Origin of the sequence: uncultured Maribacter sp. (assembly GCF_947495965.1) — a bacterium.
Lineage (GTDB): Bacteria > Bacteroidota > Bacteroidia > Flavobacteriales > Flavobacteriaceae > Maribacter_B.
On sequence record NZ_CANMBB010000002.1, the window covers coordinates 57,672 to 115,342 of the forward strand.

General features: G+C 30.4%; 52 protein-coding genes and 1 tRNA gene (2 of these 53 cut by a window edge). 26 read left to right on the forward strand and 27 right to left on the reverse strand.

The window, feature by feature from the left end; translation table 11 throughout:
• Positions 1 to 1,464 carry the 5' portion of a tetratricopeptide repeat-containing sensor histidine kinase gene (locus tag Q0820_RS04615; protein ID WP_298485558.1) on the reverse strand. Its footprint begins 600 nt before the window's first position, so 1,464 of the gene's 2,064 nt are visible here — the first part of the coding sequence; the start codon lies at positions 1,462 to 1,464; its stop codon lies beyond the left edge, outside the window.
• 191 nt (positions 1,465 to 1,655) lie between these two features.
• Here Q0820_RS04615 and Q0820_RS04620 point away from each other — a divergent pair.
• A tRNA-His gene (locus tag Q0820_RS04620) sits at positions 1,656 to 1,731 on the forward strand.
• Positions 1,732 to 1,789: 58 nt separating this feature from the next.
• Here Q0820_RS04620 and Q0820_RS04625 read toward each other — a convergent pair.
• The 6 genes from Q0820_RS04625 to Q0820_RS04650 all read right to left on the reverse strand — a co-directional run bounded on the left by Q0820_RS04625 (position 1,790) and on the right by Q0820_RS04650 (position 9,680).
• Complete coding sequence (locus Q0820_RS04625) at positions 1,790 to 3,349, reverse strand: M28 family metallopeptidase (protein WP_298485560.1); 1,560 nt, start codon at positions 3,347 to 3,349, stop codon at positions 1,790 to 1,792.
• Between the two features lie 90 nt (positions 3,350 to 3,439).
• Positions 3,440 to 5,122 (reverse strand): NAD(P)/FAD-dependent oxidoreductase, encoded by a 1,683-nt coding sequence (locus Q0820_RS04630; RefSeq protein ID WP_298485562.1) that lies wholly within the window; start codon positions 5,120 to 5,122, stop codon positions 3,440 to 3,442.
• Between the two features lies 1 nt (position 5,123).
• On the reverse strand, positions 5,124 to 5,786 hold the full coding sequence (locus Q0820_RS04635) for an SGNH/GDSL hydrolase family protein (RefSeq protein ID WP_298485564.1): 663 nt from the start codon (positions 5,784 to 5,786) through the stop codon (positions 5,124 to 5,126).
• Between the two features lie 26 nt (positions 5,787 to 5,812).
• Positions 5,813 to 6,268 (reverse strand): hypothetical protein, encoded by a 456-nt coding sequence (locus tag Q0820_RS04640; protein ID WP_298485566.1) that lies wholly within the window; start codon positions 6,266 to 6,268, stop codon positions 5,813 to 5,815.
• A gap of 114 nt (positions 6,269 to 6,382) precedes the next feature.
• Positions 6,383 to 8,203, reverse strand: a complete 1,821-nt coding sequence (locus Q0820_RS04645; protein WP_298485568.1) for a cytochrome c peroxidase — start codon at positions 8,201 to 8,203, stop codon at positions 6,383 to 6,385.
• A 10-nt stretch (positions 8,204 to 8,213) separates the two neighbouring features.
• Positions 8,214 to 9,680, reverse strand: coding sequence for an alkaline phosphatase PhoX (locus Q0820_RS04650; protein WP_298485570.1), 1,467 nt, complete (start codon positions 9,678 to 9,680; stop codon positions 8,214 to 8,216).
• A 466-nt stretch (positions 9,681 to 10,146) separates the two neighbouring features.
• Here Q0820_RS04650 and Q0820_RS04655 point away from each other — a divergent pair, with 466 nt between their 5' ends.
• The gene (locus Q0820_RS04655; RefSeq protein WP_298485572.1) at positions 10,147 to 11,712 is read left to right on the forward strand and encodes a fasciclin domain-containing protein; all 1,566 of its coding nucleotides are present in this window, start codon (positions 10,147 to 10,149) and stop codon (positions 11,710 to 11,712) included.
• Position 11,713: 1 nt separating this feature from the next.
• On the opposite strand, the gene Q0820_RS04660 is transcribed toward Q0820_RS04655, so the two are convergent.
• Together Q0820_RS04660 and Q0820_RS04665 are read right to left on the reverse strand one after the other, a co-directional pair.
• Positions 11,714 to 12,478: a TIGR02757 family protein gene (locus tag Q0820_RS04660; protein ID WP_298485574.1), complete on the reverse strand. Its 765-nt coding sequence runs from the start codon at positions 12,476 to 12,478 to the stop codon at positions 11,714 to 11,716.
• Positions 12,479 to 12,481: 3 nt separating this feature from the next.
• A complete protein-coding gene (locus Q0820_RS04665; RefSeq protein ID WP_298485576.1) occupies positions 12,482 to 13,186 on the reverse strand; it encodes an ABC transporter ATP-binding protein in 705 nt (234 codons plus the stop codon).
• Positions 13,187 to 13,357: 171 nt separating this feature from the next.
• On the opposite strand from Q0820_RS04665, the gene folE reads away from it, so the two are divergent.
• From folE to Q0820_RS04690, 5 genes are all read left to right on the forward strand, one after another.
• The gene (folE, locus tag Q0820_RS04670; RefSeq protein ID WP_298485578.1) at positions 13,358 to 13,957 is read left to right on the forward strand and encodes a GTP cyclohydrolase I FolE; all 600 of its coding nucleotides are present in this window, start codon (positions 13,358 to 13,360) and stop codon (positions 13,955 to 13,957) included.
• Positions 13,958 to 14,005: 48 nt separating this feature from the next.
• Entirely contained in the window at positions 14,006 to 14,308 is a 303-nt protein-coding gene (locus Q0820_RS04675) for a hypothetical protein (protein WP_298485579.1), read from the forward strand.
• A gap of 190 nt (positions 14,309 to 14,498) precedes the next feature.
• Entirely contained in the window at positions 14,499 to 15,719 is a 1,221-nt protein-coding gene (locus Q0820_RS04680; protein WP_298485581.1) for a sulfite oxidase, read from the forward strand.
• Position 15,720: 1 nt separating this feature from the next.
• Entirely contained in the window at positions 15,721 to 16,203 is a 483-nt protein-coding gene (locus Q0820_RS04685; RefSeq protein ID WP_298485582.1) for a monoheme cytochrome C, read from the forward strand.
• Positions 16,196 to 17,086 carry a sterol desaturase family protein gene (locus Q0820_RS04690; RefSeq protein WP_298485584.1) on the forward strand — a complete coding sequence of 297 codons (891 nt, stop codon included), beginning with the start codon at positions 16,196 to 16,198 and terminating at the stop codon, positions 17,084 to 17,086. Before Q0820_RS04685 ends, Q0820_RS04690 begins: the two co-directional genes overlap by 8 nt.
• 40 nt (positions 17,087 to 17,126) lie before the next feature.
• On the opposite strand, the gene Q0820_RS04695 is transcribed toward Q0820_RS04690, so the two are convergent.
• The 5 genes from Q0820_RS04695 to Q0820_RS04715 all read right to left on the reverse strand — a co-directional run bounded on the left by Q0820_RS04695 (position 17,127) and on the right by Q0820_RS04715 (position 21,454).
• Positions 17,127 to 17,711: a type 1 periplasmic binding fold superfamily protein gene (locus tag Q0820_RS04695; RefSeq protein WP_298485586.1), complete on the reverse strand. Its 585-nt coding sequence runs from the start codon at positions 17,709 to 17,711 to the stop codon at positions 17,127 to 17,129.
• A gap of 48 nt (positions 17,712 to 17,759) precedes the next feature.
• Positions 17,760 to 20,159, reverse strand: coding sequence for a TonB-dependent receptor (locus tag Q0820_RS04700; protein ID WP_298485588.1), 2,400 nt, complete (start codon positions 20,157 to 20,159; stop codon positions 17,760 to 17,762).
• Positions 20,160 to 20,209: 50 nt separating this feature from the next.
• Positions 20,210 to 20,560, reverse strand: coding sequence for a hypothetical protein (locus Q0820_RS04705; RefSeq protein WP_298485589.1), 351 nt, complete (start codon positions 20,558 to 20,560; stop codon positions 20,210 to 20,212).
• Between the two features lie 82 nt (positions 20,561 to 20,642).
• Positions 20,643 to 20,960 (reverse strand): DUF6787 family protein, encoded by a 318-nt coding sequence (locus Q0820_RS04710; protein WP_298485591.1) that lies wholly within the window; start codon positions 20,958 to 20,960, stop codon positions 20,643 to 20,645.
• Positions 20,961 to 20,995: 35 nt separating this feature from the next.
• A complete protein-coding gene (locus Q0820_RS04715; RefSeq protein WP_298485593.1) occupies positions 20,996 to 21,454 on the reverse strand; it encodes a DUF6146 family protein in 459 nt (152 codons plus the stop codon).
• Positions 21,455 to 21,565: 111 nt separating this feature from the next.
• On the opposite strand from Q0820_RS04715, the gene Q0820_RS04720 reads away from it, so the two are divergent.
• Positions 21,566 to 22,873, forward strand: coding sequence for an NAD(P)/FAD-dependent oxidoreductase (locus Q0820_RS04720; protein WP_298485595.1), 1,308 nt, complete (start codon positions 21,566 to 21,568; stop codon positions 22,871 to 22,873).
• A gap of 139 nt (positions 22,874 to 23,012) precedes the next feature.
• On the opposite strand, the gene Q0820_RS04725 is transcribed toward Q0820_RS04720, so the two are convergent.
• The 5 genes from Q0820_RS04725 to Q0820_RS04745 all read right to left on the reverse strand — a co-directional run bounded on the left by Q0820_RS04725 (position 23,013) and on the right by Q0820_RS04745 (position 27,416).
• Positions 23,013 to 23,456 (reverse strand): GNAT family N-acetyltransferase, encoded by a 444-nt coding sequence (locus Q0820_RS04725; protein WP_298485597.1) that lies wholly within the window; start codon positions 23,454 to 23,456, stop codon positions 23,013 to 23,015.
• 90 nt (positions 23,457 to 23,546) lie between these two features.
• The gene (locus Q0820_RS04730) at positions 23,547 to 24,185 is read right to left on the reverse strand and encodes a DUF937 domain-containing protein (RefSeq protein ID WP_298485599.1); all 639 of its coding nucleotides are present in this window, start codon (positions 24,183 to 24,185) and stop codon (positions 23,547 to 23,549) included.
• Positions 24,186 to 24,240: 55 nt separating this feature from the next.
• A complete protein-coding gene (locus Q0820_RS04735; protein WP_298485601.1) occupies positions 24,241 to 25,194 on the reverse strand; it encodes a D-2-hydroxyacid dehydrogenase in 954 nt (317 codons plus the stop codon).
• Between the two features lie 30 nt (positions 25,195 to 25,224).
• Positions 25,225 to 26,289, reverse strand: coding sequence for a 3-phosphoserine/phosphohydroxythreonine transaminase (gene serC, locus Q0820_RS04740; RefSeq protein ID WP_298485603.1), 1,065 nt, complete (start codon positions 26,287 to 26,289; stop codon positions 25,225 to 25,227).
• Between the two features lie 65 nt (positions 26,290 to 26,354).
• Positions 26,355 to 27,416: an acyl-CoA reductase gene (locus Q0820_RS04745; RefSeq protein ID WP_298485604.1), complete on the reverse strand. Its 1,062-nt coding sequence runs from the start codon at positions 27,414 to 27,416 to the stop codon at positions 26,355 to 26,357.
• Positions 27,417 to 27,524: 108 nt separating this feature from the next.
• On the opposite strand from Q0820_RS04745, the gene Q0820_RS04750 reads away from it, so the two are divergent.
• From Q0820_RS04750 to Q0820_RS04760, 3 genes are all read left to right on the forward strand, one after another.
• Positions 27,525 to 27,878: a 4Fe-4S dicluster domain-containing protein gene (locus Q0820_RS04750; protein WP_298485606.1), complete on the forward strand. Its 354-nt coding sequence runs from the start codon at positions 27,525 to 27,527 to the stop codon at positions 27,876 to 27,878.
• Between the two features lie 226 nt (positions 27,879 to 28,104).
• A complete protein-coding gene (gene speB / locus Q0820_RS04755) occupies positions 28,105 to 28,881 on the forward strand; it encodes an agmatinase (protein WP_298485608.1) in 777 nt (258 codons plus the stop codon).
• Positions 28,882 to 28,918: 37 nt separating this feature from the next.
• Complete coding sequence (locus Q0820_RS04760; RefSeq protein ID WP_298485610.1) at positions 28,919 to 30,559, forward strand: amidohydrolase; 1,641 nt, start codon at positions 28,919 to 28,921, stop codon at positions 30,557 to 30,559.
• Positions 30,560 to 30,956: 397 nt separating this feature from the next.
• Here the strand turns inward: Q0820_RS04760 and Q0820_RS04765 are convergent, their stop codons facing one another.
• The 4 genes from Q0820_RS04765 to Q0820_RS04780 all read right to left on the reverse strand — a co-directional run bounded on the left by Q0820_RS04765 (position 30,957) and on the right by Q0820_RS04780 (position 38,716).
• Positions 30,957 to 33,905, reverse strand: a complete 2,949-nt coding sequence (locus tag Q0820_RS04765) for a TonB-dependent receptor (protein WP_298485612.1) — start codon at positions 33,903 to 33,905, stop codon at positions 30,957 to 30,959.
• 24 nt (positions 33,906 to 33,929) lie between these two features.
• On the reverse strand, positions 33,930 to 34,928 hold the full coding sequence (locus tag Q0820_RS04770) for a FecR family protein (RefSeq protein WP_298485614.1): 999 nt from the start codon (positions 34,926 to 34,928) through the stop codon (positions 33,930 to 33,932).
• 147 nt (positions 34,929 to 35,075) lie between these two features.
• A complete protein-coding gene (locus Q0820_RS04775) occupies positions 35,076 to 37,991 on the reverse strand; it encodes a TonB-dependent receptor (RefSeq protein WP_298485615.1) in 2,916 nt (971 codons plus the stop codon).
• 149 nt (positions 37,992 to 38,140) lie between these two features.
• Positions 38,141 to 38,716 carry a sigma-70 family RNA polymerase sigma factor gene (locus tag Q0820_RS04780; protein ID WP_298485617.1) on the reverse strand — a complete coding sequence of 192 codons (576 nt, stop codon included), beginning with the start codon at positions 38,714 to 38,716 and terminating at the stop codon, positions 38,141 to 38,143.
• A gap of 199 nt (positions 38,717 to 38,915) precedes the next feature.
• Here Q0820_RS04780 and ychF point away from each other — a divergent pair, with 199 nt between their 5' ends.
• The 11 genes from ychF (at position 38,916) to Q0820_RS04835 (ending at position 52,127) form a co-directional block, all read left to right on the forward strand.
• The gene (gene ychF, locus Q0820_RS04785) at positions 38,916 to 40,010 is read left to right on the forward strand and encodes a redox-regulated ATPase YchF (RefSeq protein ID WP_298485619.1); all 1,095 of its coding nucleotides are present in this window, start codon (positions 38,916 to 38,918) and stop codon (positions 40,008 to 40,010) included.
• A gap of 148 nt (positions 40,011 to 40,158) precedes the next feature.
• A complete protein-coding gene (locus Q0820_RS04790) occupies positions 40,159 to 41,058 on the forward strand; it encodes a DMT family transporter (protein ID WP_298485620.1) in 900 nt (299 codons plus the stop codon).
• A gap of 156 nt (positions 41,059 to 41,214) precedes the next feature.
• Positions 41,215 to 43,071 (forward strand): DNA topoisomerase IV subunit B, encoded by a 1,857-nt coding sequence (locus Q0820_RS04795; protein WP_298485622.1) that lies wholly within the window; start codon positions 41,215 to 41,217, stop codon positions 43,069 to 43,071.
• A 28-nt stretch (positions 43,072 to 43,099) separates the two neighbouring features.
• A complete protein-coding gene (locus Q0820_RS04800) occupies positions 43,100 to 45,793 on the forward strand; it encodes a DNA gyrase/topoisomerase IV subunit A (RefSeq protein WP_298485624.1) in 2,694 nt (897 codons plus the stop codon).
• Positions 45,794 to 45,803: 10 nt separating this feature from the next.
• Complete coding sequence (gene mscL, locus Q0820_RS04805; protein WP_298485626.1) at positions 45,804 to 46,238, forward strand: large conductance mechanosensitive channel protein MscL; 435 nt, start codon at positions 45,804 to 45,806, stop codon at positions 46,236 to 46,238.
• A gap of 90 nt (positions 46,239 to 46,328) precedes the next feature.
• Positions 46,329 to 47,285 (forward strand): sterol desaturase family protein, encoded by a 957-nt coding sequence (locus tag Q0820_RS04810; protein WP_298485628.1) that lies wholly within the window; start codon positions 46,329 to 46,331, stop codon positions 47,283 to 47,285.
• Between the two features lie 329 nt (positions 47,286 to 47,614).
• A complete protein-coding gene (locus Q0820_RS04815) occupies positions 47,615 to 48,547 on the forward strand; it encodes an ion channel (RefSeq protein ID WP_298485629.1) in 933 nt (310 codons plus the stop codon).
• A gap of 261 nt (positions 48,548 to 48,808) precedes the next feature.
• On the forward strand, positions 48,809 to 49,408 hold the full coding sequence (locus tag Q0820_RS04820; RefSeq protein WP_298485631.1) for a response regulator: 600 nt from the start codon (positions 48,809 to 48,811) through the stop codon (positions 49,406 to 49,408).
• A 6-nt stretch (positions 49,409 to 49,414) separates the two neighbouring features.
• Positions 49,415 to 50,452 carry an ATP-binding protein gene (locus Q0820_RS04825; protein WP_298485633.1) on the forward strand — a complete coding sequence of 346 codons (1,038 nt, stop codon included), beginning with the start codon at positions 49,415 to 49,417 and terminating at the stop codon, positions 50,450 to 50,452.
• A 314-nt stretch (positions 50,453 to 50,766) separates the two neighbouring features.
• Positions 50,767 to 51,330 carry a hypothetical protein gene (locus Q0820_RS04830; RefSeq protein WP_298485635.1) on the forward strand — a complete coding sequence of 188 codons (564 nt, stop codon included), beginning with the start codon at positions 50,767 to 50,769 and terminating at the stop codon, positions 51,328 to 51,330.
• Positions 51,331 to 51,458: 128 nt separating this feature from the next.
• Positions 51,459 to 52,127, forward strand: a complete 669-nt coding sequence (locus Q0820_RS04835) for a DNA alkylation repair protein (RefSeq protein ID WP_298485636.1) — start codon at positions 51,459 to 51,461, stop codon at positions 52,125 to 52,127.
• 54 nt (positions 52,128 to 52,181) lie between these two features.
• On the opposite strand, the gene Q0820_RS04840 is transcribed toward Q0820_RS04835, so the two are convergent.
• Positions 52,182 to 52,994 carry a TerC family protein gene (locus Q0820_RS04840; RefSeq protein ID WP_298485638.1) on the reverse strand — a complete coding sequence of 271 codons (813 nt, stop codon included), beginning with the start codon at positions 52,992 to 52,994 and terminating at the stop codon, positions 52,182 to 52,184.
• A 2-nt stretch (positions 52,995 to 52,996) separates the two neighbouring features.
• On the reverse strand, positions 52,997 to 53,374 hold the full coding sequence (locus Q0820_RS04845; RefSeq protein ID WP_298485640.1) for a hypothetical protein: 378 nt from the start codon (positions 53,372 to 53,374) through the stop codon (positions 52,997 to 52,999).
• Positions 53,375 to 53,592: 218 nt separating this feature from the next.
• Between Q0820_RS04845 and Q0820_RS04850 the strand changes: the two genes are divergently transcribed.
• From Q0820_RS04850 to Q0820_RS04860, 3 genes are all read left to right on the forward strand, one after another.
• On the forward strand, positions 53,593 to 54,711 hold the full coding sequence (locus Q0820_RS04850; protein ID WP_298485642.1) for a M14 metallopeptidase family protein: 1,119 nt from the start codon (positions 53,593 to 53,595) through the stop codon (positions 54,709 to 54,711).
• Positions 54,712 to 54,816: 105 nt separating this feature from the next.
• Complete coding sequence (locus tag Q0820_RS04855) at positions 54,817 to 55,296, forward strand: winged helix-turn-helix transcriptional regulator (RefSeq protein WP_298485644.1); 480 nt, start codon at positions 54,817 to 54,819, stop codon at positions 55,294 to 55,296.
• 69 nt (positions 55,297 to 55,365) lie between these two features.
• On the forward strand, positions 55,366 to 55,881 hold the full coding sequence (locus Q0820_RS04860; RefSeq protein ID WP_298485646.1) for a DinB family protein: 516 nt from the start codon (positions 55,366 to 55,368) through the stop codon (positions 55,879 to 55,881).
• Between the two features lies 1 nt (position 55,882).
• Here Q0820_RS04860 and Q0820_RS04865 read toward each other — a convergent pair whose 3' ends face one another.
• Together Q0820_RS04865 and aroB are read right to left on the reverse strand one after the other, a co-directional pair.
• The gene (locus Q0820_RS04865; protein ID WP_298485648.1) at positions 55,883 to 56,209 is read right to left on the reverse strand and encodes a hypothetical protein; all 327 of its coding nucleotides are present in this window, start codon (positions 56,207 to 56,209) and stop codon (positions 55,883 to 55,885) included.
• A gap of 97 nt (positions 56,210 to 56,306) precedes the next feature.
• Positions 56,307 to 57,368: a 3-dehydroquinate synthase gene (aroB, locus tag Q0820_RS04870; RefSeq protein ID WP_298485649.1), complete on the reverse strand. Its 1,062-nt coding sequence runs from the start codon at positions 57,366 to 57,368 to the stop codon at positions 56,307 to 56,309.
• A 134-nt stretch (positions 57,369 to 57,502) separates the two neighbouring features.
• On the opposite strand from aroB, the gene Q0820_RS04875 reads away from it, so the two are divergent.
• A protein-coding gene (locus Q0820_RS04875) for a proline dehydrogenase family protein (protein ID WP_298485651.1) crosses the window boundary here: on the forward strand, positions 57,503 to 57,671 show its 5' portion. It continues 998 nt past the right edge of the window; the window shows 169 of its 1,167 coding nt (coding positions 1–169); its start codon is at positions 57,503 to 57,505; its stop codon lies beyond the right edge, outside the window.

Sequence of the window (57,671 nt, forward strand, 5' to 3'; positions counted from 1 at the left end):
TAATTGTTTTAAAGATGAAATAGGTCCTCTTAAATCATGCCCTATGATAGAGAATAATTTATCTTTAGTACTATTAATTTTTTTTAATTCTTTCTCATTAAAGGCTAAGATTTCATTTTTTACTTTTAGTGCTTCACTTAATTTTTTCTGGGTATTTAAATTTCTAATAATTAACGATGCTATAATAAATAAAATAAACAATGTAATTAATGAGAAATAAAGTAAATTCTTTTGCTTGTTAACTTTAGTGTTGTTTTCATTAATTAATTTTCGTTGTTCATGTTTATGTTGATTTTCAATATCTAACAACGCAATACCTATTACTTGTTCATTTTTAGAAAGAGAATCGGACATTTTTTTAAAAAGACGATGATATTTTAATGCATTAGTGTCATCATCTAATTTTTCATAGATTAATGACAAACTCTCAGCAGATTTAGATATCCCTATTGGGTATCTTATTTCTTCCGCTAACTTGCAGGCTCTTATAGCAAATTCTTTTCCTAGAGCAATATTGTTTTTTTCTATATATAATTTTGCCATAGAATTATATAAATCCATAACCCCAATGTCATAGTTTGTAGAAAGTTGAATAGGTTCACTTTTTTTATACCAAATTAAAGCATCATCATGTTTTTTTTCTTTTAAAAGAATATCTCCCTTAAGCATATAAGCATAACCTAACCATTCGTATAAATCATTATCCTCTACAATTTTTATCCCTTTGTTTATTGAAGTAGTAGCTTGGTCTAAATCATTTAAGCCAATATATGCTCTAGTCATATTACACATGGTTATACCAATTGATGTGGAATCCTTTATTTTAGTAGCTAAAACATTTGCCTTATTAAAATATTTAAGAGCTCTACGGTATAGTTTTTTGTGACTATACGTGACAGCAATATTTTGATATATAGTAAGTAAGTACTGTTTATTTTTAATTTTTTCTGCTAATACTTTTCCTTTTAAATATTCTTTTAATGCTTTAGAACTGTCTCCAGAATGGTCATATTCAATTGCATAATGATTACTTACTTCTAATAAAAGGGTAGTGTCTTTGGTTTTTAAAGCAATTTTTTTTGCGTTTTTCAGGTATTTAAAGACTAATGTATCTTTTCCTTTTTCTAAATAATAGTTACTTAAACCTATATATGCATAACCTTTTCCTTTATCGTAATTAATAGCATTACTATATTCTAAAATTTTATTTGATATGGTTAGCAGCGTGTCTGATGTAGAATACGTATATTCAATTGCTAACTTATTTAATAAGTTAGTGTAAACAGTATCCTTTACAGTAAAATCTTTTTTATTCTCTTGTTCTTTAATTAGGTTTAATAAACTATCTTTTTTTATATTATTTATTTGAGAATAAATACAGGAAGTATTAAAAAGAGATATAAAAGTCCAGAAAAATACTTTTATGTAAAGTAGCGACTTAAAAAAATGCTTTAAGTTATTCATTGTTAGAATTTTGCGTAATTTTAAAAATGATTCAATAAATGTCGCTATAGAATTCACTTATAATAATGTAGTTATTTACCTTACAAGTTAACAATATTAAGTAATTATTACTAGTGCTTTTTCTCATTTTTTTATTTAGTTTATTTTGATAGATTAAATAAAAAAAATTATCTTCGCACTCGCTTACAAATGGTGGTTGTAGCTCAGCTGGTTAGAGCATCGGTTTGTGGTACCGAGGGTCGCGGGTTCGAATCCCGTCTTCCACCCTAAAAGCAAAAGCCTTATCATATTTGATAAGGCTTTTTTTATTTGTATGGTCTTAAGCTTATTTAGCTGTTTTATCTACTACTAAGCGTTTTTCTCTATTAGCAATTTCCCAAGCAGTATAAAAAATTAATCTAGTTCTATTCTCTAATAAATCATAATTAATTTTGTCAGGAGTATCGGTTGGTTTATGATAATCATCATGTGTACCATTAAAGTAAAATATAATTGGAATATTATTTTTTGCAAAATTGTAATGATCGCTTCGGTAATAAAAACGATTTGGATCATTTTCATCATTATACGTGTAATCTAATTCAATATTAGTGTACTTTTTATTCACTTCCTCAGAAAGGTTGTGCAAATCGGTACTTAATTTGTCTGATCCAATTAGGTAAATATAATTTCTGTTTCCTTCTCTTTTAGGATCTATTCTACCAATCATGTCTACATTTAAGTTAGCTACGGTGTTTTCTAGTGGGAAAATAGGATTAAAGTCAGTATAATATTGTGACCCTAATAACCCTTTTTCTTCTCCTGTAACATGTAAAAAGACAATTGACCTTTTTGGGCCTTGCCCTAACTTTTCGGCTTTTTTAAATGCTTCTGCTATTTCTAGGAGTGCTACGGTACCAGAACCATCATCATCTGCACCATTATTAATTTCTCCTTTTGGAGTTACGCCAATATGATCTAAATGGGAAGAAATAACAATATATTCTTCTGGCTTTTCAGAACCTTTTAATATTGCTACTACATTTTCAGAATTTAATGCGTCATCTGTACTAGCAACTTGTATAGATAGTGGGCTTTCCAAAATTTTAGGCACATTGTTACTTTCTATTTCTTGATAAATATTTTTTGCTAAAAAAGTGTCAATAAACAAACTTGAAAATTGTTTTTTATTTTTATCTATTACTTCCATGCGGCCACTATTGTTTTCCCTCATGAAATTAAATCTGCTTTTAAATCTATTATAGCTCAAAGAATCATAATAAAGAACTCCTTTGGCACCTTTGTCTAGAGCTATCTTTATTTTTTTACCAATAGCTTCAGAGGCATTACTCCAGATAGATTTTTCTTTAGTCCCAGAAATAATATAATTATTATCACTATCTATTGGCTCTCCAGATTTTAATAAAACAATTTTGTCTTTTACATCAATATTTTTATAGTCTGAGTAATTATCATCTTCTATGCCAAAACCAACATAAGTTATAGTACTAAAATTTAAATTTGCAGCATTAAAGGTAAGAACGTGCTCGCCTACATTGTAATCTTTATTGTTAAAAACTATTTTTCCTGATGGTACATTATTAAGTTTTAATGGGACATTTTGAAAATAATCTCCATCTTTTTTTGCTGCAGGAATACCAAGTTTCTCGTATTCATTCTTAATGTATTCTACTGCTTTTTTTTGTCCAGGTTGCCCAGTTTCTCTCCCTTCGTATTCGTCCGAAGCATAAACGTATAAATGTTCTTTTAATTCATCCTCGGTAATAGAAGCTGCAATTGTAGAAACATCTATTTCTTTTATGGATTTAGGTTCTTCTGTGACCGTTTTTTGCGATGTGTTGCATGCAAAAATGAGACCCATTGTAGAAAAAAGTATTTTTTTCATATAGCTATTAAGTTGTAAATTATGTATCACAAAAATACTTAAAAGTTTATGAAATTTTTGGATTCTACTTATTAGCTATTTTAGGTTTTTTTAATCTACTAAAGATTTAGCCTTTGCCCTTGTTTTTCTATGTTCTATTTTTTTAGTTAACCAATCTGGGTAATTTGTAGAATCTTCTGCTTCTAAAATAGTTAATTCTTGATCTGGTTGTGGTTTTCTTAAACTATCTGCTTCGCAATTTAGAATAATACTGGCAGTTTCTACTCCAGAATGTGCTGCACCAGCTACACCGTGTGATAAGATACTGGCACCACATAAGTATAAATTATCTATCTCACTTTTTGGTTTATAAGCAAATGGGCCAATATGCATTAAACTTTTTTCTGTGCCATATACATTTCCTCTTGTGCTATTTACATAATACTCATTTGTAATGGGTGTGCCTAAATCTTGATGTATAATATGTTCTCTAATATTTGGAATAGCTTTTTCTAAACCATTTAGCATCTTTTGGGTTAATTTCTCTTTAAACTCTAAATATGCTTTTGAGCGTTGTTCATTTTCATTCTCAAATTCTTTAAAAGAATCATAATTTATATAAGTAATAACTTCTAAGGAGTGTTCTTTTCCATTATAACTAGATGGGTCTTTAAGTGTTGTACAGCTTATAAACATACCTTCAAAAGCATCCCCTTTTAAAATATCCTCCTTCATTAAGCCATCATAAAATTCATCGGCATCTTTATCTGGCATTAGCCAAATATTACCAGAATCTAGCCCCGCTTTTTTTACATCTAAATTTACCGTTAAGAAGAGCATTAAAGAAGTACAGGAATATTTAGTTTTACTTAGTTTCTTTTGAAGTTTTTGACTAATGTTTTCTTCCCCAATAAGTTTTAAATAGGTAATTCCTGGGTCTGCATTAGAAATAATATTTTTGGCATAAAGTTTTTCTCCATTTTCTAATTCTACACCTACCGCTTTTTTAATTTTGGAGTTTTCTTCTACTATAATTTTTTTAACACCTGTACTAGTACGAATTTTGCCATTGTGTTTTTTTAAAGCATTTGTTTTGGCTTTTATTAAAGCGCCACCGCCACCCATAGGGTAGTAACTACCATTAAAATAATGACTCATTAATGCACAATGCAAAGGAAAAGCTGCTTTTCTTGGTTGTAGCCCGTGATCTCCACATTGTACGTTAAGTATATTTTTAAGTAAAGGATCCTTAATATGCCAGTTTATTACGCGTTTAAGACTAAATAAACCATATTTACCCATATGACGAGTGCGGTATGGAATAGTTATTTTTTGCCAAAAACCTTTAATATACGGAAGTGAATATATTTGTGTACTTACATTTTTTACTAAAGTTAAATATTTAGCAATATTCTTTTTTTCTTTTGGGAAACGTTTTGCTAATCGTTCTTTTAACTCTTCTAGGTTAGAAGGATAGTCAAATTTTTCATCTCCTATCCAGCAATGTTCATAAGCATCAGGATTCATTCTAAAAAAAACAAGGTCGTTTGCTATGCCTAACCCTTTATATAAATCGCTGGTAGATTCTCCTTCCCCTAATAAGCCAATGTAGTGTACTCCAGGAGTAAACCTATGACCATTTAAATAAAAACTATGACACCAACCACCAGGAACATCATGCTTTTCTAGAACTAAAACTTTTTGCCCTTCTCTAGACAAACATATTGCAGCTGCTAAGCCACCAGCTCCGGAACCAATAATAATTGTATCCCAGTCTTGTTTATTTTTTTCCAAATTATTTTTTTAGCGCTTCTTTAATTGCTTCTTTTACTAAAGGTTCCATAACAGCATAACCTTCTGCTGTTGGGTGTACTTCATCTTTTGCATATTTTTTTGGTAAACCATTTCTATCATCAACCATAACAGAAAAATAATCTAAATAAATACAGTCATTTTCAAGAGCGTATTCTTTTATCATTTCGTTTAACGCAACAATTTTATCTGCAGGTTTAATTTCTGGACTCCAAGGATATTTATAAGCTGGTAATGTAGAAGATAAAATTACTTTTATATTATTTGCTTTTGCAATTTCGGCCATTCCTTTAATATTATTAATAATCATATTTAAAGTAGATGGGCCAGTGTTGCCTGCAATATCATTTGTGCCTGCTAATAAAACAACAACTTTTGGATGTAATTCTATTACATCTTGTCTAAAGCGCACTAACATTTGAGGTGTAGTTTGCCCGCTAATACCTCTATTTATGTATGGTTTTCCTTTAAAAAAATCTGGTCTTTTGTGTAGCCAACCAATGGTAATGGAGTTTCCCATAAAAACTACTCTGTCTTCATTTTCTAAAGTTGCTTTTATGGCTTCATTTTCTTTTTGAAAATGTTTTAAATTTGCCCAATCTTCCGTTTGCGCTTTTGCCTTATTTATACCTAAGAATGCTAACATAATTATAATAAGGATTTTGAGATTTTTCATGATTCTAAAGCTTTTATATCCTCTTTGTTTAAGTTTAAATCTGCTTTTATTTTATTTAAAGAAGGCTTTTGAGAGAATAAATATGCAATTAAGGAAACAGCAATTACTAGAGGTAAAGCATTTGATGTAGTGTAAAAAGCAAATAACGCAAAAATAGCAGGAAGCTCAATAATCATAAACTTTACATGAGATGCCGACTTATATTTTTTTAATTTTTCTTCTAAAGATAAGTTGGATGTTATTTTTGATAACATTTTTTTGGATAAAAACTGACTACCAAAATAACCAATAATAGCAATAATTGGTACCGCATATAAAAATGGGTTGTTAGAATCTGGTTGTGCTGTTATTTCTGAATTTTGCATATAAGCTATTACAGCAAAAAGTACTAGACCTAGTACTAAAGAAAGATGAAGAAATTTTAAGGTTTTTAAAAAGACTTTTGGTTGCATATATTATTTAAAATAAAAAATTAAACCTCTAAGATAGTTTATAAATACTTATAAATAAAAATAGCCTTACAGCTATGTATTTCTGTAAGGCTATTTTATATTTAAAAACTTAATTTAAATATTTTCTTTACTAGAATCAGTTAGACTTTTCATAAAAAGAATGAGGTCTTGCTTTTCTATTTCGGATAAATTTAGTGGGGTAGGAGGTAATGTTTGTAATTCTAAATCTATTCCTATTCCTGCACCGCCACCACGATTATAAAAATCTACAACTTCTTCTAATGTAGTATAAACACCATTATGCATATAAGGAGCTGTAAGTTCTACGTTTCTAACCGTAGGAGTTTTAAAAAAGTGTTTTCTTTCTTCAGTTTTAAATACGTTATACCTTCCTAAATCTGCATCTACTATGGCATTAATTGTGTCGTTTTTAGTAGGTACTCCTAATAACTCTATTTCTGTATCTTTATATAATGTAGGTACAGTACCATTAAAAACAGGAGCAAAATGGCAAGTTGCACATTTAGCTTTTCCCATAAATAAATTAAAACCATTAATTTCATTTTTGGTTAAGGAATTTTCTAGACCATTAATATTTTTATCAAACTTAGAGCTAAATTTATTTAGGGTTCTAATATACTCTGCAATAGTATTACGTATATTATAGTCTGTTATCTTACCATTATAAATATTATCAAAACGGGATTTATAATCAGGACTTGTATTTACAGCTTTTTGTAAGGTTTCTAAATTTGTATGAAATTCTGTTTCATTATTTACAACAGATACAATTTGGCCTTCTAAACTTCCTGCTCTATTATCGTAAAAAAAGCTTTGTTGAAGCGATGCATATGTTAGTGTTGGACTATTTCTTATTTGTCCTTTAGGTTTTTTAAGCCCATCTGTAAATGCCTTTTCTTTGTTATGGCATGTAGCACAACTCATAGAGTTATTTATAGATAAACTTTTGTCATTAAATAAATCACGACCTAAAGCAATAACTTCTTTAGAAAAGCCTTTATTTTTTATATCTGAATAGTATTCTGTGTTGAATGTTTTATCAGAAAATAGGGAAGGAGCATCATTCTTTAGAGCCAAAGTAAATGGAAATTTAGTATTCCAATCTAATACAGTTTCATTAAATAAACGCAATTGTTTATGAGTATGATTTTTTATAAAACTATATCTATCAAATGTATTAAAGTCTTTAGTGTTTAGGGTTTTTATAGTAGATTCAATTTCAGAAACCCAACTATTATAAAGTTCTTTATTTACAAATTCTGTTTCTAAAATATGTATATAGTCATTTAAAGTACTATATACATCTTGTGCTTCTGCTAAAGATTGTTCCAAAACAGGGGAATCAAAGCCTGTAAGACCTGTTTGCGAAACTCTTAGTATAGCATCTCTAAGTAACCAAAGAACATGGTGTTCTTTAAAGTACTCTATTTTAGTGTTTTTTTCAATTAATTTTAATCTATGGTATATAAGTTTAGCAGTCTCTTGTACTTTTTTTATGTCTAAAGACTCCTCTGTATAAATAGATTCTTCTAATACCTGAAAACTTTTAGGAGACATTACTTTAATATTAGTAGCATCTTCTTCTTCTACTTTTAGAATATTTGGCGCGTTTAAAAATTTATAATTTTCTGCATCAATAAACGCCATCATTGGTTCTACTTGTTTAAATACTTTTCTAGCATTTAAATAATATTTTTCAAAATCTTTTTTAGAATTACTTTTAGATAAACTGTCTATATGCGACTGGCATATAATAAGTTTAGCAGTATAGTTTTTTTGAAGTTTTTGGCCTATGTTTAAATGAACTTCTTTAGTGTCTTTTTTTACCTGATTACATGAAATAATAGATAAAACAAAGAGGCTTATGTAAACATAAACCCCTTTTTTTAATTGTTTTTTTAAATGCTTAATCATTCAAAAATTATTAGTTAGATAAACCTTTAAGAACAAATAACTGGCTACCTTCTTTACGACTGTTTGCTTGTGCGTTAGCCATAGAATCTGTAAAAGCAGAACCATCTGCTGGCTCCCAACCATGATTTTGAGTAATCATAATAAAAGTATCTTCTACACCTAAAGTTTCAGAAACATCAATCATACCAGTAATTTCCCAATTTCTGTCTGCATTTCCTACGCCTGCAGCTGCTGCTGCAACTTGATCACACTCTAAAACAGTTTTTAACTCTCCTGTGTTTAAATTATATTGGTATAATTGTGCATAGTGTGCTTTGTCTGTAGTATCAGGGTATCCATTAGGGTCTTCTTGAATGTATGCATAGTTTTTAGTAACAACAATGTTATCAGGGCTATGAAAAGCTTTTGCCTTACCATCTAATTTATCACCATCTAGAACACAAGAAATTGTAGCTTTTGTTGGATCTTCTTTATCTAGAACTACTTTATAAACTCTACCATATGTAGATCCTTTACCAACAAGACCATCTTTTTTTCTACCTGTAACAGTAATGTATAATTCTCTTTGGTTAGCAGCAATACCTCTTCTCCAGTCAATATCTTCTAATCTAGAGAATCCCATAGAACCTTTTTCTTTAGCTTCAGCATCTAAAAGGTCAATGCTTCTTTCTTCCATTTCTATAAATTCGGCATCGTAAGTTTCTCCTTCAGCCATATCCATTTCATATGCTACACCTTCAGTAGTTACTTTTAAAGTATATAATTTTCCATTGTTAAGATCTCCTTGATCAGCAACATACATTCCTAATTGTCCAGAAGGTACTTCATTGTCAGAGTGATCATCACCAATAAAAATTACTGTTTTCCCAGGGAAAGCATCTTTTCCTATTGCTACTGCATTTTCAGTAGACCATTCTCCTAAAGCAGATAATGTAGTTGCAACAGATGCATCAGAAGAGCTCTTGTAAGGATCTACAGCAAAAACTCCTTTAGAAGATCCCCCCCATTCACCACCAGATAAGTAAGTTGGTCCAAAACCATGCTCTTCTGGAGTAATTAATGAACCAGAGCACTGAGCAGTGTATGCTGTAGCTTCTGCGTTAAGAATATATTCTCCTTTTACTGGTTTAAAAGTTTCATCAAATGAAATTCTTGCAATAGAGTAATCCGCTTCAATATTATTAATTAGCGTAAAAGTTCCGTCAGCTTCTTTTAAAAGACCGGCACCATCTGCCATAGATCCATATACAAAGTTTGGAGAATCTTGTAGTACATCTGGAGAACTTAAAATAGAATATATTTCTACATTATTAAATTCTGGAGTTACTTTAAAGTAAGCTGGTACGGTAGAATGGTTTTTTAAGGTAACACCTTCTTTTGGCGCATCATTACCACCTCCTGTAAAATCGTCTAACTTATCACAAGAAGTAGCCGAAACTAAACCTGCTAAAAGCAATACACTTGTAAATTTTTTCATTTTCTTTAATGTGTTTGTTATGGGTTATAAATTCTGGTGTAAAATTAGAAGCAATGGTTTAAGCTAGCTTTAACTGAATATTTTATTTGTTTAATCTGAATGTTAAAAATATTATGAAACTGTTACTAATTAGAATGATTAAAAATTATATTTAAATTGTTGTAACCTGTTGATTTTCAGCAATTTAAAATTTAGTTGTAATCTTACAACTTTAAGTTCTTTTTGTGATTATTTTTTAAATGTAAGTAGTTAAAAGTCTAGTATTGTTTATGTTTAAAGACTTTTGGTTTTTTAAATAAGTAGTTTATAAGTATAAGTTTTTTTCCTAAAAAGAATAGTGTATTTTATAGTATTTAATGATTAAAATTTAAAGTTTGAATAACTTATAGTTAAGGTTATGTTTATCTATTTGGTTTTGTTAAGTATTAATTTTCCTGAATAATTTAGAGAACCAAAAAACAACAAAATGAAGACCACCTTACAGTTAAAAAAACTATTACTATTAAGCGCTTTTGCAATACTATTTTCTTGTAGTAAAAATAATTCTGAAGAAAAAATTGAAGAAATTATAAAAGAAGAATCTACTAAGGAAGAGGAAGAGGAAATTGTAGAGCAAGTAGTTACATTAAATATTATCGAATCCATTAACGAAACAGAAGACTTATCCTTATTAAAAGCTGCAATTGTAAAAGCTGGTTTAGAAAGTAATTTTTCTGTAGATGGTCCATTAACTTTATTTGCCCCTACTAATAAAGCAATAGAAGAGTTGTTTATATTGTTAGGAGATAATTATAATAGCTTTGATGATTTTAACGATTTTATTGAAATAGAATTACTTAAACGTATCTTATTATATCATGGTGTAGAAAAGCAGCTAAATTCGGATGCACTTTCTGCAGAAACATTAGAAACACTATTAGAAGGTGATAATATTAAAATAATTGCTTCTGGAGAAACATTTGTTATTGGGGATGCATCTGAGGTAAATGCTAATTTATTAGAAATAGAGACTAAAGCTAGTAATGGTATAATACATACCATAGATAAAATCTTAATACCAACAGAGGTACAAGACTTTTTAAATACTGCAAACGCAACTAATAGTAAAACAATTTCAGAATTAGTGCAGGAAAATGAAGATTTTTCTCTTTTAAAAGATGCTTTAGAAATTACAGGGTTGTTAGATACTTTGAATGAAGACGGGACTTATACAGTTTTTGTTCCTACGAACGACTCATTTGGGGGTATTTATGCTCTTCTAGGAGCGGAAATTACTTCTTTAGATGATATAGACACTGCGTTTGAAATAGATTTGTTACGTGATGTATTATCTTATCATGTATTAAATGATGTTGTATATTTTTCTGATATTACTGAAGGAGAAATTGCAACCCTATCTGGGGAAAATAAAATAAAAATTTCACCTACAAGTAATGGATACGAATTAATAGATGCGACCACTTTAGGAGTAAATTTTATTTTAACAGATATACCAGCAAAAAATGGAGTAATACATACTATAGATAGAGTTATGTTGCCACAATCTGTGATAGATGATTTAAGTAGTGAAGCTAGTAAAGTATTTGCTGCGGCATTAGAAAATTTGGAGGATTGTAACGTAGCGCATAGTCTATTTAAAACACTACAAAGTAGTCTTGGAGGTTTTTTAGATAAAGAATTTACTTTTTTTATACCTTCAGATGCTGCATTTATGAAACTTATACTCGAAAAGGGATATACTTCATTAGAAGAATTTAATTCCGCTGAAGATTTAGAAATGTTAAAAAAGATTTTTAAATACCATTGTGTAGAATCTGGAAAATTAATGTCATCTAACATAAATAATAATGAAACTCTAGAAACAGCACAAGGAGAAAAAATTACTCTTTTAGTTACTAGTAATGGTGTGTATGTTAAAGATAAAACCGTTTCTTTAGCAAAAATTTCTAAAGCTAATAATGAAATTTTAAGAGGAGTAATACACGTTATAGATAAAGTATTAGTTCCTGAAGAATTAATAGATGTACTATAACTTAAAATTTTTCAAAAACTCCTAAGCCAAATAAAGCAAAATCATATTTTACAGGGTCTTTAGGGTCTAGTTTTCGTAAAGATGTGTCTAGCTCTAAAAGAGCTTTTGCATCGTTTTGTTTGCGGCTCAAAAGTTTTAATTTTCTTGCAACATTACCAGAATGTACATCTAAGGGGCAAGATAAAGAGGAGGTGGGTATGGTTTTCCAAATACCAAAATCTACTCCTGTAGAAGCGTCTCTTACCATCCAACGCAAAAACATATTAATACGTTTGGCGGCAGAACCTTTTAAAGGGTCTGATACGTGTTTGGTTGTTCTTTGCGGATGCGGAATTTCAAAAAAAATAGACTTAAAAGTAGAAATAGCTGGTTGTAAAGAATTTTCGGAGAGGTTAGTTTTAAAAACAGATTCTAACCCTCCGTTATTTTGATAAATATTACGTAAGCTTTTTATAAAAAATTTTGCATCTTCACTATTAAAAGTTCGGTGTACAAAAGTATTAAAGGCTTCTAAATCTTCCTCTTTATGCTGCATAACAAAATCATGAGGAGAATTTCCCATAATAGTCATCATTTGTTTTGCATTTTTAATAATACTTTTTCTATTACCCCAAGCTATTGTTGCGGTTAAAAAAGCACTAATTTCTATATCTTCTTTTTTAGAAAAGGTATGCGGAATTTGTATGGGGTCACTATCTATAAAATCTGGTCTGTTGTATTGTAAAACCTTAGCATCTAAAAAATCTTTGAGTTCTTTTTTAGTCATGTATTATTTATCTGCATTCCATTCTTGCCATTCTATAGATTCTTCTTTTTGCGTAAAGTTGCCATCTACCATAACTAATTTTCTATCGGCTAAGTTTGCTAGTTCTTCATTATGCGTAACAATAACAAAAGTTTGGTTGTATTTTTCTCTTAATTCAAAAAATAATTTGTGCAAATTATCGGCACTTTCAGAGTCTAAATTACCACTAGGTTCATCTGCAAAAATTATTGAAGGATTATTAATTAAAGCCCTGGCAACAGCAACTCTTTGTTGTTCTCCTCCAGATAATTCATTTGGTTTATGATTATATCGGTGAGATAACCCTAAAAAATCTAATAACTCTTTAGCTCTTTTTTCTGCTTGTGCTTTATTTGTTTTTTTTATGAATGCAGGAATACAAACATTTTCTAATGCTGTAAACTCTGGAAGCAATTGGTGAAATTGAAAAATAAAACCTATATGTTCATTTCTAAACTTTGCAAGCTCTTGATCCGTTAAATTAGTAACATCTATATTATTAATTAAAAGACTGCTATTTTGTTTGTTATATTGAGCATCTAATGTTCCTAATATTTGTAATAAAGTTGTTTTTCCAGCACCAGATTGGCCAACAATAGATATAACTTCACTTTTTTTTATGTGCAAGTTTACTCCTTTTAAAACCTGAAGTTCTCCATAAAATTTTTGAATATTGGAAGCCTTTATCATCTATAATTTTTTAAAGGGATGAAAGTAAACATTAGCACGGACATACCAAAATATAGAGATAATCATTAAAGCTGTCTTTTAAATATATGCCAGTACACATACCAAAATACTAGGAATTAATAGAATAGGCATATATTTGCATAATATTAGCATTAAAAGATATTATAGAGCATGTCATCATATAAAAATTTAGAAGAATACGATCAAGAAATTACGAAAGAAGTACAAGAAAAATATACTTCTATTTTAAACGGAATTGGCGAAGATGTTTCTAGAGAAGGTTTAATTAAAACTCCAGAAAGAGCCGCAAAAGCAATGCAGTTTCTTACGCAAGGATATGATTTAGACCCCGTAAAAATATTAAAGGGAGCTATGTTCAAAGAAGATTATGATGATATGGTTATTATTAAGGATATAGAATTATATTCTTTATGTGAGCATCACATGCTACCTTTTTTTGGGAAAGCGCATATAGCTTATATTCCTAACGGTCATATAGTTGGACTAAGTAAAATCCCAAGAATTGTTGATGTTTTTGCAAGAAGATTACAAGTGCAAGAAAGGCTAACACATGATATATTAGAGTGCATAAATAATACTTTAAAACCAAAGGGAGTAGCTGTTGTTATTGAGGCATCTCATATGTGTATGATGATGCGAGGTGTACAAAAACAAAATTCTGTTACAACTACATCAGGATTTAGAGGACAGTTTGAAAAACAAGAAACAAGAAATGAGTTTCTTAAACTTATAAGTTCTCATTTGTCATAATTTGGCATCTTTGTTGCTTTAGTAAGTATAGAACACTAAATTATTTATATGCCTACTACATCTAATAAAAAAATAAAACACCTCTTTCTAAGCCTTTTGTTTGATGGTATAGGAATGCTTTCTTTTGCAGTTCCTTTTCTTGGAGATTTCTCAGATGTTATTTGGGCTCCTATTTCTGCTTGGCTAATGATTAAACTTTATAAAGGGAAAATTGGGAAAGCAGCAGGACTAGTATCTTTTGTAGAAGAAATTATACCTGGGTTAGATGTTATACCAACCTTTACTATAATGTGGTTATATACTTATGTATTTAAAAAATCTAAATTTAGTAAGATTATAGATGTAGATTAATTTCTTCATTAAACGTTGCTTATAATCTAGATTTAAATGCTTAGAAGTTTGTCTCAATTTTTTAAGATTATTTTCATAAAGATTTATCCAGAGGTTATTTGCTAATTCTTATTACAATGTAGCAATTGTTACAAAAATAGAATTCAAAAATTGTAACTTTACATAAGACCAATTTTTGAGATATTTAGTAATGAGTAGACGTAAATTTATTAAAAAAGCCACTCTAGGAACTCTTGCAGGTTTAATTGGTGCCGATATTGTTTTTGCAGCTTCAATGCCAGAAAATTATATCCCTATTGCTTCACAAGAACCAAATTTGTTTCAATTATTTGGTAAAAGTAAAGAGATGACTGTCCTAAATAGTAAACCATGGAATATAGAGGCAAAAGCACATCTTTTAGATGACAAGGTTACCCCTAACAAGGCTATGTTTTTGCGTAACAATGGGTTGCTTCCAGAGAAAATAGATGTCGATAATTGGGTGCTAACAATAGATGGTGAATCTGTCAAAGAAAAAAAAACATATTCTTTATCAGAATTAAAATCAAAATTTAAACACTATACCTACCAACTTACATTAGAATGTGGTGGTAATGGCCGTAGTGAATTTGATCCACCTGCTAAAGGTAACCAATGGACAATTGGAGCTGTCTCTTGCGCAAATTGGACAGGAGTAAGGTTAAAAGATGTTTTAGAAGATGCAGGTATAAAAGAAGATGCTGTTTATATAGGATACCATGCAATAGATTCGCATTTAAGTAGGGACCCAAACAAAGAACCTATTTCACGTGGTGCTCCAATGGCAAAAGCATTACAAGAAGAAACATTGTTGGCATTTAAGATGAATAATGATGCAATTCCTTTAGCACACGGATACCCATTACGTTTAATTGCTGGTGGTTGGCCGGCTTCTGTTTCTGGAAAATGGATTAATAGAATTAGTATTCGTAATAAAGTACATGATGGTACTAAAATGACGGGGACAGCATATCGTGTGCCATGCAAACCTGTTGCTCCTGGTGAAAAGGTTAAAGATACGGATATGTGTATTATAGAATCTATGCCTGTAAAGTCTCTAATTACATATCCTAAAACTGGAGCTATAATTAAAGAGAATAAAAAATTAAATATTAGGGGGCATGCCTGGGCTGGAGAATTAGAAGTTACCCAAATGGAATATTCTATAGATTTTGGAGCTACATGGCAAAAATGTACTATAGATAAGCCAGTTAATAGACTGGCTTGGCAACATTTTAGCGCATCAATTTCTTTTCCACAAAAAGGGTATTATGAAATATGGGCAAGAGCTATAGACTCTCAAGGAGTAAAACAACCAATGGTTTTACCTGGTTGGAATCCAAAAGGGTATCTTAATAACGCATGTCATAGAATTGCAATTAAGGTAATTTAAGATGAGAGAAAACTCAAATTTTAGAACTCAAGTAAAGACCTTTTATGCGTTTTTATTAGTTTGTATTTCTCTTTTAGTACTTCTAAGTATTGTTCTATTAATGTATAATAGTAATCCAAATATTTTTACAAGTAAAAAGGAATTAGATATTAAAGATTATGTAGAAGTAAGTAAAGAAGATAACTATGATAAAATTGAGAATGGTATTCATGTAAGAACTGGCTTTAAAGAAGGAGAAGGTTTAATGGAAACTGTAAATAATTGCACTAATTGCCATTCTGCTCAATTAGTTATTCAAAATAGGATGAATAAAGAACAATGGGTAGAAACAATACAATGGATGCAAGAAACCCAGAATTTGTGGGATTTAGGAGATAATGAAGCTATTATAATAAATTATTTAGTAACTAATTATCCGCCAGTTAAAAAAGGTAGGAGAGCTGTTTTATCTCCTGTACAATGGTATAATTTAGAGGATGAATAAATACATATATGGTTTTGGTAACGCAATAGAAGGTAGCATAAACTGGACATGGAAATCTATTTGTTTTGATGTTCCTTGGTATACCAATTACTTTTGGGGCTTATTTGTTATTTCTTTACTTGTTTGGGTTTTAGAAATTGTATTTCCATGGCGTAAAAAGCAATCTATTTTTAGGAAAGATTTTTGGTTAGATGCTTTTTATATGTATTTCAATTTTTTTATCTTTTCAATTATTATTAGTGGTTTTTATAAAGTTATAGAATTATTCTTCATAGAATTTAATATTAAAGTAACTAGTTTAGCAATTTTTAATTTAGAGATTTTACCTGTCTGGGGAAAACTACTAGTTTTTTTTATAACTCTAGATTTTGTACAATGGTTTACCCATATATTACTACATAAATATCCGTTACTTTGGCGTTTTCATAAAATTCACCATAGTGTAAAAGAAATGGGGTTTGCAGCACACTTGCGTTACCATTGGATGGAAAATATATTGTATAAACCTTTAAAAACAATAGGGGTAATGTTGTTGGGTGGTTTTGAACCTGAACAGGCTTATATTGTTCATTTCTTTGCAATAGCTATAGGACATTTAAACCATTCTAATATTAAGATAACTTGGGGGGCTTTAAAATATATATTAAATAATCCTGTAATGCATTTATATCATCATGCATATACTATTCCAGAAGGTAAATATGGTGTAAATTTTGGTATTAGTTTAAGTCTTTGGGATTATATTTTTAGAACCAATTATATACCAGAATCTGAAGGAAAAATTGCCTTAGGTTTTGAAGGAGATGAAAAAGTTCCAAGTTCTTTTTTAAGTCAATTAACTTTTGGTTTTAAGAAAGAAAAAGGAAAAAATAAGACTGCCTAAAAATTTTAGACAGTCTTTATAAAATTTAATTTGTATTTATTTATTCAATTTCAACACCTGAAAATGTAATATTTAAATCTTCAGAACCACCTGTAGAAGTTCCCCATGCATCACTATCATCAGTAGTTTGTGGCTCATGTATTAAAGCTATTTGTACATTCCCAGAGCTAGCTGCACCAGCTACCCATGTAGTTTTAACACCTAATTTACTTCCTTCAGCACCATCTGTATCATCACTATCTCTTGTCATAGTTAAACCTATACCGCTTACAGCATATTTAAAAAAGTGCTCATCTGCTTCCGGAATAATGTCATCATTTAAAACATCATCTGCAGGATCCTCAGATTCATTTGTTAGTACAAGGCCTAGAGAATATGTTGCTCCAGCAGTAAAAGTACCAGTAATAGTTTCTGTAGATACTCCATCTTGCCCGTCTGGTGCAATACTTGCTAAAACCACCGTGTCTGTATTATCCGTAGTGTTTGTAAAGGTTAAAGTTACGTCTGTAATTAATTCTTCTTCAACGACTTCTTTTGGATCATTGTCATCACTTGAGCAGGAGGTAAATGAAGTGATAAGTGTTAAACAAAATAATGCGCTAATAAAAAATTTACTTGTTTTCATAGAATTTAAATTTAGATAATTAATGTTTATTGTTTTTGTAGTATTTATTTAATAATTGAGTTTTACTTGTAATGTTATATTTCTTCCTAAATCATCAGCAAAGTATCGCATACGATTTAAGTAATTTCTATAAGAAGTGTCTAAGAGGTTGTGAATCCCAATACCTATATTTAAGCGTGTTTTTTTATGTAATGGAAAAGTGGCTTCACTATAAAAATGTAGTAAATGATATGCAGGCGGAGGAGAACTAATATCTATAGTTGTCATTTCTCCATTAAGTTCATTTTCTACTTCAAAATTAAAATCAGGAAATTCATTTTGTTCTAATACCCAATCAGATTTTAAACTAGCAGAAAAATTATGCCATGCTTCATTACTATATCTAATTTCATTTGTGGTATTAAATGACGGAATATCAATTAATGGTAAATTAGTATCTAAATCATATCCTTTTATAAAAGCTGTTTTGTTTTGCCACTGTAGCGCATTCGTTATTTGGTAAGTAGCTGTAAGGTCTATACCAAATAGGTTAGCATTTGTTTGTTGGTAACTCCATAAAGGAAAAGGGCCTCTTGTTGTTAGTATAAAATCTAAAGGTCTCAGATATATGTAATCTTTAATTTTGTTATAAAACACTTCGGTTATAACATTAAATTTTGATGTAGTATAGGTGTGCGAAGCAGAAATCCTATTAGCAACTTCTTTGTTAAATCTAAGATCTCCTAATTCAAATCGTGCTGCGGAATGATGTAACCCATCGCTAAATAACTCTGATGCATTAGGGGGTCTACTTGCTAAATTATAGTTTAGTATAATTTGATTTTTTTCATTTAACCTATACTTTACTCCAACAGAAGCGGAGATGTTATGGTAGTCGAAAACAGGATTAGTTAAAAATTGTGTATTTGTTTCTTCTATAATAATATCCGAAAAATCTACATTATAACCACGTTCTTCCCATCTAGACTTGCGATAGAATTTTTTAGCATCCATTCTGTTAAAATCATACCTTAACCCAGCATCTAAAACTATAGCATCATGTACGCGCCATTCCGTGGTAGTGTAAACTCCAAAATCATACTTAGTATAATCTGGAATTAAACGTCTTACACCAGTATCTGGATTTGCAAAATTATCCTGATGCCTTGCCATGAATCCAAAATCAACTTTTCGGTCTAGGTTTGCATCTAAATTTACATCGGCTAATAAGGTATGTGTTTGTAGAGTCAGATCAACGGCAGGTATATTTTTTCTGTCCCCAATTCTTACATCAAATTCAAAGCGTTGGTTGTTTTGATAATCATATTGTAAACTAATTTTTCCAAAGTTTTGAAATCGTTTATAATAGTTTGCTTTAGCTAAATGATGTGTAATTTTTTGCTTGGGAACATTAATGGAGTAACTAAAATCTTCCATTAAAATGGGTTGCCCTAAATTTATAGCACGCTCAAGATCAAAAGCACTACCAATATGAGAAGCTCCTAAAATACCAATTTCACTATTTAAATAACTATAATATAATTCAAAACCAGATTCAAATTTCTTTTTCCCCAACCTAGCAGCTAAGCCTACGGAGTTTAAACCTGTATTGGTAAGATTATAATCTGGAGTTTTAAAATCCCCATTCTTTTTATAAGAACCCTGAATTTGAGCAAACCAGCCAGATGTATAGTTTTTGTTTAATGTAGAAGATATATGGTAACCTCTTCCATTAGTTTGCCCGCCAATAATAGTTCTTCCATAAAGTGTGTCTTTAAGAATAATATTGTTTGGATTAACAACAACTACACCACCTATAGCATCACCTCCATAGGCTAATGAACCAGAACCCTTTATAACAGATATTTGATTTGCACTATTTATATCAATATTAGGAGCATGTTCTATTCCCCATTCTTGATCTTGTAAACGTACATTGTTATTTAGAATTAAAATTCTACTGCTATGCAAACCATTTATCATGGGTTTTACAATAGTATTTCCTGTGTTAATTGAAGAAACTCCAGAAACTTGTTGTAACGCGTCTCCTAAGCTTGCTGCGCTAAAACGCTCTAAATCTTTAGTTTTTATAATAGATTCTTGCCCTGTATTAGTTTTTTTAATGAAGCTATCACCGTTTAAGGTTACTTCATTTAATTCTTCTATATGGTGCTCTAAATTTATTTTAGTGTAGGTATCACCATTTATTAAAACTGCAATACGTTTAGTTTCACAACCAATATGAGAAACTTCTATATTGTAAGTTTGATCACATAAATCTTTAAATGTGAATTTTCCTTTTTCGTCTGCTATTGTTATTTTATTTGTGCCAACTAGTTTTACAGTTGCATTTATTAAAGGCTTTTTGTCGTGAAAGTCTAAAACTTCTCCAATAAAAATACTTTTACAATTTTGACTGTAAATAAAACCTGAGAATAGTACAAATAAAATTAGATAGATATTTTTCATTTTTATGAAATATCATGATTACTAATTTATTTACTAATTTAAATGAAGTACTATGCTAGGTATGGGGGGGCTTTGTTTCTATTTTTATTTAAATAGCTTTGTTTGTGAAGTGTTTCAACATAACCTAATATTTTATTTTCAGGTATTTGTTGTGTTTTAGTAAGCTTTTTAAATAAAAAAACTGGAGTATTATTATAATCTAAATTGGTAAGATTAAAAGCAATTAAACAAATGTCGCAAGGGGTCTCTTCTTCATTTTCATCCCCATTATGACTAGTATTATCATCTTGGCAATGACTTAATTCTTGTTCATGAAAATATACATGTAAATTAATAGTATTACTAGCTAGTAATACTACTAAAAAAAAGAGAGATGATATTTGTATAATATAATTTTTCATCAGAATTATCGCAAAGATAAAGCTTATCTAATAAATGAATACAAAAAAGTTGTCTTATTAGTAATTGGTAACATCTAGAAGTTTATTTAAATAAAAAACCTAAACCAAATCTGCTTAACATTTTCTTTTCAAAATTCCAGAAAAATTTAAATTGACCAAACAACCAGCCAAAAGCAACTAATAAAACTTGGTAAATTGGGAAAATAATTAAAATTCTCAGTAAAACATATATCACTGCTCCCCACCACTCACCAGAAAAAGATTCTCTGACCAGGCCTAAAGAATTTAAAAGAGGTTTTGCTAAAAATACAGAGGAAGAACCAGTTACAGAAAAGACAATTAAAATTAGTATTATTTGAAAATTAGAATCTATACCCCAACGTTTTTTAAGCTTCTCCATGATTAATTTTAAAGAATGGATTGCAAATATACTTTTTAAATACGAGGCATAAAAGGACCTAAACGTTGATTATACTTTCTTTGAAAATAAATAAAGTAATTGTATAGTTTGTAATTTACATCGTATCCATAATTAATATTTGGTTGGTAATTAATTTCTAGCTCATATAAATTAGGATTAAACCTTTGCGGTTGTAAAACTCTACGGTTCCATTCCGAAACATATATTTGATTTCTATTTTCTAAGTAAGTTTGCGAGTAAAAACCCTCAGGTCTTGCAGTGCTTTGTAACCAAAAATTAAAACCAGGTTCTATTATTATAATTTCATACTCAGTAATATCACTAGAAATTGTAATTGTATCTCCTTCTGTTTTATTAAAAGAAGTTTTCTCATCATCGGATATGGATATACGTTCTTTAGAAGTTTTACAATTATTGAAAATTATAAAACTTATACTAAGGAAAATTAATAATTTAATGGTTGATTTTTTCATTTCACCTAAAGTTACTATTTTTTTTAAAAGGTTTGTGTTTTTTTATGGTTTAGACCTTTTAAGGTAAGATATTTGTCCAAAAATAAGAGGGTTATATTCCAATTATAATTTATGGACGCAACATTAAATATACCAAAAACAAAAAAGCCAAGAGTTGTAATAATAGGAGGGGGCTTTGGAGGGGTTTCTATTGCTAAAGAATTAGTTACTAGGAAAGATTTTCAGATTGTGTTAATTGATAGGCAAAATTACCACACTTTTCAACCTTTATTATATCAAGTTTCTACTTCGTCATTAGAACCAGAATCTATTGCTTATCCTTTACGGAAAATTGTAAAAAGAGGAAAGAATACATTTTTTAGAATGGCAGAGGTTTTAAAAGTAGATACATCTAAACAAGAAATTGAAACTACTATAGGTTCTTTAACTTATGATTATTTAGTAATTGCTACAGGAGCACGTACTAATTTTTTTGGAAATAAAGCGATAGAACAAAATGCTATGCGAATGAAGAGTGTGCCACAAGCTCTAAAATTACGTAGCTTAATGTTAGAAAATTTAGAACAAGCTGTAATTACTCCTAATTTAGAAGTAAGAAAAGAGTTGTTGAATTTTGTTATTGTTGGGGCAGGGCCAACGGGTGTAGAACTTGCTGGTGGTATAGCAGAACTTAGAGAAAATGTATTGCCAAAAGATTATCCAGATATGGATTTTTCTGAAATGGAAATTCATCTTATAGAGGGGGCAGATAGAATTTTACCACCTATGAGTGCTGAAGCTAGTAAAAATGCTAAGAAATTTTTAGAAAAATTAGGAGTTAAAATTCATTTTAATACTATAGTTACTAATTATGAAAATCACTTAGTTTCTACAAATACTGATTTACAATTAAAAGCTGCAACTTTTGTTTGGTCTGCAGGAGTTACAGGAGCACCTATTAATGGTATAAATGGCGAGGCTTTAGTAGAAAGAGCAAATCGTTATAAAGTAAATGAATATAATCAAGTTTTAGGTTTTGAAAATGTTTTTGCGGTAGGAGATATTGCATTAATGCAAACTAAGAAATATGAAAGAGGGCTGCCAATGGTGGCACAACCTGCAATACAACAAGGAAGTCATTTAGGGAAAAACTTGCGTGCATTGCATAAGAATAAGCCATTAAAAGCTTTTAAATATTTTGATAAAGGTTCTATGGCAACTATAGGACGTAACAAAGCTGTTGTAGATCTAGGGAAATTACGTTTTGGTGGTTTTTTTGCTTGGTTTATTTGGATGTTTATTCATTTGGTTTTCTTAGTAGGGTTTAGAAATAAGGTAATAACCCTATTTAATTGGGTTTATAACTATATTAATTTTGATAAAGCCTCTCGTTTAATAATTACACCTTTTAAAGCAAAGGAAGATACGGATGTTGTTTAAAGGTAAATTATTGTTCTAGTATATGCATAGTTTCAAGTTTATGCCTGAGGATTTTTTGAACATTTAAAATTTGTAACGCCCTTTAATTAAACGCTAAACTGCAATTGTTTTATGCAATGTTGCTGTTAGTTTTGTCTATTCAGTTATATACATTTGGGTTATGTTTTTCCATATAAACTTCAGGATTAGTTATTTGTGTAAACCCAAATTTTTTATAAAGCCATTCCGCTGTGTCAGTTAATAAAATCCAACGTCTTAATCCTTGAAGATTAGGGTGTTCCATTATTTCATTTATTAGCCACTTACTTAATCCCTTTCCTCTAAATTCTTTTAGAATATAAACATCTCCTAAATATGCAATAGTTGAATAGTCTGAAATTATTCTAGCAAAACCAATTTGCTGATTTTTATAATAAAGTCCAAAATTCAAAGAGTTTTCAATGGATGTTTTCAAAATGTTGATTGGAATTTCGTTAGCCCAATCGGTTTCGTTTGCAAGGAATTTGTGAATGCTCAAAATATCTAATTTATCCTTGTCCGTTGAAATGGTATATTCATTTCTATGAACTTCTTTTATTTTCATCTCCGTTTACTTAATTAATACCAATTTCTAGTAAAAAAAAAGACCGAACAAGTATATGTTTGGCCTTCTTTTTAAGTGTTTTAATAAGATTTATTTTCCAAATAAGCCTCCTAAAAGACCACCTAATCCGCCAGCACTTTTGTTTCCTCCAAGAACCATTCCTGCTACATCGTCTAAAATGCTACCATCACCATCAGAATCTAAAAAAGATTCAATTAAAGATTGTTGTTGGCCTGCATTGCTTCCGCCGCCTAATAAACCACCAAGAACATCACCAATACCATTAGCATCTGTAACATTTTGTTGTTTTGCTTGTTTTCCTAAAACTCCCATTAAAAGGGGAGCAGCAACTTTTAATATATTAGCAACACTACCAGCATCTATTCCAGATTTTTGGCTTAATGCATTTTGTACTTGTGGTTGTTTGTTACCAAGAATATGACCTAATATACCAGCACCATCATCCATAACAGATTGGTCTACACCACCACCGAATAAACCACCAAGGTTTTCTAAAATACCACCATCATGTTTGCTAGATAAAGCAGACATAAGTCCTTGCGCTCCTTCTGGAGTAGATGCGTTTCTTTTCATTGCACCCATAAGAACTGGCATAGCCATAGTTAATAGGTTTGCAGTACCAGATTCTGATTGTCCAGTTTGTCCAGCTACGCCGCTAATTAATTGTTTACCCATTGGGCTGTTTAATAAGTCTAATAATCCTGACATGTTATAGTTGTTTAATTAATGTTTCAATGTTCTAAATTTAAAGAATAATTAGGTATTATGCTTTAAAAATCTTTATTATTTGTTTAGCAAGTTCCATGCCAATTTTATCTTGAGCTTCTACAGTAGAAGCACCAATATGTGGAGATAATGAAATACTTGGGTGCATTAAAATTTTTATTTCTGGTTTTGGTTCAGATTCAAAAACATCTAATCCTGCAAAAGAAACTTTTTTGTTTTCTAGTGCTGCAACCAATGCAACTTCATCTACACTACCACCGCGAGCAGTATTTATGATGCCAACACCATTTTTCATACTATTAAAATCATTTTTATTTATAGTATAATTCTTTTGGGAAGGTACGTGTAGAGTAATAAAGTCTGCAGCTTTTAAAACTTCTTCTTTTGGAGAGTTTTTTAAATTAAAACTTACTTTTTGATTATCAAAAAAGTTGATTTCCAGAGAAATGTTGTCAACAGCAGTATCATGATACATTACTTTCATACCAAGACCAATAGCTATTTTAGCTGTTTCTTGTCCTATTCTCCCAAAACCAATTATACCAAGAGTTTTTCCACGCAGTTCTAATCCTTTAGCATAGCCTTTTTTTAGTTTTTTAAAATTGCTATCTCCTTCTAAAGGCATGTTGCGGTTAGCATCATACAAAAACCTAGAGCCACTTAATAAATGTGCAAAAACTAGTTCTGCTACAGATATAGATGAAGCTTCGGGGGTGTTTATTACTTTAACGCCTTTTTTATTTGCATAAGCAACATCAATATTATCTAAACCAATTCCTCCACGACCTATTAATTTCAAAGAAGAACATTGGTCTATAACTTCTTTGGTAACCATAGTGGCGCTGCGTACTAATAATACAGATACCTTATGTTCATTTATATAGTTAGCCAATTGCTCTTGCGCAACAGTAGTAGTTAATACTTTAAAACCATTAGCTTCTAAAGTAGATATTCCTGAAGTAGAAATACCATCATTTGCTAATATTGTCATATACGTTTTCTATTAAAATAGTTGGGGTTATTATCCTTTTCTTTCCATTTCGCTCATAACATCTACCAATATTCCTACGCTTTCTAAGCTTAGTGCATTGTACATAGACGCTCTATAGCCGCCAACAGAACGGTGGCCATTTAATCCATTTATTCCAGCCTCTTCTAGTAATTTCTCAAATTCACCTTTTAATTTATCATCAGAAAGGTTAAAAGTTGCATTCATATTAGAACGGTCTGCCTTATTTGCATATCCGTTAAAAACAGGATTTAGTTCTATTTCAGAATATAAAAGTTGTGCTTTTTTGTTATTAATTTCTTCTATTGCTGCAATTCCGCCTATATTTTTTAACCATTCTAGAGTTAACATAGAAGTGTAAACCGCAAATACAGAAGGCGTATTAAACATACTTTCTTTTGTAATATGTACTTGGTAGTCTAACATAGAAGGAATTTTTCGAGACACTTTTCCTAAAATATCTTGCTTAACAACCACTAATGTTGCTCCAGCAGGCCCCATGTTTTTTTGTGCTCCTGCATAAATTAAGTCGAACTGAGAAAAATCTAACTGTCTAGAGAAGATATCAGAACTCATATCACAAATTAAAGGTGCATCTGTTTTTGGAAACTTTTTTATTTGTGTTCCAAAAATAGTGTTGTTTGATGTTAAATGAAGATAGTCTAATCCTTCTGGTACCGTATAGCCTTTTGGAATATATTTAAAGTTTTCATCCTTAGATGAGCCTACTTCCATGACATCTCCAAATAATTTAGCTTCTTTAATAGCTTTATCACTCCAAGTACCCGTATTTAAATACCCTGCTTTATTTTCTAAAAGGTTATAAGCGGTCATTAAGAATTGCGTACTAGCACCACCTTGTAAAAATAACGCTTCATAACCTTGCCCTTCTAATCCTAGAAGTTCTAGAGCTAAAGACCTTGCTTTTTCCATAACAGCAACAAAGTCTTTACTTCTGTGAGATATTTCTATAAGTGAAAGTCCAGATCCATTAAAATCCATTACTGCTTCTGAAGCTTGTAATAAAACTTCTTTAGGTAAAATACATGGGCCTGCACTAAAATTATGTTTTTTCATATTTGTTTTTTTTTGAGGAGCATAAAAATACTAAGAATATGCTTTATGATTATCTTGTTAGTGTGCTATATTGATAAAAGAAATTCTACAGTATCTATATGATCTGCATATTCCCATAATTCTGGCATTTGTGTTTTCCCAAATGCTATTTCCTTTTCGCTAAAATTATTTGCAACAATGCATTGTAATTTGTCTTGTTCTTGCTCTAGGTTAATTTTTAATTCTTCTAAAGAAGTGTAATACTCATAAAACACAGATGCAATAGGGGAGCCGTAGTTAGAATCTTCTTTAAGCATTAAAAAACCATTGTCTAATATTTTAAATTCGCTCATTAAATAAACAGCTTTATTATAGTCGTAATTATTAGCGTATTTATTTTGGTTTATTATTGGATGAAATTTATATACTGCTTTATAAAATTCATCAAAATTATAACCTTCTGGAACAAAAAGTTTAGAAACACTTCTACAGCCTAGACCATAGTAAGTAAATATATCATCTCCTAAAGCAGTTAATTCTTCTGTAGTTTCTTTTCCGGTTAATACAGCTACAGAATTTCTATTTTTTCGAATAATATTAGGGCCTTTACTAAAATAATGCTCAAAGTAACGAGCAGTATTATTACTTCCAGTAGCAATTACCGCATCAAAATTTTCTAACTTTCCATCGGTAAATATTATGTTTTCTTTGAAGCTAGGTTCAATATGAATTAAATATTTTGCAATAAAATTAAATAGTAATTTATCGTTTGATGATAGCTTAACAAGCGCTTTGTTTCCTGTAATTAACACGGTTAAAAAATCATGAAACCCTACTAAAGGAATGTTTCCTGCAAGAATAAGTGCTACAGTTTTAGGAGTGTTTTTTGATAGATCATACCTATTTAACCATTTCTTTATTTTGCTTTCTATTAGTAAATTACCCCAACTTTTTATGCTTAAAAGGACATTTTCTTGTGTAAACCACCCATTATAATGCTTGGCATTATTTACTACTTGTAAAAATTCTTCATTCCAAGATGTATCATTTTCTAAAGAAATAGCGTTATTATTAGCATATTCACAAAACTCTTGGAAGAATACCCCAAGTTTAACAAAAGCTTTTAATCTAACCTTATGGTCTATCATTATATTTGTAAAAGATTTTATTTGGTACTAACTTTGCGCAAAAGTATAGATACTGGGTTTTTGAAACAAGTTAAGAGCAATTAAATTCAGGAAGTAAAGAAAGATATTATGGCAATTATTATAACAGACGAATGTATAAATTGTGGCGCATGTGAGCCAGAATGCCCAAACACTGCTATTTACGAAGGAGCAGATGAGTGGAGATATAACGACGGTACTTCTTTAGAAGGAGATGTTGTTTTACCTAGTGGAAAATCTGTAAATGCAGAAGAAGCCCAAGAACCAATTAGTGATGAAGTGTACTATATAGCTCCAGATAAATGTACAGAATGTATGGGATTTCATGAGGAGCCTCAATGTGCGGCAGTATGTCCTGTAGATTGTTGTATTCCTGATGAGGATAATGTAGAGACCGAGGAAACCCTTTTAGGAAAGCAAAAGTTTATGCATCCTGATGGATAATTAGGAAATATTAATATCTAATTATAAAAATGAATCCTGAGCTTTTAGCTTGGGATTTTTTTATATAAAAAAAATCTATTATTTAAAAAGCCATTTTTTTAAAGTCATTTTTCAGTTTAATTAAAAAATTAATACTTAAAAAGAGAGTATAAAAGACAATTTATGATCTCTTTAATAGTATGAGCAATCATATTTTTTTTGAGAAAAACTAAAATATGCTTTAAAAATGAACAAAATAATAATTCAAGGTATTGAGTTTGATGATAAGTCTTCCTACCAGAAAGGGCCAAAATTAGCTCCTGTGTTAATTAGAGAAGCTCTTAATAGTGGTTCAATGAATTTGTATTCTGAAAAAGGAATTTCAATTGAACATTTGAATATTAAGGATAAGGGGAATTTTGAAATTAATGATTATTTAGATATTGAAAAAATAACTGAGGATCATATTAGTTTAAATGCTAAGATTTTAACACTAGGAGGGGACCATTCTATTACTTATCCCATAATTAAAGCCCACAAAGAAAAATATCCTAAACTAGATATTTTACATATTGATGCTCATTCAGATTTGTATCATTGTTTTGATGGAGACCCTTATTCTCATGCATGCCCATTTGCTAGAATTATGGAAAGTAAATTAGCCGTAAAATTAGTTCAAGTTGGTATAAGAACATTAAATACACATCAAGCGGAACAAGCCCATAAATTTAATGTCGACATCTATCAGATGAGAAACCTTAATTTATCTACCATTCCAAAATTTAAAAACCCATTATATATATCATTAGATATGGATGCTTTTGATCCTGCGTTTGCTCCAGGAGTATCTCATCACGAACCAGGAGGATTAAGCTCTAGACAAGTGATAGAATTAATTCAAAATATAGAAGCAGAAGTTATAGGTGCAGATATTGTTGAATATAACCCTAATAGGGATTTTCAAAACATGACAGCTTTTTTAGCGGCTAAAATGATGAAAGAAATTTTATGCAAAATGATATAATTTATCTATCAATTAATTTAATCAAAACAAAATGAATATGAAAAAAGTATTACTCGTTCTTATATTTCTATCCCTCTTTTTTGGTTGTGAAAAGAGGGAGCAAAAAGCAGATTTTATTATATCAAATGCAACTATATGGACGGGGAATAATAAAGTTCCAAAGGCACAAGCTATGGCGGTGATTAAAGATTCTATAATAGCTATAGGTAATTTAAAACAAGTGAATAAATTTAAAGGAAGGGAAACTAACATAATTGATTTGAATGGTGCGTTTGTAACACCAGGGTTTATAGATTCTCATGTACATTTAATGATGGGAGGTAATGCTCTTTTAAATGTTCAGTTGAGAGATGTAGACACTAAAGAGGAATTTAAAAAAAGAATAAGGGAAGCTGCTAAAAATATGGAACCTGGTGCGTGGATTTTAGAAGGTAATTGGGATCATACACTTTGGGGAGGAGAATTACCAAATAAATCCTGGATTGATGATTATACAAAAGATAACCCAGTTGTGATTTATAGAATGGACGGTCATATGGTTTTAGCAAATTCATTAGCCTTAAAAATTGCAGGAATAAATAAAAATACTCTAGATGTGGAAGGAGGTAAGTTTTTAAAAAATGAAAATGGAGAGCTAACAGGAATCCTTAAGGGGCATGCTATGACAGATTTATTGAACAAAATTCCGGCAATGACAGAAAAACAAAAGGAAACTGCTCTAAAAGCAGCACAAGAATATTTTTTATCTAATGGAGTAACTTCATTACATGATGTAGATAGCCTTGGAACTTATGATGTGGCAGCTAAACTTAAATTTAATAATGACCTTAAAATACGTATCTATACTTTTAACCCATTAAACAGATGGAAAGAATTGCGAACCAATAAAGAGGACAATAAGTGGTTAAAAGATGGAGGGTTGAAAGGATTTGTTGATGGGTCATTAGGTTCGCATACAGCAGCATTTAAAGAAGATTATTCAGACAAGCCTAATGATAAAGGATATTTTATTAATAGTGAAGAAAATTTATATAAATGGGTTCTTGGTGCTGATAAAGCTAATTTACAAGTAACTGTTCACGCTATAGGTGATAAGGCCATACATACCATATTAAATATTTATGAAAGAGTTATTACAGAAAATGGAAAAAAAGATAGGCGCTTTAGAATAGAGCATGCTCAGCATATTGCACCCGAAGATTTAGGTAGATTTGCAAAGTTGGGAGTTATTGCTAGTGTACAACCATATCATGCTATTGATGACGGTCGCTGGGCAGAAGAAGTCATTGGTTCAGAACGTATAAAAACGACTTATGCTTTTAAATCTTTATTAAATAGTAATGCTACAATATGTTTAGGTAGTGACTGGCCAGTAGCACCGACTTCTCCATTATATGGTATTTATGCAGCAACAACTCGAAGAACTTTAGATAATGAAAATGAAAACGGATGGGTTCCAGAACAAAAAATATCAGTAGAAGAAGCATTGTTAGGCTATACTAAATACGCAGCAATTTCGGCTTTCGATGATAAACTTAAAGGAACTTTAGAGGTTGGGAAATTAGCAGACTTTGTAGTTATAAGTGATGACATTACTAAGGTTGACCCCAAAAAAATTAAAGATTTAAAAATTTTACAAACTTATGTTGGAGGAAAAAAAGTTTATGAAAGTAAGTAAGTTGCTCTAAAAGAGGTCGATCGTTATTAAAAATTAAACCATTGAAGCTAACTCTAGTTTTAATGGTTTTTTGCTTATTTATATATAATTAAGTGCTGTTTCATCACTTTTATATATATTATGTTGCTTATAGAGAATTGCTCTATTCTTGTTAGATGTAATAAATTAATTGGTATAAAACTTTTTTGAATTTCTGTATTTTTTAGTTCATTAGAAATAATAATCATTGTGTTGAGAATTTTATTCCTTAGTCTCTCACAAGGTAATTTAATGTTTTGGCAGATGTTTTTTATTCTATGGAAAGCCTCTATTTAGGACAGGACAACTATATAAAATATAAAAAGCGAACAAGCATAAAACTTGTTCGCTTTTATAGAATTAAATTCTAATATGTTTCTTAAAAGTTAAAGCCTAATTTAGCATAGTAATACGATCCTCCGAATCCCATTTGTACAGCCTCCCAGTATCCTCCAGAATCTGTTTCTCCATCATTTTGTTGGTCTGGGTAAACATTAAATAAGTTATTACCACCTACATTTAGTTTTAAATTATCAGATAAATCAAAACCAAAATTTAAATCTACTGTCATTTTAGCTTCAAAAACATCTTCAGTATCTGCAAAATCTATTAAAACAATTTCGCTAAATCTTGTAGCTGCAAGAGAAACATTAAATTTTTCTCTGGTATATCCTAGGTTTAATCCTAGTTTACTATCTGGAGCCGAGGCTAATAAGAAAGATTGGTCTCTATTACTAAAAAAAGTATCTTGATCTAAATTGCCATTATTAATACTTTTAATATCCATATTATTAAAATTCCCTGTAAAAGTAGCAGATACGCTACCCTTATCTAAGTGTTTTTTCCAAGCTAATACCACATCTAAACCTGTAGTTTCTGTATCTGCACCATTAGCAAAAAATTGTGCATTATCTACATTAGGAAGTTGTGGAGCATCAAACGGACTTGTTAGTACAATACGGTCTTTAATATTTATGTAATAACCATCTATAGTTGCATTAAAATTCCCAAAAGAAGCAGTGAAACCTAAACCAGCATTTACTGCTTTTTCTTCATTTAAGGCATTTATACCAAATGAAGCAGTTACTGGACTGTTATTTGGAGATAATAAAGATTCTTGTGCAACCCCTCCATCAAAACTTGTGAACTTTAAGTTGTAATATATTTGTGCTAAAGAAGGAGCTCTAAAACCTGTGCTTACAGAACCTCTAATATTAATATTATCAGATGCTTTTAAACGCATTGCTAATTTTCCATTAAGAGTGCTACCAAAATCACTATAATTTTCATACCTAGCTGCTCCACTTAATAAGAAAGATTCAGAAAAATCTACTTCTGCATCTGCGTACAAAGATAGGTTAGATCTGTTACGGTCTACCTCATTCGCTGGTCCATAACCTGGAAAACCTTGCGACCCACCAGGTCTTAAATTGCCTGTCTCTGGATCTGTTGGTTGCGTTTGTGTAGATGGGTCTGTAATTATAATACCATTTGTATCAAACGTACCATAAGCTGCTTCTTCTCCTGCAAAAATTACAAAATTTTCATTTCTATACTCAGCACCAAAAGCAAAATTAAGTCCGTCTAGAATTTCATCATAATATTTAGAAAAATCTAAGTTTAATGTATTCTGAGTTAAACTATGACCACCTGCATCAAAATCTGTTGGGGAAGACTCTTGTAAAGAAGCATTTAAACTTCCTTTAATAAAGTAATGAAAATTGTTTTTTCCATACGTATTGCTAAAATCTACTTTCCAACCGCTATCTAATTCTGTTCTAAAACCTGCTGAAATAGAATTGTCTAATATTATTGAAGTAATTCTTGGTGTAAACCCATCTGGATAAATACTAGTAACTATTCTTTCGGTTGGGTTATTTCTTGTAAAAGCAAAAGCATCGGTATCTCTATAATTTCTTCCTCCAAAAGCATATATTTCAGATTTATCAGATACTGGCACAGATGCATTAAGCATAAAATTAAATCCTGTTATAGATGCTTCTCCAAAACCTCTTCTAAAACTATAACCCGGACGTAAGGTTTTATTTTTATTAATATATTCTGCTGTCATATTAACATAACCTCCTTTTTCTCCTAAGGCTATACCATAGTTTACTCCAGCTTTTACAGAACCACCATCAAAATTTTTATCGCTTCCAATTTGATTGCCATCTTTATCTGTGTCTAATCTATTGCCGTCTGTATTTGGTGTTCCATCAGGAAAATCACCATCTGCATTTGTATTATATGCACCATAGCTTACAAAACCACTTACTTTATCAATATTATCTTTTAAAACAATATTAATTACACCAGCAATGGCATCAGATCCATATTGTGCAGCAGCACCATCTCTTAAGATTTCTATTCTTTTAATTGCACTGGTAGGTATGGCATTTAAATCTGTACCAGTATTACCTCTACCACGAGTACCAAAAATATTTATTAATGAAGATTGGTGTCTTCTTTTTCCGTTAATTAGTACTAAAGTTTGATCAGGACCTAAACCACGTAAAGAAGCTGGGTCAATATGATCGGCACCATCGGATCCAGATTGTTTATTTGCGTTAAAAGAAGGGGCAGCATACTGTAATAATTGGTTTACTTCTATACTACCACTTTGTGTAGCTATATCAGCTACATCAATAACATCTACTGGAACAGAAGAATCTGTAGCTGTTCTTTTTGGGCTTCTAGAACCTACCACTTGAACTCCGTCTAATTGCATTCCTTCTGTTAGGCTTACATTTAATGAGCTACCATCCGCTATTTTTTCTAAAGTGCCAAAACCTATATAACTAAATACAAGTGTTGCACCTTCAGCTACATCAATTGTATAGTTTCCATCAAAATCTGTAGTAGTTCCATTTGTTGTTCCTTTTTCAACAATATTTACTCCTGCTAAAGGTGACCCAGAGTCATCTGTAACTACTCCTGTTACAGTATTCTGGTAAACTTCTAATATGGGACTAGTCTGGATTATATTAATAGAGCTAGTAGTTATTTTTTTAATTTTTGCTCTTTCTGCTTTTTTTCTATATACTACATAATATTTATTTCCAAGGTACTCAAAATCGAATCTAGTATTTTTTTCGAGTTTTGATATAATTCTATCTAAAACAGAATATTTGTATTCCTCAGGATTTAAAACAGTAGTAGATACTATGGAAGGGTTATACGTAAAGAATACCTCATGTTTAGCACTAATCTCTGTTAATAATTCTGTAAGCGTTATTCGCTTTTTACTTTTCTCGGCAGCATTTGCTTTAAAATTTCCAATAATTAGAAATAAAGCAATACCTACAATAGTAAGCCTTGTTTTGTTCATAATGTTCTTAATTTAGGTTGTTTTCTAGTTGTTGTTAATTATTGTTAATGTATTGTTAGTTTGAATAATTTTTACGTTGGCAGATTTTTCTATTGCTGCTAAGCAAATTTTTAAGTTCTTATTAGGAATACCTCCAGAAATTAATTTTTTTTCTAATTCTTTAGTTTTAAAATTTGTTGAAATACCATAGGTGTATTCCATGTTTTTCATTACTTCCTTTAATGTTAAATTGTTGAAAATATACGTGCCATCTCTCCATAAGCTATAAGGAACTTGTAGGTTTACTTTTTTATGAGTGATGTTTTCTGTGTTTTTTGAAAAAGAAACAAACTCTCCAGGAATCATTTTTTTGGTTATTCCATTATCCAAAACTAAATGAATAGAGCCTTCATCTAAAACAACATCTGTTTTTTCATCTCTAGTGTTTACATGAAAATGCGTGCCGTATACTTCTACTTTTAAATCATTTGTAGTTACCCAAAATTTAGCTTTTGTAGAGGGGATAGGTTTTACTTTAAAATATGCCTCTCCAATTAACTTAATATCTCTAGAGTTTTCTTTATCATAGCTAATAGTAGAATTTCCATTTAAAACAACAGAGGTGCCATCTGGAAGCGTTAAATTAATAATTTCCCCATAGGCGGTTTTATGAACTGTTGTAGTATTATATTGTTGCAATCCTAAGAATAGTCCAATAATTATTAAAATAGTAGCAGCAATACCGTAAGAGATAAATGATTTTTTTTGTTTATAAATGGGTAGCGTTGGTTTTGATTTTAAATGAATACTACTTAATGCTTTTTGTAGTTCTTTATCAATTTTTTTCTCGTCTATTACTGTTTCTTTAAATCTTATTCCTAAAACAAGTGATTTGGCTAATTCTATAGTTTCTATTTGTTCAGGGTTTTTAGAAATCCATGAATTCCAGTATTGTATGTCATTTCTGTTGCTTTTTTTAATCCAGTTAATAAAAGATTGGTCTTCTATTAAATTTTCTAAAAAATGTTGGTCAATGTTTTTCATTAGGTAGCTTTACATTTATATAGAGGGCCAACTTTTAGTTTCATACCCTATTTTTTCTATTTTTTTATTTTTTCAAGATTTCCTTTATATAAAACAAGAAAAGCTGCCTATTAAGGCAGCTTTTAAAAACATTTTTTCCTATTTCTTTTATTTAAGAACTAGGCTTACTCTAGCAAATAAATATCTACCTCCAATACCAAATTGTTGTGCTCTTCTGGACCAATCAAAACGGCCACTACTACGATTGTTAAATGCATCATCGGCACGATCTGGGTAAACATCTAATAAATTATTTGCACCTACAGTAAACGTTAATGCATCTGAAGCTTTATAACCTACAGATAAATCTGTCACTATTTTAGTCCCAAAAACTTGTTGGTTAGCAACTGTAGTTGTCGCTTCAGTAACTTCTCCAAAGTACACATTTCTTAGAAAAATCATAAACTTATTTGATGTTAAACTATTAGATAAGTTTATTTTAGTACGAGGTACGGCTTCTTCTAAATATACTCTACTATCTTCTGGGAAATACGTATCTACTAAACCAGCATTTCTTAGTACTTCCGAAGAGTTTATATCTCCTACTTGTCTTGTTTGGCTAAAAGTACCAGATAAATCAGATTTTAATCTCCAATTCTCTCCTAACTGTGCTTTATGAGTAACAACAATATCTAAACCTTTAGATTCTGTATCTATTGCATTTGCAAAGAAAGATGCTGCCGTTGCATTTGCTTGACTTAATAAGTTGTCTAATTCAGAACCTGTTCCAGGGCCTCTAAATTGCCCAGTATAAACAACTCTATCATTAATTTTTACAAAATAACCATCTATAGTAATTGTAAGGTTAGCATCTGGTAATTTAGTTGTTAAACCTAAACTTGCACTACTAGATGTTTCTTCTTTTAATTGTGGTATTCCAAGTAAGTTAGCAGCTCTACTATCATTTGCAAAAGTACCAACCTCTTGCGGATTTCCATTTTGGTCAAATATTGTAGATGTGGAGTTGAAATTTAATTGGTGTAATGAAGGAGCTCTAAATCCTGTATTAATAGCAGCTCTTAAATTAAAGTTGTCAGAAATTTTATAGCGTGTTGCAAGTTTAAAATTAATAGTAGAACCAAAATCACTGTAGTCTTCGTATCGTGTTGCAAAACTAGCTAAGAATTTTTCTGAAAAGTCAGCTTCAATATCAAAATAACCTGCTACACTGCTACGCCCTCTAGATAATTCATTTGTAGGGCTAAATCCTGGAAAAACTTGAGAACCTCCAGGTCTAGAGTTTCCAAAAAAGTCTTCAGAAGGACTTTGTGATGCTAAAGTTATTCTTTGTCCGTCTGCAGTGTATTGGCTATATGAAGCTTCTTCGCCAGCAAAAATGTCATAATTTTCTACTCTATATTCACCACCAAAGGCAACATTTACACCTGCAAGAGCGTCCTCATAAAATTTGGATATATCTAAATTTGCAGTGTTTTGTGCAAAAGAAAATCCACCTGCATCAAAAACAGTAGGAGAGGAGCTTTGTAATGAGGCGTTAAAAGTGTTTCCAATTGTGTAGAGGAAAGAATTTTTGCCATATGTATTGCTAAAATCAACATCCCACTCACCAACTTTACCTTTTATACCTACTGAAATTGATTTGTCTTTAATTGTAGAATTAATTTCTGGTAAAAAACCGTTAATATAGGCAGGGGTAAAAGTCCTACTTTGGTTTGGTAATCTATAAAAACCAGCAGAATTTCCTGTTCTAGAACTAATTCCACTAAAAGCATAAAGAGTTGTACCGTTATCATCTAATGGTAAAGAAAAATTAGCAAAGAAACGTCCTCCTCGTAGAGCAGATTGCCCTACACGCATATTATAATCACTTCTTTCTTGTCCTCTTGCTGCTAATTCCGAATCTGTAACATCTGCAGAAAGAACACCTCTTAATTCTTCTTTAGTTGTAGCGCCATTTAAATTTATCCCAGCTTGGTTTGCATAATTTATTACATCATTTACATCATCATCTAATAAATCTGTAATGTCATATCCATCAGCACTTGCTACACGTTCTACAGTATTATATGCATTAAAGACTTCTCCATCCCATTCTTTCATTCTGCTATAATCTTGTCTAACATCAAAGTCTCCAGAAAAATTTATGAATCCACCTTTATCACCTATAGGAAGTCCGTAGCTTGCAGAAAAGTTTGTAGTTGCGCCATCTACACCACCTGTTTGGTTGTTTGCATTTTTTGCAAAATTTGCACCTGTTGTTACAGTGGTTGTTAATTCATTTACACTTGTGTTTAAAACAATATTAATTACACCAGCAATAGCATCAGATCCATATTGTGCTGCAGCACCATCTCTTAAAACTTCTATTCTTTTAATTGCAGCTGCAGGTATAGCATTTAAATCTGTACCAACACTACCACGTCCAAAAGTTCCATTAACATTTATTAAGGAAGAAGTGTGTCTTCTTTTTCCATTAATTAATACCAATACTTGGTCTGGTCCTAAACCTCTTAATGATGCTGGATCTATATGATCCGTACCATCTGAAATGGTTTGCGTGTTTGATGTAAAAGAAGGAGCAACATAGTTAAGAATTTGATTTAAATTAACTTGTGGAGCTACTGAGTTTAAAGTTTTAACGTCTATAACATCTACCGGAACCGTACTTTCTGTAGCTGTCCTATTTGGGTTTCTAGATCCAATAACAATTGCTTCTGCTAATTCTACACCAGAAACTAAAGTTATATTCATGGTAGAACTGTTTACTGTTTTTTCTTGTGTTGTAAACCCTATATAGGATATAACTAGTACATCTCCTATAGAAGCATCTAAACTATAATTACCATCAAAATCTGTAGTAGTTCCTTTACTAGTACCCTTTATGATTATAGAGGCTCCAGGTAAAGGCTCTCCAGAATCATCTGTAATGGTTCCAGAAATTGCTTGTTGGAATTCTAAATTGTGTAATAAAGTTTTAGAACTTTTCTTTGATGCTTGGCTTTCTATAGTTAGCATAGAAAATAAGCTAAAGAATAAAACATTTAAAAGTTTCATTTTTTTCATAATGTAATTTTTTTTGAGAGTTAGTTACTGAATAATAAATATAGGTTATTTCTTACAAATATATTGTACTAAGAAGTAAGAGATTTAAATTAAATTATAACCCTATATATTATAAGAGCAATAAAAAATTATTTATACCCTATTTTTAACTAGGTATTTATAATATTTTGAATTAATCTAGATTCGGACTTGTTTCTAAGCTTTGTAAAGGCTTTTTGTAAAGTATTAAGAACACTCTGGTAAGTTATGTCCATTACATCAGCTATTTCTTTTGTATTTAAATTACTATAGTATTTTAAATAAATAGCTTCTCTTTCTCTTGCAGATAAAGAGTTTAATAATTTTAGAAGTATAGCAGATTTTAATTTAAACGTTTCTTGTTTACTACTTAACTCCTCTATAGACAAAGAAAAATTAGACTCTAAGATACTTGAGTCATCGTATGTGGTATACTTACGTTCTTTTTTTAAGTTGTTTAATAAATTTCTTCGGTAAGATATAAACAAGTATGCTTTTATATTAGACACCTTACCTATTGTATGTCTATGTTCATGTAAATAGACAAAGAAACTTTGTAGAGAGTCTTCTGTTAATTCTGTGTTGCCAGATATTTTTAGACCATAATTATACAACATAGGATAAAAATGCTTAAATAAACTAGAAAAAGCATTTAAATCTCCCTCAATAAATAAATACCACAAAGATTTTTCAGTTGAAATTTCCATATGTTTTTGAGTAGTTGTTAATCAAATATATACTTTTTGGATTAAAAAAATACATAATTATCATTAAATAGCAACTTTTTGTTGTAAAAATAATAATTCATTAATTAAATTTAGTAATCCTAATAATACCATTGTTTATTTTATCAATATGTATTACAGAAGTAAAAACTATATTTGCAGCGTTTAAAAATTAATTTACATGAAAGCAGGTATAGTAGGTCTACCAAACGTAGGAAAATCAACTCTTTTTAATTGTTTATCTAATGCAAAAGCACAGAGTGCAAATTTTCCATTTTGTACAATAGAGCCAAATATTGGAGTAGTAAATGTTCCAGATACTAGGCTTCAGAAATTAGAAGAATTGGTAAATCCAGAGCGTGTATTGCCTGCTACTGTAGATATTGTAGATATTGCTGGTTTAGTAAAAGGGGCTAGTAAAGGAGAAGGACTTGGAAATCAATTTTTAGGAAATATTAGAGAGACCGATGCTATTCTTCATGTTTTGCGTTGTTTTGATAATGATAATATTGTACACGTAGATGGTTCTGTAGATCCTATTAGAGATAAGGAAACTATAGATATGGAGTTGCAGTTAAAAGATTTAGAGACTGTAGATAAAAAATTAGAAAAAGTAAAAAAAGCTTCTAGAACAGGGAATAAAGATGCTCAAAAAGAAGAGGCTGTTTTGGTTGCTATAAAAACAGGATTAGAATCTGGAACTTCAGTAAGAGCAATAGAAATAAGTGAAGACGATAGAGTAGAGTTTGTGAAACCTTTACAGTTTATAACGGATAAACCAGTTTTGTATGTATGTAATGTAGATGAAGATGCTGCTGTTTCTGGTAATGCTTATGTAGAAAAAGTAAAAGAAAATGTAGCTGTAGAAAATGCAGAAGTTATTGTATTGGCTGTTGGTACTGAGGCTGATATTACGGAGTTAGAAACTTATGAAGAACGACAAATGTTTTTAGAAGATTTAGGGTTAGATGAGCCTGGTTCTGCTAAACTTATTCGTGGCGCTTATAAATTATTAAACCTAGAAACTTATTTTACAGCTGGAGAAAAAGAGGTTCGCGCTTGGACCATTCCGGTAGGGGCAACTGCTCCGCAAGCAGCAGGAGTAATACATACTGATTTTGAGAAAGGATTTATTAGAGCAGAAGTTATTGGGTATGAGGATTATGCTACTTACGGTAGTGAGGCAAAAGTAAAAGAAGCTGGTAAAATGCGAGTTGAAGGTAAAGAATATATTGTAAAGGACGGCGATGTTATGCATTTTCGTTTTAACGTATAGTAGTTTTTGCTACATGTAAAAAAAGGCATTAAAAACATCGGTTTTTAATGCCTTTTTTTTAAGAAAATTATTCGTTTATCTATTTTGAACATTGTATTTAGGTTAGTTACTTAAATTTACTTTTATATAAGTAGTCTAGTTTAGCGGTATGTTTAAAACCTCTTCAAAAACTACTATTGGTATTATTTATGCCATTTTAGGAATATTATTATTCTCTGCAAAAGCAGTATTAGTAAAATTAGCATATGGGTATTCTATAGACCATTTAACTTTGCTTTTGTTTAGAATGGTATTTGCTTTACCATTTTATGTGGTTATAGCGTACAAGTACAAGAATTCTAAAAGTGTTACCATAAGCACTAAAGACTATTTATGGTTATTCTTATTTGGTTTTTTAGGGTATTATTTAGCAAGCTTATTTGATTTTATTGGGTTACAATACATTAAAGCTGGCTTAGAAAGAATTATCCTATTTATATATCCAACCATTGTGGTTTTGCTTTCTTGGTTGTTTTTTAAGAAAAAACTATCTACGCAACAATCTTTGGCTATTTTTATTACGTATGTAGGGGTTCTTATTACTTTTTGGGATGAAATAGGTTTAGAGGGGACTTCGGTATATAAAGGAGCTTTTTTAATCTTTTTAAGTGCAATTACTTATGCTTCTTATTTGGTGGGTAGCGGTTGGTTAATTCCTAAATTTGGAGTGCTCCGTTTTACCGCTAATGCTATGATAGTATCTACGTTTTGTGTTGTGGTTCATTTTTTAATTCAAGGGGATTATGCCATTTTTAGCTATCCAAAAGAAGTGTATTTTATTAGTGCTGTAATGGCAATTTTTTGCACTTTAATTCCGTCTTTTTTAGTCTCTTCTGCAATAGAAAAACTTGGGGCAAATACCTTTTCAATTTTTGGAAGTTTAGGTCCAGTTTCTACTATAGTTTTGGCTTTTATTTTTTTAGAGGAACGTATTTCATTACTACAAATAGTTGGGATGTTAATCGTAATTGGTGGCGTGTCTATAATTTCAAAGAAAAAAGAGAAATAAATAGTGAAAAACTACCTGTTTTGTCTCTTTTTTCAATGAAATACCTATTCTATCAACAAAAACTCTTTTTTTATTGTTAATTACTTTAGTCGTTAAGGGTTTTATTTTTTTTAAACTCGTGCTATATTAGCAACACTTTCGAATAAATCGCAATATATGGCTGAAAACACACAATATACCGAAGATAATATACGCTCCCTAGACTGGAAAGAACATATTCGTATGCGTCCAGGTATGTATATTGGTAAATTGGGTGATGGTTCTTCTGCAGATGACGGTATTTATATTCTCTTAAAAGAAGTTATAGATAACTGTATTGATGAGTTTGTTATGGGGGCTGGTAAAACCATTGAAATATCAATTAAAGATAAATTGGTAAATGTTAGGGATTATGGTCGTGGTATTCCATTAGGAAAAGTTGTAGACGTAGTTTCTAAAATGAACACTGGTGGTAAATATGATTCTAGAGCCTTTAAAAAATCAGTAGGTTTAAATGGTGTTGGTACCAAAGCGGTAAATGCTTTGTCTAGTTTTTTTAAAGTACAATCTTCTAGAGATAGTCAATTAAAAACAGCAGAGTTTAGTCAGGGTAATTTAATGCAAGAAGAGGGGCCTTCCGAAACCTCGCAACGTAAGGGTACAAAAGTATCTTTTATACCAGATGAGTTAATTTTTAAAAACTTTAAATATCGTAATGAGTATGTAGAGCGCATGCTTAAAAATTATGTGTATTTAAACCCAGGTTTAACTATTGTTTTTAATGGAGAAAAGTTTCATTCCGAAAACGGTCTTAAAGACCTTTTAGAAGATAATAACAATGTAGAGGATATGCTGTATCCTGTTATTCATTTAAAAGGGAATGATATAGAAGTAGCTATTACGCATAGTAAAACTCAATATAGCGAGGAGTACCATTCTTTTGTAAACGGACAAAATACTACCCAAGGAGGTACACACCAAGCAGCATTTAGAGAAGCCATTGTAAAAACAGTCCGTGATTTTTATAGTAAAAGTTATGAGGCATCAGATATTCGAAAATCTATTATTTCGGCAATATCTATAAAAGTAATGGAGCCAGTTTTTGAGAGTCAGACAAAAACAAAACTTGGTTCTACAGATATGGGAGGAGAATTACCTACCGTACGTACCTATATAAATGACTTTGTTGGTAAATATTTAGATAATTACCTTCATAAAAATACAGAAACCGCAGAGCTTTTACAACGTAAAATTGTACAAGCAGAACGTGAACGAAAAGAACTTTCTGGAATACGTAAACTTGCAAAAGACCGTGCTAAGAAAGCTAGTTTGCACAATAAAAAACTTAGAGATTGCCGTATACATTTGGGAGATACTAAGAAAGACAGATGTTTGGAAAGTACACTCTTTATTACCGAGGGAGATTCTGCATCTGGTTCTATTACAAAATCTAGAGATGTAAATACACAAGCTGTTTTTAGTTTAAAGGGAAAGCCTTTAAATTCTTACGGAATGTCTAAAAAAGTGGTGTATGAGAATGAAGAATTTAACCTGTTACAAGCCGCATTGAACATAGAGGAATCTATGGAAGATTTACGATATAACAATATTGTAATTGCTACTGATGCCGATGTAGATGGTATGCATATTCGTCTTTTATTAATAACTTTCTTTTTACAGTTTTTTCCAGAGCTTATAAAAGAAAATCATTTGTATATTTTACAAACGCCATTGTTTAGAGTTCGTAATAAGAAAGAAACTATCTACTGTTATAGCGAAGAAGAAAGACGAAATGCAATTGAGAAATTAACAGGAAAACCAGAAATTACCCGATTTAAAGGTTTGGGAGAAATATCGCCAGATGAGTTTGTGCATTTTATTGGAGAGGATATTCGTCTAGAACCTGTAATGTTAGATAAAGCAATGTCTATAGAGAGTCTATTGCAATTCTACATGGGGAAAAACACACCAGACAGGCAAAAGTTTATCATAGAGAATCTTAAGGTAGAGATTGATTTAGTAGAGGAAAAGTAATAATAAATAAAAATACGCATCTTCTTTTATGGAAGACAACGAAGAACCAAACCAAGAACATATAGAAAACAATGATGATTCCCAAGTGGCCTTAACCAAGGTTACGGGAATGTATAAAGATTGGTTTTTAGATTATGCTTCTTACGTAATTTTAGAACGTGCAGTACCAGCTATAGAAGATGGTTTTAAACCTGTGCAAAGAAGAATTCTACATGCTTTAAAAGAGTTAGATGACGGTCGTTACAATAAAGTAGCGAATGTTGTTGGGCATACTATGCAGTATCACCCGCATGGAGATGCTAGTATTGCAGATGCCATGGTGCAAATTGGCCAGAAAAATCTGCTAATAGATACCCAAGGAAACTGGGGGAATATTTTAACAGGAGATAGAGCGGCAGCATCAAGATATATAGAAGCAAGACTTTCTAAATTTGGTTTAGAAGTAGTGTTTAGTCCTAAAATTACAGAATGGCAATTATCTTATGATGGTAGAAAAAAGGAACCGGTAAATCTTCCAGTTAAGTTTCCACTTTTATTAGCACAAGGAGCAGAAGGTATTGCCGTAGGTTTATCTACAAAAGTATTACCACATAATTTTAATGAACTTATAGATGCGTCTATAAAGCATTTAAAAGGTTCTAGATTTACTATTTATCCAGATTTTTTAACTTCAGGAATTATAGATGTTAGTAATTATAATGACGGACTCCGTGGTGGAAAAATACGAGTGCGTGCAAAAATAGCGCAATACGACAGTAAAACTCTTGTAATTAGTGAAATACCTTACGGAACTAATACTTCTTCTTTAATAGAGTCTATCCTTAAAGCAAATGAAAAAGGAAAGATAAAAATTAAGAAAATTGAAGATAATACAGCTGCAGATGTCGAGATTTTGGTGCATTTGCCAGGTGGAATATCGCCAGATAAAACTATAGATGCATTATACGCTTTTACCTCATGTGAATCTTCTATCTCTCCCTTAGGTTGTATTATAGAAGACAATAAACCCTTGTTCATTGGAGTAACCGAAATGTTAAAGCGTTCTACAGATTATACGGTAGAGTTGTTAAAAAGAGAATTAGAAATTCAATTAAACGAGCTAGAAGAACAATGGCATTTTTCATCTTTAGAAAGAATCTTTATTGAAAATCGTATTTATAGAGACATAGAAGAAGAAGAAACTTGGGAAGGTGTAATTTCTGCTATAGATAAAGGGTTAGAACCACATGTAAAACATTTAAAAAGAGAAGTTACAGAAGAAGATATTGTTAGGCTTACAGAAATTAGAATAAAACGTATTTCTAAGTTTGATATTGATAAGGCACAACAATTATTAGATAGTTTAGAAGAACGTATAGCAGAGGTAAAGCATCATCTTGCGCATATTATTGAATTTGCTATAGATTACTTTAAAAACTTAAAAGCTAAATACGGTAAAGGTAGAGAGCGTAAATCTGAAATTAGAGTTTTTGATGATATAGAAGCTACTAAAGTTGTTATTAGAAATACAAAACTATATGTAAATAGAGAAGAAGGTTTCTTTGGCACCTCACTTCGTAGAGATGAGTATGTAACAGATTGTAGTGATATTGATGATATTATTGTTTTTACCAAAGAAGGTAAAATGATGGTGTCCAAAGTAGACTCTAAAACTTTTGTAGGGAAAAATATTATACATGTAGCAGTCTTTAAAAAGAAGGATTCTAGAACCACTTATAATATGATTTATAAAGATGGTAAAGGTGGTGCTACGTATATAAAAAGATTTAATGTAACAAGTATGACTCGAGATAAGTTATATGACCTAACTACAGGGAAACCTGGCTCTCAAGTACTATATTATTCGGCTAACCCTAATGGAGAAGCGGAAGTTGTTACTATAAACTTAAGACAAGTTGGTAGTGTTAAAAAGCTAAAATGGGATATAGATTTCTCGGATGTTCTCATAAAAGGACGTGGCTCTAAAGGAAATATTGTTACTAAATACGCTGTAAAACGAATAGAACTTAAAGAAAAAGGAGTTTCTACCTTAAAGCCAAGAAAAATTTGGTTTGATGATGTGGTGCGTAGATTAAATGTAGATGGGAGAGGGGAGTTGTTAGGAGAATTTAGAGGAGACGATTTATTGTTGATTGTAACTCAAAAAGGTATGGTTAAAACCATGTTACCAACCTTAACTTCTCATTTTGAGGACGATATGATAGTTCTGGAAAAATGGATTCCTAAAAAGCCATTATCAGCTATTTATTGGGATGGCGATAAAGAAAGGTTAGCTGTAAAACGTTTTTTAATAGAACAAGAAAATAGGGAAGACCTTATTATTACAGAGCACCCAAAATCTTACTTAGAGTTAATTTCTACAGATTGGAGGCCAATGGTAGAGCTTGAGTTTGTAAAGCCTAGGGGAAAAGACCCAAAACCTAATGTAACTATAAATTTAGAAGAATTTATTTCTATTAAGGGTATTAAAGCATTAGGAAACCAACTTACTTCAGATAAAGTAAAAAATGTTAATTCTTTAGAAGCGTTACCTTATGAAGTAGAAGAAGAAACACCTATTAGTGAAATAGAGGTTGTGGAAGAAAACCAAGATAAAAAGCCAGAAATAAAAGAGCAGTTAAAGAATTCTACGGAAGATAATGAAACTAATACTTCTACTAAAAGTTCTCTTGATGCTGCTGATAGTGATATTGATGACGATGGACAAATAACGCTTTTTTAATTTCTTGTTTATGAAAAAATTTATTGAAGAGTTTAAGAATTTTGCTGTTAAAGGTAATATGATAGATATGGCTATTGGTATTATTGTGGGAACAGCATTCAACAAAGTAGTAAATACTTTAGTTAAAAAAATAATAATGCCACCTCTATCTTTATTGTCAGAAGGTGTTACCTTGACCAATAGAAAAATTGTTTTACGTGAAGCAAATGCAAATGGTATAGAAGAAGTTGCTATCTGGTATGGAGAACTTATAGAGGTTTTGGTAGATTTTGGAATTATTTCTCTGACCATTTTCGTGGTTTTAAAGTTTATAAATCATTTTAAGGATAAGGCCGAAAACCCAGAAGATAAAACAGTAGCAACTCCAAAAAATATAGAGCTGTTATCTAAAATGGAACAGCTGTTAAAAAGGCAAAATGAGATTTTAGAAAAAAATAATAAATAATAATTACCTAGAAAGTATAAATAAAAATAGCCTAATCCTTATAACTAAGTATTGTATAGCTATCTTTGAAAAAAAACATTTTTTTAATTTATGGATTTGACCAACCCCCTTATATATGGTGTTCCTTGTTTTATAGCATTAATTTTATTAGAAATAACCTATAGTCATACACACGATAATGAAGATTTATATGTGTGGAAAGATTTAATGGCAAGTGGTGCTATGGGAATAGGTTCTGCTATTTTAGGGCCATTAATAAAAGTTACCGTTTTAATCACTGTTTTTAATTACACCTATGAATTCTTTAACCCTTTAGTAGATGGTGTTCGTACGAATATCATGGGGTATGAATCTTTTGGATATGCATGGTATGTATTTTTATTATGTCAGTTAGCAGATGATTTTACGTACTATTGGTTTCATAGAGCTAATCATGAAATTAGATTATTATGGGCTGCTCACATTGTGCACCATTCTTCGGACCATTTTAATTTAGGAACAGCTATTAGAAATGGTTGGTTTACTTTATTATATAAACCTTTCTTTTATATGTGGATGCCTGCGGTAGGGTTTCCTGTAGAAGTTGTGGTTTTTGCTTTAGCAATAGAATCTTTTTGGCAATTTCAACTGCATTCTAAATATGTGCCTAAAATGGGGTGGGTAGAAAAAATATTTAATACGCACACGATGCACCAAGTACACCACTCGCAAAATGTGGAATATTTAGATAAAAACCATGGAGGATTTTTGAATATTTTTGATAAAATATTTGGAACATGGAAAGAACTAGATGATGATGTAGAGGTTAAATTTGGAGTAATACATGCACCACAGTCTTATAATCCTTTAGTAATTTTAACTCATGAATTTAAAGATATTTGGAATGACACTAAAAAGTCTCCAAAACTATCCCATAAACTAATGTATATTTTTGGCCCTCCTGGTTGGAGTCATGATGGAAGTACCATGACGGTTAAGCAGCAGCAACGTTTATTTAAAGACCACAAGAGTACCAATCCTAATACTAAATTTAGTAGGCCTAATTAAAAGCCTTTCTTTTTTGGATATTTATAAGTAGTTTTTTTAACTAAAATATTTTTAGGTGTCTGGAAAGAAAAAAAATAAATAGTACATTTAGAGAAGGAGAAGGTGTACCAATGGTTCTTCTTAAATCTACAACAGCATTTGCAGTATAATTATTTTCTCATGATGCTAGTTATACTATACTGACAAGATTTTATCATAATTATATTTATGCATGTAAAATACACAGAAAAGGCTATAAAAGTATTTTTAAATAGGACTAAAAATAATTAAATTTATAGTTTAGTTAAATAAATATAAGTAGCTAAAATATAGTGTAGTAAAAATTTATAATGTCAGATAATTTAAAAGAGAAAATTAAAGAATTTGGTTTAGGCACCAAAACCATAAATAATGGACATAGAACATTAAATAAAGACGGTTCTTTTAATGTTACTAAAACCAATCTTCCTTTTTTAGAAAGATTTAATTTTTTCCATTCTTTAATTTCCATGCCTTGGTGGCAATTTTTTAGCATTATCCTACTAGGTTATTTTGTAATTAATACTTTTTTTGCCTGTTTGTATTTATGGATAGGTGTGGAGCACCTTACAGGAATTCAAGGAATAAGTAAAACCGATAAGTTCTTAGAAGCTTTCTTTTTTAGTGCGCAAACCATAACTACTTTAGGGTATGGTAGGGTAGCGCCAATAGGCATTTTGGCCAATATAGTTGCAGCAATAGAATCTATGTTAGGTTTGTTATCTTTTGCATTAGCAACGGGTATGGTGTATGGTAGGTTTTCTAAACCTTCTCCTAAAATTAAATACAGCTCGCATGGCGTTATTGCTCCTTTTAATACCATAAATGCATTTATGTTTAAGATTGTTAATCCGCATGCAAACCAGTTGTTAGAGGTAGAAGCAAAGCTAACCCTATCTATGAAAAAAGATGATTTTGGCGCACGCGAGTTTTATGGGCTAGATTTACAAATACCAAAAGTGGTTTTCTTCCCCTATATGTGGACCATAGTACATCCAATAGAAAAAGATAGCCCGTTGTTTGGGTTAGATCCAGAAAGCTTTTTAGAAAAAGATGTAGAGTTTATGGTAACTATAAAAGCTTTCGATGAATCTTTTTCGCAAACCGTTTATTCTCGTTCTTCCTATAAAGCTGCAGAAATTAATTGGGGAGAAAAGTTTACAAATACTGTAAAATTTGAAAATGGAAGAATGACAGTAGATGTTTCTAGACTAGATGAAACAGAAAAAGCGGTTTTAAATTAAAACAAGAGAATAGCAACCGTTTCTCTTTCTCCCAAAACTAGATGTTAAATTAAATAGCAATTTTTTTAACGCGTACTTTTCTTAGCTATAAACAGTGGTACAATACATTGTTAATAATTGTAGGATAATTAGCTTATTTAATAGAAGGGTATATACAAATATGTAGGTATTTTAGTAATTGTATTTATGCGATACGGTAGTTCGTGTATTACGTTTAAAAATTTGTAGAGTTGAATTTAATTAAACTTAATTATAATTATAATGGAAAATATGACAGAATATTACGAATGGATTTTTAGTGGTGTTGGAGCTACAATTGTAGGTGTAATATTTACTTACTTTTTAATTGAAAGAAAAAAGAAAAATAATAAGATTAAAACATCCTCAAAAATAAGTAATGGAAATATTACTATAAATACAAATGTTAATGCTGTAAGTAGAGTTAGAGAAAGTTTTAAAGAAATCAATAATAAAGAAAATAATAAGCTAAAAGATATCACAAAGATTCTTTTTGTAGATGATAAACATACAGATTTCCAAATTGTTTCAATACTTAAAAAGCAAGGTTGGAAAAACACCAAATCAATTAAAGATATTATAAATTTGGATGACCCTAAAGTCAAAGAGTCTGACATAATTTTTGTGGATATAAATGGTGTTGGTTCTAATCTTTTCAAAGATGAAGGATTAGGTTTGGCTTCAGCTTTAAAAAATAAGTATAACGAAAAAAAAATAATTTTATATTCGGCAGATAATAAGGGGGATAGATTTCATAAAGCTTTAAGAGAGGTTGATGGATGTTTGTCAAAAGATGCAGAACCTTTTCAGTTTAGTAATTTAATAGAAAATTTATTAGGCTAAACATATATGAATCACTTTAAAATAACAGATAATTTAGAAAGTAGTATTTCGGACAATTTGGAATCTGATTGCCTTAATTGTTATAACTCTTGTGACACACTAGGTGGGGTAATTGATTGTTGCCCTATTTATAAGAATAAAAGAAGGCAGGGGAAGATTTTAAATTCTAAAGGTGTTACTTTTCTATGTTGTGAAAAAACAAAAACTACCAAATTATTTAAAAGTAAATTGGAAGCTTTATCATATGCTTATTATGACTTGGTAATACCTCGAGAACAAATCATTAGCGAAGTAAAAAAATCAGAACAAAAGAAAGTTAATAGACTAGTTCATAATCTTACTTCTATAAATGCTCATAACATTCAAGAGATATATAATTTAATACCTCAAGAGATTCTTTCTTCAAATTGGAGAAATCAAATTGAATATATACAAAAAGAATTAGATAACGATAAATATAAAGCCTCTATGGTGTTTTTGCGCATAGCAAAACATAATATTCATATGAAATCAGAATTTTCTATTTATAGAAAATTAGATAGAGATGATAATGCTGATTTGGAATTTACAGTCTACCCATTTAGAGTTGTTTTGTTAAATGTTCTCCATACTTTTTTTGGAGATTTCACATCTAAGAATATTTATGTACAAGTTTCTGATTTTTATGGGAAAATTCTCATTGATTATGAGACAATACAAGTTGCTTTATATCATTTATTGGAAAATTCAGCTAAATATTCAAAACCTGACACAAATATTTTAATTGATTTTAAAGATAATGATAAAACTATAGTTATGTCAATTCAAATGATAAGCTTGCATATTCCTGAAAACGAGCGTGAAAGAATACTTTTAGAAGGAGTTTCTGGTGTAACCGCAAAAAAAATTGGTAAACAAGGTGATGGTATTGGAATGTGGAGGATAAAGCAAATGATTGAATTAAATAATGGGAAATTTGAAATAAAATGTGGTGATGGAATTGAAAATTTTAGAGGTATTCCATTTTCGGAAAATACATTTAATATTGAACTACTTAAAAATTAAACTTAATAAGTGTTAAATTATTAGATGGAGAGTTAATGTTTTTACTTATTTGCAAAGACTATTAATTTTTTTTAATTTGAAATATATTGCTTTTGCTATTTGTGTAATTACTTTTAAATAAAACTTAAAATATAACTAAATTTTTTGAGATTTGTTATGTTGATAGTAGTAATTAAACCTTCCGTGCACCACGCAGATGTTTTAGTATATTATAAATTTAACTGGTGAAAAAATTATTAAGTATTTTTAAGTTTACATTACTAGTATTATATATAAAATAAGAATTTTCCGTTATATTTTATAAAATATAATTGATGAAAAAAATCTTACTTCTTGTCTGCCTCATTTTTTGTTCTTGTATTTCTGATGATACTATTGAGGTGTCTAAATACCCCATTATTACTACGATCAAAGAAATAACAGATGTTTATGATATTAATTTAGATTTGAGTGGAAAAAGTGAGACTTGTAGCGTACACAAGTATTTTGATGGGTCTGTAGAGTTAGAATATACGTATGATTTAATAGAGACAGATAGGTATAGTCCTTTGTACTATTCTATAACAATATCTAAGGAACGCAGTGTTAGGGAAGCAAAAAAGGCATATCAATTAACTAATGGCGCTTATAATATAGTTACAAGTTCTTTTGGTCAAGGTACTGAAGAGGTAAAAAATATAAATCTTCCTGGAGACGATAGTTTTTATGCTATTAGAACCTATGATGGAGAACCTAATGGGGTGTTACTTACCATACGTGATGGTAAATTTATTTATAATCTTATTACTTCTGGTATATATACAGAAGATCATAGTTTGGTTAAAGAGGTTATTCTTCCAGAAATAGAAAATTTGAAGAGATTTGCTATTGTAGAGTAAATTACCTTGGGGCAAGTCCAAGAGGCATTAGAAGAAAAATTAGTATTGATTTCGACGTAAGCCAAGCGTCGGAGCATTTAAATCTCGATTATCGAGTAAATTTGTATTTTAAGTTTGAAATTTTACTCATGGAAGAATATATTAAGAGCCTTGAAAATGAATTTGCTAATAGTGCAGATAGCTTAGTTGCTACGCATCAAAAAGCGTACATGCGTGATCAATTTGATTATTATGGGTTAAAAACACCTATTAGAAGGGAAATTCAAAAACCTTTTTTAATTACATCTTACCTTCTTCCTAAAGAAGTGCTTCCAAAATTAATTAAAATCTTATGGAGTAAACCGCAAAGAGAGTTTCAGCATTTTGGACAAGAATTAGTGTTCAAATATATAAAAGCCCAAGAAGTAGAAGATATATTGCTTTATGAATATATGATTACAAATAAATCTTGGTGGGATACAGTAGATTTTATTGCGGTTAAATTATTAGGAGCTTATTTTAAAAAATTTCCTGAAACTAAAGATGCAACTATTAAAAAGTGGCTAAAGACTAATAATATTTGGCTACAACGGAGTGCTATACTTTTTCAATTAAAATATAAAAAGGAATTAGATACATTAGTATTGCAAAATACAATTAATAGTTTGTTAGGTTCTAAAGAGTTTTTTATAAATAAGGCTATAGGTTGGATTTTAAGGGAATACAGTAGAACCAATCCTAACTGGGTTGTGGAATTTGTAGAGAATACAAATTTAGAGCCATTAAGTAGGAGAGAGGCATTAAGGTTATTAAAATAAAAACACCCTAGCAAATTATTTTACTAGGGTGTTTTTTTGTTTAGAAAAGTGAAATTACTCTTCTATATTTTCAGTTACTCCTTTTTTATTTTTTTTCATTCTTAAATCAAAAAATTCTACCATTAAAGAAAAGGCTATAGTAAAGTACAAATATCCTTTTGGAATGGTGCCAACTTCATTGCCAAAAACAATTAAATGAGCAAGGTGTGCTGCTTCTGCAATAAGCATAAATCCAATTAATATTAAGAAAGATAGTCCAAGTATTTGTATGGACGGATGACGATTTACAAACTCCCCAACTGGGTTAGCAAATAACATCATTATGATCACAGAGACTACCACAGCAACAATCATTAAAATTAGTGCATCATTAGGATTTGGAGATATTCCATTGGTCATTCCAATAGCTGTTAAGATAGAATCAAAAGAGAAAACAATATTTATAACGGTTATTTGTACTATAGCGTTGCTTAATGTTTTAGAACGAGCTTTAGTTACCTCTCTTTCATCATGACCTTTATCTTCTACTTTTTCATGTATTTCTTTTGTACTCTTGTATAATAAGAATAATCCACCAGCAAAGAGAATTATTGCTTGTCCGCTAATACCGCCAGAAATCCAATCCAAGTCAATAACCCAGAAAGGCTTTTTCATAGAGGTTAGTAAGGATATACCAAAAAGAAGCACAATACGCATAGCCATGGCCAATACTAAGCCTATGTTGGTTGCTTTTTTTCTTTGCGCAGGTTCTAATTTTCCTGCAGCAATAGATATGAAAATAATATTATCTATACCTAATACAATTTCTAAAAAGGTTAAAGTTAAAAGGGCTATCCAAGCATCTGGATTAGAAAAAATTTCAAACATGGTTATTTAGTTTTTGTTGCGGTTCCTGTTCTTACGATTAGTTTTTTATTGGTGTCTTTTACAGCATTCTTATATTCAAAAGTATAAGAATCTTTTGTGGTACTCAAAATTTTATAATGAATGGCAATATCATTATTTAAATCTTTTAAAACAAATTCACAATCATTTAACCACCGTACGGAAGCACTGTCAATTTTATTATCATAATAATCTACACTGTAATCTTTGTCACGTATAAATTTACCGGTTTTAGAAACTCCATTTATTTCATATGTAAACGTAAATTCTCCAGTTTTAAAATCACTACAGTTTCGTTCTGGTTGGTAACAAGAAACAAAGGTTAATAATAGTAATAATATGCAGATTATCTTTTTTATCATAGTTTAAGAAAATAATTAAATTAATAAGTCTTGGTATAGATTAAAGGTGAAGTATTTGTATATGTAAAATTAATTAAATATTTGATTTTCAATATATTGTATAAATATTTTTGTTTTTAACCATTTAAATAATTAATTACATAACAAAAAACACCTTATAGGTTGCAAATGTAATTTATATAGATTGTATTTTTACTAATTAAATTTAAGAATTTTAGATGTTTACATCCATAGAGTATAAGAATATAAAAGAGAAATCTGTTACTGGTCGTTATGTAATTAATGAACAAATTTTCTCAGTTTTAGAAAAATTACCTTCAGAATTTAGTGTTTCTTATATTGGAGATTCTGTCCAAAAAAGAAAAATATATAGCGTTACTGTAGGTAATGGATCCAATAGAATTTTAATGTGGTCCCAAATGCATGGTAATGAATCTACCACTACAAAAGCAGTATTAGATTTATTAAATTATTTACAACAAGATTCTAAAGAGGTAGATACTATAAAAGCTAATTGTACCCTACATATTATCCCTATGCTAAATCCAGATGGGGCGCATGCCTATACTAGAATAAATGCTAATGAGATTGATTTAAATAGAGATGCCCAAAACCAAACCCAGCCCGAGAGTACTATCTTAATGGCAGCGTATAAAAAGTTTAAACCAAACTATTGTTTTAATTTACATGATCAGCGTACTATTTTTAATGTGGGTACAACGAATAAGCCTGCAACGGTATCTTTTTTAGCTCCTGCACACAATGAAGAAAGAACTATTTCTAAAACTAGAGGAGTAAGTATGCAGTTAATTGTTGCTATGAATAGTGAGTTACAAAAAATAATACCAGGTCAAGTTGGAAGGTATGATGATGGGTTTAATGCAAATTGTGTGGGAGACACTTTTCAAATGCTACATATTCCAACAATACTTTTTGAGTCTGGTCATTACCCTAACGATTATGAAAGGGAAACTACACGAGAACTTATATATATATCTTTACTAAAAGCAATTAGTACAATTAGTTTAGGTACCATTCCTAGTTATAGTCAAGAAGACTATACTACCATACCAGAAAACGGAAAACTTTTCTTTGATGTTTTAATAGGTAATGCAGAGAAAATTAACTCAAGTTTAGACCCAAATACAGATATAGGAATATTGTTTAAGGAAACTTTAATAAATGGTGTTCTTGAGTTTGTGCCAGCAATAGAAAAGGTTGGAAAATTAACAAAATCTTATTTTGGTCATAAAACCTATAATTGTTTAAAAGAAGAAGAGTTGTTTATCCTAAAAAAGGAACCTTTCATAGAACTTTTAAAAGAATATATTGCATAATATGGTATTTAATTACCTAAACGTTACATTTTTGTTATAATAAGGCAACTTTTATTGAGTTTTCTATTGTAATTTATTATTTTCGCATTTAAACTATTTAAAACCATGAGTAAAGTTAAGTTAGACGAGATAGACCACCAGATTCTAGATATGTTAATAGACAACACTAGAACACCATTTACAGATATAGCAAAGAAATTATTAATATCTGCTGGTACTGTACATGTTAGGGTAAAGAAAATGGAAGAGGCAGGAATAATAAAAGGGTCCTCTTTAACTATAGATTATGTTAAGTTAGGATATTCTTTTATAGCTTATGTTGGTGTTTTCTTGGAAAAAACGCACCAGACAAAATTTGTATTAGAGCGTTTAAATGAAATTCCAAATGTAACTGTTGCACATATTACTACAGGTAAGTTTAATATTTTCTGTAAAATTAGAGCAAAAGATACTACTCACGCTAAAAATATTATTTTCAAAATTGATGATATTGATGGAATTAGTAGAACAGAAACAATGATTTCTTTAGAAGAAAGTATTAATGATAAAAAACGATTAATGCACAAAATTTTTAATGAACTTTAATAGCATTAATTACTATAAACTTAAATCCTAATTGAAATTACTTTAATTAGGATTTTTTATTTATTAAAAATGAAAAAATCGGATTTATTAGAAGTAGAGTATAAAGAATTTTATGCTACCTATTTAAACGCTATTGAGGATGTAGAGCTTATGTCTGAATTGCTTAATGGAAAAAAACAGTTTCTAGATTTAGTAGAAACTATAGATGCTGCTAAATTTTCTTATGCCTATGGTAAAGATAAATGGACAGTGGCAGAAGTTTTGCTACATATTATAGATACAGAAAGGGTTTTTCAATATAGAGCACTATGTTTTTGTAGAAATGATAAAACAGCTTTACCAGGATTTAATGAAAATGATTATGCAAAAGAAGTTTCCGTTGCGAATAGAAATAAAGAAAATATAGTTGAGGAATTTCTTGCTGTAAGAGAATCTACAATTGCATTATTTAAGAATAGTACTAAAGAGCAGCTCTTGCACACAGGTACTGCAAGTAACATACAATGGAGTGTTGGCGGATTAGGATTTGTTATTTGCGGTCACCAAAAACACCATATGAAAATTTTAGAAGAAAGGTATTTTTAGTCTATTCTATTTCTTTCTCTAAAGAATCTGAATCTATATCTAATTGCATATTGGAAGCGTCTACTTCCTCTATAGTATTTGTAGTATTAGGTTCTAGTTCTTTTTCTACGTTGTCTTCAAAATTTGCAATAAAGTTAGATAAGCTTTTACTAATTTTTACTAAATAAATTGTGTCTTCTGTTTTTAGCTCAACAGTTTCTATAATTTCACCATTTATATTTTTAAAAATTATAATATCATCATCTCCATACCCATGAGGGTATGTTTCAATTAATAGGGAAACAATACTGTGGTCTAATTTTTTGTAATCTACAAGTTTGCGTAACATAATGTATAGGTTTGGTTTTTATACTACCGAATCTATATAATTTATGTATTACTTTTTTTAAAGAGTTGTAAAATGAAGAATTTAGTGTATGAATCTCTTATTCTTTGTAGTAAGAAAAAGCTTCGGAAAATAATTCATCTTTAATTTTAATGTCATAGACAGCTTCGCCAATACTTTTTAGTAAAACAAAATTAATGTTACCGTGAGAATTTTTCTTATCAAAAATTAAAAGCTTTAAAATGCTTTTAATTCCTTCTTCTGTAAACTCAATTTTTTTATACCTGCTTAAAAAAGTTTCTTTAATGTCTTCTAATTCACTTTTAGGTAGTCCTGTTAGTATATAAGAAAGGTATCCTTCTAAAATCATTCCAATTGCAATTGCCTCTCCATGTAAAAGTGTTGGTAATTCTTCACTCTCTAGATAATGAGATTCAATGGCATGTCCTAGTGTATGGCCAAAATTTAATATTTTACGTAGGTTTTGTTCTGTTGGGTCAATGGTAACAACATCATTCTTAATAATAACAGAATCATGTATGTGTGCTTCCATTTCTTTGTAAGATGTTATTTTTTTAAGTTCTTCCCAATAGTTTTTGTCTTTAATAAGACCATGTTTTAGCATCTCTGCAAAGCCACTTTCTATTTGCCTAGCTTCTAAAGTTTGTAAAAATTCTGGAACAATAAGTACCATTTGCGGTTGGTTTATAACTCCAATTTGGTTTTTTAATGGCCCTAAATCAACACCAGTTTTGCCACCTACAGATGCATCTACCATAGAAAGTAATGTAGTAGGTATGTTAATAAAATTAATTCCTCTTTTAAAAGTAGAAGCTACAAAGCCACCTAAATCTGTAAGAACGCCACCTCCTAAGTTTAAAAGAATACTCTTACGGTCTCCGCCAAGTTCAGAAAGCGCGCTCCAAACTCCTGTGCAAGTTTCTATGTTTTTATTTTCTTCACCAGATTCTATTTCTATAATTTCAAATGCATAGTCCCCAGTAATTTGAGACATAAAGGCAGGTAAACAATGCTCATGCGTATTTTCATCTACCATAATAAATATAGTAGAATATGCTTTATCTTCTAAATGCGTATTTAGAGCATTAAAAGCATCTGTGTTAAAATGTATAGAATAAGATGTTGTGGTAATAGAGTTCATAGTTGTAATTAAGTTTTTCTCTAAAGTTTTTCAAAGAAAAATATTTTTTTAATAGCTCGCAAAATAAAGCTTATTTTAAATGAAATGGTTGTAAAAAGTGTTATTATATTTGATGTTGACTAATTTTTTAATAAATGAAACATATTTTTGAGAATACCGCAACGGCATTTGCCTTAAAAACGGATTCGGAATTAGAAAGAGCCTATTTTCTTTTTAAAATGATTGCAAATGAACCTCTTGTAAAAATGGGTACATTAATGACAAATTTTGCAATTAAAGCGCATTTACCAGTAGAAGGTTTAA

Coding starts and splice junctions, on each gene's coding strand:
- Q0820_RS04860 (WP_298485646.1), top strand. CDS start 55,366: ATGAAAAAATCGGATTTATTAGAAGTAGAGTATAAAGAATTTTATGCT.
- Q0820_RS04625 (WP_298485560.1), bottom strand. CDS start 3,349: ATGAAAAAAATACTTTTTTCTACAATGGGTCTCATTTTTGCATGCAAC.
- Q0820_RS04735 (WP_298485601.1), bottom strand. CDS start 25,194: ATGACAATATTAGCAAATGATGGTATTTCTACTTCAGGAATATCTACT.
- Q0820_RS04665 (WP_298485576.1), bottom strand. CDS start 13,186: ATGATAAAGGCTTCCAATATTCAAAAATTTTATGGAGAACTTCAGGTT.
- Q0820_RS04765 (WP_298485612.1), bottom strand. CDS start 33,905: ATGAACAAAACAAGGCTTACTATTGTAGGTATTGCTTTATTTCTAATT.
- mscL (WP_298485626.1), top strand. CDS start 45,804: ATGAAAAAATTTATTGAAGAGTTTAAGAATTTTGCTGTTAAAGGTAAT.
- Q0820_RS04770 (WP_298485614.1), bottom strand. CDS start 34,928: ATGAAAAACATTGACCAACATTTTTTAGAAAATTTAATAGAAGACCAA.
- Q0820_RS04635 (WP_298485564.1), bottom strand. CDS start 5,786: ATGTTAGCATTCTTAGGTATAAATAAGGCAAAAGCGCAAACGGAAGAT.
- Q0820_RS04695 (WP_298485586.1), bottom strand. CDS start 17,711: ATGAAAACAAGTAAATTTTTTATTAGCGCATTATTTTGTTTAACACTT.
- Q0820_RS04795 (WP_298485622.1), top strand. CDS start 41,215: ATGGCTGAAAACACACAATATACCGAAGATAATATACGCTCCCTAGAC.
- Q0820_RS04650 (WP_298485570.1), bottom strand. CDS start 9,680: ATGAAAAAATTTACAAGTGTATTGCTTTTAGCAGGTTTAGTTTCGGCT.
- Q0820_RS04685 (WP_298485582.1), top strand. CDS start 15,721: ATGAGAGAAAACTCAAATTTTAGAACTCAAGTAAAGACCTTTTATGCG.
- Q0820_RS04745 (WP_298485604.1), bottom strand. CDS start 27,416: ATGATAGACCATAAGGTTAGATTAAAAGCTTTTGTTAAACTTGGGGTA.
- Q0820_RS04780 (WP_298485617.1), bottom strand. CDS start 38,716: ATGGAAATTTCAACTGAAAAATCTTTGTGGTATTTATTTATTGAGGGA.
- Q0820_RS04710 (WP_298485591.1), bottom strand. CDS start 20,960: ATGGAGAAGCTTAAAAAACGTTGGGGTATAGATTCTAATTTTCAAATA.
- speB (WP_298485608.1), top strand. CDS start 28,105: ATGAACAAAATAATAATTCAAGGTATTGAGTTTGATGATAAGTCTTCC.
- Q0820_RS04730 (WP_298485599.1), bottom strand. CDS start 24,185: ATGTCAGGATTATTAGACTTATTAAACAGCCCAATGGGTAAACAATTA.
- Q0820_RS04815 (WP_298485629.1), top strand. CDS start 47,615: ATGTCAGATAATTTAAAAGAGAAAATTAAAGAATTTGGTTTAGGCACC.
- Q0820_RS04700 (WP_298485588.1), bottom strand. CDS start 20,159: ATGAAAAATATCTATCTAATTTTATTTGTACTATTCTCAGGTTTTATT.
- serC (WP_298485603.1), bottom strand. CDS start 26,289: ATGAAAAAACATAATTTTAGTGCAGGCCCATGTATTTTACCTAAAGAA.
- Q0820_RS04725 (WP_298485597.1), bottom strand. CDS start 23,456: ATGAAAATAAAAGAAGTTCATAGAAATGAATATACCATTTCAACGGAC.
- Q0820_RS04790 (WP_298485620.1), top strand. CDS start 40,159: ATGTTTAAAACCTCTTCAAAAACTACTATTGGTATTATTTATGCCATT.
- Q0820_RS04825 (WP_298485633.1), top strand. CDS start 49,415: ATGAATCACTTTAAAATAACAGATAATTTAGAAAGTAGTATTTCGGAC.
- Q0820_RS04800 (WP_298485624.1), top strand. CDS start 43,100: ATGGAAGACAACGAAGAACCAAACCAAGAACATATAGAAAACAATGAT.
- Q0820_RS04645 (WP_298485568.1), bottom strand. CDS start 8,203: ATGATTAAGCATTTAAAAAAACAATTAAAAAAAGGGGTTTATGTTTAC.
- Q0820_RS04845 (WP_298485640.1), bottom strand. CDS start 53,374: ATGATAAAAAAGATAATCTGCATATTATTACTATTATTAACCTTTGTT.
- Q0820_RS04835 (WP_298485636.1), top strand. CDS start 51,459: ATGGAAGAATATATTAAGAGCCTTGAAAATGAATTTGCTAATAGTGCA.
- Q0820_RS04640 (WP_298485566.1), bottom strand. CDS start 6,268: ATGCAACCAAAAGTCTTTTTAAAAACCTTAAAATTTCTTCATCTTTCT.
- Q0820_RS04705 (WP_298485589.1), bottom strand. CDS start 20,560: ATGAAAAATTATATTATACAAATATCATCTCTCTTTTTTTTAGTAGTA.
- aroB (WP_298485649.1), bottom strand. CDS start 57,368: ATGAACTCTATTACCACAACATCTTATTCTATACATTTTAACACAGAT.
- Q0820_RS04655 (WP_298485572.1), top strand. CDS start 10,147: ATGAAGACCACCTTACAGTTAAAAAAACTATTACTATTAAGCGCTTTT.
- folE (WP_298485578.1), top strand. CDS start 13,358: ATGTCATCATATAAAAATTTAGAAGAATACGATCAAGAAATTACGAAA.
- Q0820_RS04775 (WP_298485615.1), bottom strand. CDS start 37,991: ATGAAAAAAATGAAACTTTTAAATGTTTTATTCTTTAGCTTATTTTCT.
- Q0820_RS04660 (WP_298485574.1), bottom strand. CDS start 12,478: ATGACTAAAAAAGAACTCAAAGATTTTTTAGATGCTAAGGTTTTACAA.
- Q0820_RS04810 (WP_298485628.1), top strand. CDS start 46,329: ATGGATTTGACCAACCCCCTTATATATGGTGTTCCTTGTTTTATAGCA.
- Q0820_RS04865 (WP_298485648.1), bottom strand. CDS start 56,209: ATGTTACGCAAACTTGTAGATTACAAAAAATTAGACCACAGTATTGTT.
- Q0820_RS04715 (WP_298485593.1), bottom strand. CDS start 21,454: ATGAAAAAATCAACCATTAAATTATTAATTTTCCTTAGTATAAGTTTT.
- Q0820_RS04750 (WP_298485606.1), top strand. CDS start 27,525: ATGGCAATTATTATAACAGACGAATGTATAAATTGTGGCGCATGTGAG.
- Q0820_RS04820 (WP_298485631.1), top strand. CDS start 48,809: ATGGAAAATATGACAGAATATTACGAATGGATTTTTAGTGGTGTTGGA.
- Q0820_RS04680 (WP_298485581.1), top strand. CDS start 14,499: ATGAGTAGACGTAAATTTATTAAAAAAGCCACTCTAGGAACTCTTGCA.
- Q0820_RS04840 (WP_298485638.1), bottom strand. CDS start 52,994: ATGTTTGAAATTTTTTCTAATCCAGATGCTTGGATAGCCCTTTTAACT.
- Q0820_RS04850 (WP_298485642.1), top strand. CDS start 53,593: ATGTTTACATCCATAGAGTATAAGAATATAAAAGAGAAATCTGTTACT.
- Q0820_RS04720 (WP_298485595.1), top strand. CDS start 21,566: ATGGACGCAACATTAAATATACCAAAAACAAAAAAGCCAAGAGTTGTA.
- Q0820_RS04690 (WP_298485584.1), top strand. CDS start 16,196: ATGAATAAATACATATATGGTTTTGGTAACGCAATAGAAGGTAGCATA.
- Q0820_RS04855 (WP_298485644.1), top strand. CDS start 54,817: ATGAGTAAAGTTAAGTTAGACGAGATAGACCACCAGATTCTAGATATG.
- Q0820_RS04760 (WP_298485610.1), top strand. CDS start 28,919: ATGAAAAAAGTATTACTCGTTCTTATATTTCTATCCCTCTTTTTTGGT.
- ychF (WP_298485619.1), top strand. CDS start 38,916: ATGAAAGCAGGTATAGTAGGTCTACCAAACGTAGGAAAATCAACTCTT.
- Q0820_RS04675 (WP_298485579.1), top strand. CDS start 14,006: ATGCCTACTACATCTAATAAAAAAATAAAACACCTCTTTCTAAGCCTT.
- Q0820_RS04830 (WP_298485635.1), top strand. CDS start 50,767: ATGAAAAAAATCTTACTTCTTGTCTGCCTCATTTTTTGTTCTTGTATT.